The following is a 55,112-nucleotide window of genomic DNA, read 5'->3' on the forward strand; positions in this document are numbered from 1 at the left end:
GGACCGCGCCTATTTCGAATATCACCGCACCCATGCCAGCCGCAAGATCTACGTGGGTCATCCGGTCAGGAGCCGCTCCACCGGGGTCTGGGTGCTACCGATCTCGCGCCGCATCGACCACCCCGACGGCAGCTTCGCCGGCGTGGCGCTGGTGACCCTGAAGGTGAATTTCTTCGAACGCATCTACGACGAACTGGACGTCGGCAAGACCGGCACGGTGCTGCTGGCGCTGGAAGACGGCACGGTGGTCTACCGCCGCCCTTTCGACGACAAGCTGATCGGCACCAACCTGGCGGGCGGCGTGGTGTTCAAGGCCGTCAAGGAGAACGCGGTCGGCTCGGACTTCCTGGTCGCCCGGATCGACAATATCGAGCGGCTGTACAGTTACCGGCGGGTCGACGACTTCGCCTTCGTGATCGCCGTCGGCCAGACCAGGGCCGAGCTGCTCGGCCCCTGGAAACGGGCGAGCCTGCTGATCGGCGCGGCGGTGCTCCTGATCGCCGCCACGTTCGCCGTCTTCGCCCGCAAGCTGATCCGGCAATTCATCATCCGCGACCGGCTCGACCAGAAGCTGCGCGCCTATTCGCAAGACCTGCGGCGCGACAATCTCGGCCTGCAGGAGCTGGCCCATACCGACAAGCTGACGCGGCTGGCCAACCGGCGCCGCTTCGACGACGTGCTCGCGCACGAGCTGCGCCATGCGCGGCTCGCCGGCACCCCGACCGCCCTGCTGCTGCTGGATGTGGACTACTTCAAGAAATTCAATGACCGCTACGGCCATCCGGCCGGCGACGCCTGCCTGCGCGAGGTGGCCCGCATCCTGGCGGCCCAGGTCAACCGCAACCGCGACCTGCCGGCACGCTACGGCGGCGAGGAATTCGCGGTGATCCTGCCGGATACCGAACTGGCCGGCGCGATGGCGGTGGCGGAACGGCTGCGCCATGAGATCCAGGCCCTGCAGCTGCCGCACCAGGACTCGCCGGCCGGCGTCGTCACGGCCAGCATCGGCGCCGCCGTGCTGGTCCGGGCTTCCGGCGGCGATGCCGACCCGGGAGAGCTCATCGCACACGCCGACCGGCATCTGTACGACGCCAAGCATGCGGGCCGCAACCGGGTCGCCGGCGGCCTGGCGGAATGAAGCGGCGCCCGCGCTAGCGCGACGCCGTCGATGAACGTGGTGGCCTGGAATGGCGCGATCGCGGGCGGCGGCCTGCTCGGCGGTTTCCTGCTCGACCGCTGGGGCGCCGCCTCGTTCCCGTGGTCGACCGCGGCGCTGGCGGCGCTCGGCTTCGCGATCGCCTGGTCGAGCGGCACGCATGGCTTCCGGCCGGGCGCGCGCTCGGGCCCGGCCGGAAGCCATGCGTGCCGCTCAGGCGGCCAGGCCGCGCAATGAAGCGACGATATCGTGCAGGCTGGCGACTTCGCAGCTCGGGATCGCCTGCGAGTCGTTGGCCAGGCGGCCGGGATTGAACCAGCAGCTCTCGATGCCGAAACGGTTGGCGCCGAGGATGTCGGCGTCCAGGCGGTCGCCGACGATCACGGTCTCGTGCTTGGCGAAGCTGCGCGCCATCTTGCTGGTGAACTCGAAGAAGCGGCTGTCGGGCTTGGCGAAGCCGCAGGCTTCGGAAGTGGCGACGAAGGACAGGTGGGGCTGCAGCCCCGAGCTGGCGATGCGGCGGTGCTGGATCTGGTGCGCGCCGTTGGTGATGATGCCCACTTCGCCGATGCCGGCCAGGGTGTCGCACAGCTGGGCGGCGCCGTCGACCAGCACCACGGTGTCGGCCAGCGATTCCACGTACAGGTCGCTGGCGCGCTGCGGATCGATCTCGATGCCGTTGTCCGCGAAGGTCTTGCGGAAGCGCTCGACCTTGAGGAAATCCTTGGTGACGGCGCCTTGTTCAAACAGGCGCCACAGCGCGAGATTGGTCGCCTGGTATTGCTGGAACAAGGCGCCGACCTGCTCGCGCACGCCCAGCTGCTCCATGGTGCGCATGAACGAGCGCTGTTCGGAGGCGCGGAAATCGAGCAGGGTATCGTCGAGGTCGAACAGGAAGAGTCGGTGTTTCATTACGTCGGGAAGAGAGTGCAACTATTGCTTCATGGTAGCACGCTCATCCGGGACGCGCTCCGACTCAGCTCGGCTTGGGATCGGGCACCGGTTCTTCGTCGTGCGGCAGGTGCACCGGCTGGTGGTGCGGGTGCGGGGTGTCGAAGGGCTCGGGCATCGGTTCCTCGATCGGCGCCGGGTCGGGCGCGCGGTGGGCGTGGATGGGCGCGTAGGGCGGCACCCGGGTGAGGCGATGGACGGCATGAGGGGCGGCGTGCATGATGCGTCTCCTTGCTGGAATGCGGTTCGGGCTACCTTATCATGCGGCCCGGCGGCGCGGCGCGCGCCGGCAGTGGGCTACAATGCGGTTTTTCCCGAACCCAGCCTTCGCGCCGCACATGGAATTTTCGATCACCACCCTGGCCCTGCTCGTCCTGACCCCGCTGCTGGTGTGGCGCATCTACAGCCGCATCAAGACGCAGATGCAGCGCCAGCGCTCGATCGTCTCGCGCCACTACACCGGCGTGCTGGTATTCGGCGCGATGATCCTGGTGCCGCTGGCGCAGTTGTTCGACACGCCCTACAACCTGGCGGCGCTGCTGGTCGGCGCCGGCGGCGGCATCGGCTATGCCGTCTGGGGACTGAAGCTGACCCGGTTCGAGGAAACCCCGCAGGGTTACTTCTTCACGCCGCCCGCGCGCCTGGGGCTGGTGATGGCCATGATCCTGGTGGCGCGCCTGCTGTACATCGGCATCGAGGTGTATGCCAACCAGGGCAAGGGCATCCCTACCCCACGCCTGACCGACAGCCCGCTCACCATGCTGTGCGTGGGCATCACGGCCGGTTATTTCGGCTACTACTCGGCGGCGCTGCTGCGCTGGCGGCGCCGGGTGCGCAAGGCGATCGACCAGGTGTGAGGATCCAACCAGGATGATGCAAGAAGAAAGGGGCCGATGGCCCCTTTCTTGTTTATGCGGCCTTCGCCTCGTCCTTCCTTCGCTGCAGCACGAAGATCGGCTGCGCCCACTGCATGTCCTTCTTCTTCTTGCTCGTGATGAGCGTGAGTTCAGAAGGATCGTAGACGTCGGTGTTGTGCGTCAGCGGCGTCGTCATCAGGTACTGGGCGTCGGTGTTCTTCAGGAACTCGCCGACCAGCTGGATGTTGCGAATATCCAGGTGCGCGAACGGTTCGTCGATGAACACGAAGCCGCCCGAGCCTTCTTCCGATTTCAACAGGCCGATCAGCAAGACCAGCGACTTCATCACCTGCTGGCCGCCCGAGGCCTCGCCGTCGTTCATCCCGATCTGGTCCTTGCCGTCGAACTTGAAGCGCACGTGCAGGCCGGCCTGGGCCAGCTGCACGTCGTCGTTCTCCAGCCGCACCGGGTCGGCTTGCACGTCGATGCCGGCCAGCGAACCCAGTTCGCGGATGTTCTTGGTATAGGTCTTGATCGTGTAGCGCAGGCGCTCGATGTAGGCGCCGCGCGCATTGCCGGTGGCCTCGATCGCGCGGTTGTTCTGGTAGCGCCGCTCCTCGGTCTCGCTCTGGCGGGCTTCCAGCTGTTCGTGCAGGCGCGCATACTGGTCGATCACGGTCGGGTCCAGCTCCCAGTCCTCGCGCGCCAGCGAATGCTCGAGCGAACCGAGGCGCAGGTTGACCTGGTGCGCGTTCTGGTGCTTGGCTACCAGGTCGCCGCGCCAGTTGGGGTTCTTCCAGGTGACCGGCACCGCGCGCCAGCCGCGGCGCAGTTCCAGCAGCGCCTTGGCGTGCTCGCTGCGCTGCTCGATCTGGCGGCGATGGTTCAGGCGCATGCCGGCTTCGGCTTCCGACAGCGCCATGCGCGCGTTCTGCCACACGGTGTCGGCGCGGGTGCGCGCCACCGTGGCGTTCTTGCTCAGGGTCTGCAGTTCGCCCAGGCGCGCGCCGACTTCCAGGCGCTCGGTCTTGAGCGGCGCAATCGCGCGCGCGGCTTCTTCGAACTCTTCCTGGCGCGCCGACAGCTCTTTGGCGGCGTCGACGCCGGCGATGCGCGCCTTCAGGCCGCCCACTTCGGCGGCCAGCTTCGAGATGGCGAGGGTCAGCTCGTCTTCGCGCTTTTCCAGCGCCGGCATCAGTTTCTGGATCGCTTCCAGGCGCTGGGTCTTGCCGGCCGCGCCGAAGCGGTAACGCGAGGCCTCGACGAACAGCGAGCGGCCGCCGCGGCGTTCGCGGTGGTAGGCGTCCGGCGTGATCCATTCGTCCGAACGGCTCTTGAAACCTTCGTCGACCGAGTCGACGCGCTCGATGCGTTCCAGCTGGTCGATCAGCCAGCCTGGCGCTTTACTGGAGAAGCGCACCACCGACAGCAGGCTGTCGTCCTTCACCACCGGCGCGTTGACGCAGTCGGGCACGATGAAGTGGCGATAGCGTTCCTTCTCGGCCAGGCGGTAGGCCGCCGGCGCATCTTTCGCGTTCTCCAGCAGCACCACCGAGGCATAGCCGCCCAGCACGCCCTCGACCGCGCCCTGCCACTTCGGATCGGTCACTTCGACGATGTCCGACAGCATGGCGTGGGCGATGCCTTCGTCGCGCAGCGCGCGGCGCATCAGGCGCTGCGCTTCCGGCTCCGGCATCGAGGTCTTGCCCTGCAGCGCCGAGATGGTCGCCATCTCGCCCGCGATCTTGCTCGACACGGCTTCGCGCGCGCTCTTCTGGCGCGCCAGCTCGGCTTCTTTTTCTTCGAGCTGCTTGGCTACTTCAGCGATGTCGGCGCCGGCGTCCGCCGCCAGCTTCTGCAGGCGGTCGCGCTGCTCGAGCAGGCTTTCCAGGGGTTTGAGGCGCGTGTTCACCTCGGACAGGCGCTTGGCCAGCTGGCCGGCTTCAAGCTCCAGTTCGGTTTCCTGCTTCTGCGCCTCGGTGAGCGCGCGCTGCTGCGCCGCCAGCTGGCTGCGCTTCTCGGCCAGCTGGCCGTCGGCCTGCACCAGCGGCTTCTTCGCCTCGCGCAGCATGCGGCTGTTGTTGGCGGCCTTTTCGCGCGCCTCGTGGTATTGCAGCGCCGGCAGCACTTCTTCCTGCAGCTCGCGCTTTTCCTTGTTCAGGTCGGACCACTGGTGGTGGTTGGCCACGCGCAGGCGCAAGCCCTCGAGGTTGGTGCGCGAGGTCTCGAGTTCGGTTTCGAAGCGCTTCAGCTCGACCTCGGTGTCGCGCTGGTGGCGCTTGGCTTCGTCGTAGGCGTCCAGCACTTCCTTGTCGCCGAAGACCTGGAACACCAGGTCCAGCAACTGGCGCGGCGCGTACTCGCACAGCTTGTCGGTCTCGCCCTGCTCCAGCGCCAGCACCTTCGACATCGCCGGCGACAGGCCGGCCGACGCCAGGCGTTTACGGTAGTTCTCGACGCCCAGCCAGTCGGTGGCTTCGGTCACTTCCTCGATCTCGACGTTCCCCGGACGCATCAGGTACTGGCGCTTCCAGTCGCCGCCGTTCTTCTGCACCTGGCAGAACAAGGTCACCTCGTCGTCCGAGAAGAAGCCCGAATGGCGGAACGGCCGGTTCGACAGCTGGCGTCCGATCGGCTTGTTGTCGACCACGGCGCGCAGCCAGGCGCTTTGCTGGCCCGAGTGGCGCGCATAGTGCTTATAGGTGCGCCCCATCGAGCAATCGAGGCCGAACAGGGTGCGCATCGCGTCGAGCAGCGTGGTCTTGCCCGAGCCGTTCTGGCCGGCGATCGTGATGATCTTGGCGTCCAGCGGGATGTTCTTGATCCGCTGCCAGTAATCCCAGTGGACCAGTTCAAGTGATTTAATGTGGAACATCGGCTATCTCAGTTCGGGGTATCGGTTGCGTCGTCAGTGGCATCCGGCTGCTCGACCGCCACCGCATCGTTGGCGGCTTCAGCGTCGACGGCCACCTTGCGCGGAGCGGCGGCCAGCGGCGCGCGCTTGAAGACTTCGGACAGCGCGCCGTTGATGATGCGCTCCTTGAGCACGTCGGTGTCCATCATCAGGTCCAGCAGCGGGCCTTCCAGGATCACGTCGCCGCGCCGTTCGATGAAGCCGAGCTTGGACAGCACGCCCAGGTTCATGTCCATGCGGGTCTTCTTGCCGAGCTTGTCGCCGAAGTCCGACAGCAGCGCGGTGTACGAGATGCCGATCGACGCGTCTTCGGCGCGCGGAATCGGCGTCTCCTTCTCGAACATGTCGTTCTGGTCGTCGTCCACCGTGGTGTGGGTTTCCTGGCGCTCGCGCTTGGGCAGGATGATCTGGGCCCACAGCACCACCAGCAGGGCCACGCCGTCGCGGGTCAGGCCGAAGTTGTTGTTCTGCCAGATGTCCTTGGCGCCGAAGATCTTCGGCTCGACGTTGCGGTGCAGGGCCACGGTCACGTGGTCGGCATACACGTTATCGAGCAGTTTGAGGCCCGATTCGAGCAGGCGCTTGTCGACTTCGGCGCGGAACTGGTCGTCCGACAGCGCGCGCTTGACCATCTTGTCGTCGCGGCGCAGGGTCTGGTGCGTCAGCAGGCGCGCGATCAGGATTTGTGCATCGTCATTCATGTGGGCGTGCCGTCCGGAGGTAGATCTAGATTGAGGGAGAGGGTCGCGAGCGACATGGCCGCCACTTCGGGGTCGTCGAGTTCGATCATCTGGTCCTGGGCCTCGAAGGCCAGCGGCAGGCGCGCCAGGTCGGCGGTCGCGCCCTGCAGGCTGGCCTCGGCCGCGTCGCCCAGCAGCGGCAGCAGCGAGGCGCGGTAGGACGCCAGGGCGAAGCTGGCCGGCAGCAGCGATTCATGCAGCTGCACCCGACGGGGGCCGACTTCCGAAAACTCGGGGAAGTTGCCCAGGTTGGCGAAGTCGGCCAGCTTGTTGATCCAGTCGTTCAGCTCGACCATCATGGCCGGGTTGTCGTTGATCGTCAGCGGCGCATCCTGGCCGCTCGGCAGGCCTTTCGGACCGGTCGAGATCACGCGTTCGGCCAGGAGCTCGGTCTCGGCCACGTCGATCATCTCGGCCGGGGTGGCGAACAGCGGCGTCACCGGGCGGTCGATCGCATCCGATGCCAGGCTCGCCAGGTCCTCATGGGCCAGCAGCCAGCGCTTGACGTCGGTGGTCGACAGGCCGGACTGGCCCAGGTGCACGCGCTGGCGCTCGATCTGGTTCAGCGCACGCGAGAACATGCCCTGCATATTGAGCAGCGCGCTCTGGGCCCGGCCGATGGCCTGGGCCGCGCGATGGGTGGCGGAATCGGCGCGTTCGTCCGAGGTGATGGCGCGCAGGATGACCGAGCCCTTCTCCACCCAGTCGCAGGCCATATGCCACTTGGCCTGCGAGGTGCGCAGGCGGAACTCGGAGCCGGAGGCGATCGCGTCGCGGAATTCCTCGGTCAGCTCGATCAGGCGGCCCAGCAGGTGCTTCAGCTGGTCGACAGTCACGCCGCCGACCGCCTGGGCGCCGGCCACCTGCGACAGCAGGAAGCCCATCTCGGCGTCGTCGTCTTCCGGCTTGCCCAGCGCCAGCAGGGTCTCGAGCGCGGACAGGACGTTGCGCGCCAGCGGCGTGATGCGGTAGACGGCAGCCGGGGCGTCCCAGGCCAGCAGGCCGTGGCCGCGCAGGCGGTTGAGCACCGTCTCCAGGCTCTCGGGGATCAGGTAGGCCAGCTTCTGGTTGATGTCGGCGCGCGAGAACGCCGAAGTGGCGGTGTCGCCGGCCAGTTCGCGCAGGACGAGCAGGCGCACCAGCACGCCGTCCTGGGTGCCGTGGAACAGGGCCGTGAAGGCCGACAGCATCGGCTGGGCACGCTTGAGGTGGAAGACTTGCTCGATTTCGTCGGGAGCGACGCCTTCCTGGAAGTGTGCTTGCAGCGGATCAAGTTCCGGCGCTAAAGCCGGGGAGTCGGCAGCGAGGGCCGCGCCGGCAAGGGGATCGATCATCGTTGTTACCAGTCTCTCGTGCGCGGTCGAGACGGGCCTGCGCTGCCAATATTGACAATATTGTCATGCACGTACTTACAGGCCCGACCGGCTTCGCGGGGGCGTCAGTATAACAGGCTGGACTGGGCGATTGACGATTGCCGGCCCCGACCGGGGGCCGACAATTGCGGGAAAGACACAGTGTGTCTTATGGCTTGGCAATGCTTTTGAGCGTCTGCTCGATGGTTTCCTTGTCGCCTTCCGTGAAACGGATCTTGACCGGATACCATTCGTGCGCGGGCGCCAGCCACACCTCGATGCTCTGGTCGCGGCTGCCCGGCAGCGCCTCGCGGCTGACCAGCACGGCGTCGACCTGGCCCAGCCCGGTCTTCACCTTCTCGCGCTTGACCACCTTGAAGGTCCAGGCTTCGGCGCTGCTGCGGCCGGCCACGAAGAACGGCCATTCCGAGCCCGGCTTGAACTTGTCGCCAGCGGCGCGCGCGACGGCCGCCAGCTGCCAGGTGATCGATACACGGTCCTGCTCGCCGCCCTTGAGCGGATAGGTCTTGTCGCCTTCGGAGAAACTCATGACTTTTTCGCCACGGTCGAAGGTGATCGAGGTCGGGTCCTTGCGCAGGCGCTTTTCGGAAAATTCCACCGGCGCCAGGCCGAATTCGTCGATGGCGCCCTGGCTGCGGTTGTCGAGCAGGGTGCCGAGGATCGCCACGCGCGATTCGACCCGCAGGTCGTATTTGCCGTCGCCGGCGCGCCAGGCGACGGTGGCGTCGCCCTTGAGCGACAGGCCGCGCTGGCGCGCGCTCAGGTCATAGTGCAGGTCGGCCGAGGGCGGCAATTCGAAGGCGCGCTTGACGGCAGGATGCGCTGGGTTGGCGGCCTGGGCGCCTGCACTGCCCAGGGCGAGCGCCAGCGTGCACACCACGCCGGCTTTTCGAATGTTGTCTAGAAGCATATCAAAATCCTGAATGGTTCAAGACGATATTATTCACTGTTTGCGTGGTTACTGCTCCATTGGCCTCCGTATTGCGAATCCGCACCGGATACCAGCCGTGTTGCGGGGCCAGCCAGATGTCGAGTGTCGACTTGTACGAGCCGGGCTGCGGCGGGCGCGTCAGGCGCCAGGTTTGCAGCTTGCCCAGCCTGGTATCGATCTCTTCCTGCCCCACCACCCTGAACCGGTAAACGCTGGCGTCGCGGTCTTCGCCGACCAGGATGTCGATATCGCCGTTCAATTGTTTGGCGTCGCCGCGCGCGATCGCCGACAGTTGCAGCGGGATGCTGGCCTTGTCCTGGGCGCCGGGCGCCAGCGGATAGACCGCCTGCGACGCCGAGAAGGTCAGTTTGTTTTCGCCCCAGTCGAAATGGGTGGCCGTGAGCGAACGGCCGCGCCGCTTTTCCGTCATCCTGATCGGCGCAAAGCCGGTGGCGGCCACCGCGCCCTCGCTGTGCAAGACCACCAGGTTGACCCGCGTAAATACCACCCGGATGCCGGCCTCGACCTGGATCTTGTAGGTGTCGTCGTTCAGTTGCCAGGCCAGGACGGCCTCGCCCGACCATTCGGCGCCGTCCTTGTCGGTACGCGCGACGTCCAGCGTGATCGTGGCCGGAGGCGGCATGTCGATCGTGTAGCGGCGCACCTCCGGCGCCGCCGGGGCGGCCGGCTCGGCCGCTGGCGCCGGCGTTTCCGGAGCGGGAGGCGCGGGCGCGGCCGTTTTCGGCGGCACCGGCGCTGCAGGCGCCGCCACCGGCTCGACGCCGGCGCCTCCGGGCACGCCATCGGCCGCGGCGGCGTGACTCTCCGGGCTGATGTCCCCAGCCTGCGCGGGCAGCCCGAGTTCGACCGGCAGCGGGGGAATCACGGGCAGGGGCGGCGGTCCAGAATCGGGCACCGGCAGCGGCGCGGGCGGCGGCGGAGGCGCCGGCGCGGCGGCCGGCAGGACTTGCGCCAGCAGGGTTGCCGGTCCGCCCTCCTCCCCGGCCTGGCGCGGGAGCGACAGGTTCACGTCGAGCAGCACGCTCAACACGATCCAGTGCAGCAATACCACCAGCGCGACCGGCAGCAGCCGGCGGCGACGCGGAAGAAGGAGTGGTGCGGATGGCATACCGCTAGTGTAGCGCGGGCACGGCCGGCGCTGCACGGCGCCACCGTACCGGCCAGGGGAGCGTCAGGTAATCGCGCCGCCGTCGACGGTGAGGACGGCGCCGGTGATCTGGCGCGCCGCCGGGCTGGCCAGGAAGGCGACCGCCGTCGCCACGTCGCGCGGCGCGCCGAAGCGTCCCAGCGGGATCAGCGACTTCTGGAATTCGGCGAAGTCGCCGTTGGCCGGATTCATGTCCGTGTCGGTCGAGCCCGGCTGCACCAGGTTGACCGTGATGTCGCGTGGACCCAGTTCGCGCGCCAGGCCGCTGGTGAAGGTCTTGAGCGCGGCCTTGGTCAGGAAATACACGGTGGCGCCCTCGCCCACGATGCGGTCGGCGCCGGCCGAACCGATGGTGACGATGCGGCCGCCCTGGCCCAGGTGCGGGATGGCGGCCTGCGCCGCCAGGATCGGACCGCGCACGTTCACGTCCAGCAAGGCGTCGATATCCTCCACGGCGATGTCGGCGATCGGCGCATAGCGGGCGATCGCGGCGTTGTTGACCAGGATGTCCAGGCCGCCCAGCACCCGCGCCGCCTCGTCGACCGCGCGCCGGATCGCCGCCGGGTCGGCGCTGTCGGCCTGGATCGCGACCGCCTTGCGGCCGTGGCCTTCGATGGTGCGCACGACTTCCTGGGCCCGCTCGGCCGAACGCTCGTAGGTGATCGCCACGTCGGCGCCCTGCTGCGCCAGTTCGATGGCGATGGCGGCGCCGATGCCGCGCGATGCGCCGGTCACGATGGCGCGCTTCCCTTGCAAGTTATTCATGACATTCCTTTTTGTGTTGATCGATACAGAAATAGTAGATGCCCGGCCGGCGCGCTGTCAATTGATTTTTGTAGTGATCGGCACATATATGATGAAACGGCGTGCGGCGTTGTCCCGACCTGCGGCCGGACATATACTGTGCGCGATGCAAACGCCCGACCATCCCCTCCACGCCGAAGCGGCCGAACCAGCCGCGAATGCGCGCCCGCCGACGCGCGCCCGCGGCCGGCCGCGCGCCTTCGACCGCGAGGCCGCCTTGTCAAAGGCCATGCGCCTGTTCTGGCAAAAGGGCTACGAGGCCACGTCGCTCGCCGACCTCACCGCCGCGATGGGCATCGCTTCGCCCAGCCTGTACGCGGCCTTCGGCTCCAAGGAGGCGTTGTTCGTCGAGGCCCTGAACCATTACGGCGCCACCTATGCCTGGGGCTGGAAGAACTTCCTTGAGGCCGCGACCGCGCGCGACGCGGTCCAGGCATGGCTGATGGATTCCGCCGCCTTCCTGACCGGCGACATCGAAGACGTCCCGCTCGGCTGCATGGCGACCCTGTCGGTGATCGGCGCCGCGGGCCACCAGGGGTTGTGCGAGCAGACGCGCGCCGCGCGCGCCGCGCCGCGGACGGTCGTCAGGACCCGCCTCGAACAGGGCGCCGCGAACGGCGAGATCCCGGCCTCGGTCGACCTGGACGCGCTCGCCCGCTTCGTGCAGGTCGTCCAGAACGGGATGTCGCTCCACGCGCGCGACGGCGCCAGCCGCGCCGAACTGGAGGCGGTGGCGCGGATGGCCATGCGCGGCTGGGACGCCTTGATCGCAGGCTAGCGGCGGCGCGCCATCAGCGCAATGCGGCCAAATGGTTGCCGAGCCGCTGACCGAGCGCGCAAATCGTCAGCGACGGATTGACGCTGCCGGCGGTCGGAAACACCGAGCCGTCGCTCACCCACACGTTCTCGAAACCGAACACCTTGAGGTTGGCGTCGACGACGCCGTGTTGCGGCGTCGTCGCCATGCGCGCCGTGCCGAGGTGGTGGGCGGCGGAGGCGCAGGTATCGCGCCAGCCCGTCATCGGGTCGGCCCGGCAGCCGCTCACGTCGCCGTGCCCGCGAAAGCCGGCCATCAGCAGCTCGTGATACTGCGTGAACATCTCGATGTCCTGCTTGCTGAGCTGCCAGTGCACGCGCGCGATCGGCATGCCGTAGCGGTCGCGCTCGTGATCGGACAGGCTGACCTGGCTGTGCGGGTTGGGCAGCTGCTCGGTCATGAAGAACAGGTCGCCATGGTGCGAGCGCAGGCCCAGCGGCAGCTTCTGGTGCGCGATGCGCCACAGGATGTAGGGGTGGCGCACCAGCGACGCCACGTGCGACAGGCCGATGTCGCGCGGCCCGCGCACGCCGAGGAAGGACATCACCGCCTTGTTCGGCACCGGACGCCGGTTGATGCCCTTGCGGATGAACACCGCGTGGTTGGGCAGGCGGTGGGTCTGCTGGAATTCGTGCTTGAGCATGAGCCCCGGGAAGACCTGGATGTCTTCCTTGCCCCCCCTGGCGCGCGCCTTCGGCTTGCCGGCAAGCGGCTGGCGGAACGTGACTTGCGACAGGTAGCCGGCCGGATGGTCGATCAGGTTGCGCCCGAGCCACCAGGACGGCGGCTGCGCCATGCCATGCTGGCCGAGTGAATTGAGCAAGAGGCGCGGCGTCTCGAGCGCGCCGGCCGCGATCACGAAGCGGTTGGCCCGGACCTCGATCCGGTGCGCGCCGCTGCCCACGACCAGGACATGAGTGCGTCCATGCCTTTGCCGCAGCTGCAGCGCGGTGCCGTTGTACACGCAGCGCGTCTTGCCGTTGCGGCACCATTCGCGCAGGATCGGCTTGCCCCTGAACGGCGGCGAGCGGTAGCGGTAAGCCTTGGAAGCCAGCATATTGCCCATCCCGAGCGCCATGCCGCCGTGGTGACCTGCAGTGTCGTGCGGCATGTCCTGGCCGCCGCACAGGAAGTCCAGCGCCAGCGCATACCAGGGATCGAGATCGCCGCGCGTGATGGCCCAGCCGCTGTGGGCAATCCAGGGGCGCTCGAGAAAATCCTCGTCGTCGAGCGGCGCGCACACGCCATGCCAGAACGCGGTGCCGCCGCCCACTTCGAGCCCGCGACTGGTCGAAATGCCGAACGGACGGCCGACGCTTTCGATGCGCACCGCGGGCGGATCGCGGCGCGACGCGGTCATTGGCCCGGTTTCGACGAACAGCACGTCGCGTCCGGCGCGCACCAGGGGCTGGGCCGCGGAAATCGCCCCCATGCCGGTGCCGACGATGCAGACGTCGGTCTGCAGTGTCGTGTCTGGTGCTAACTGCCTGCCATCGATGAGCATCCGATTCACCACCAAGGTTGATTGCCATAATGCAATTTGTGCAGCGCAACTTTTCCATCGTAACGTAAGGACGGACTTTGCTCAATAGACAATATTCCTATTAGTTAATCCAGCTTTGGTTCCAGCGCAAACTCGGCGTCTTCGGCCCGATGCGCTGCATGGCCTGTGAGGGCGTAATCTGCTACGCTTGCCGCACAAACAACGGAGACCGCTCATGCTGAATCAGCCCATGCCTGGAATGACCGACACGCTCGAATTCGTCAAGAACCTGTGGGGCGGCATGAACATCCCCGGCGCCATGCCCGGCATGGGCGGCATGCCGATGCCGGGCGCCGGCCTGTCGGTCGACGACCTGGACAAGAAGATCGCCGACCTGAAGGCGGTCGAGTCCTGGCTCAACCTCAACCTGGGCATGCTGCGCGGCTCGATCCAGGCGCTCGAAATCCAGCGCGGCACCCTGGCCACGCTCAAGGCGATGGGCGACAGCATGGCCCAGGCCATGAGCCAGACCGGCGCCGCCAGCGACGCCGCCATGGCGCCGTTCGCGCAATTCTTCACCCAGGCCGCGCAGGCCGCCGCCAGGCCCGCGGACAGCGCCACCCCGCCTCCTCCAGCGCCGCCGTCCGCGCCGGCGTCCGAGACTGCGCAGCCGCCCCAGGGCGCCGAGGCCGCGCATGCCGCCATGCCGGCGGCCGTCGCCTGGTGGAACCTGCTGCAAGACCAGTTCCGGCAAGCCGTGGCCAGCGCGATGCCGCCGGACAGCGCCAGTCCGGACAAGGCCGGCGGCGCACCGTCCGATGGCGGCGCCGACAGCCCGGCGGCTGGCGCCGCGGCCGGTGGCGCTGGCGCCGGCAAGGCGTCCGCAGGCCAATCCGCCAACGCCCAGAATGGCAACGGCAATCCGGCCCCCGCCCGGCGCGGCGCGCGCGGCAAGAGCGACAAGGCCTGACCCCGCTGCATTGATCCAAACGGTGGCGCTCGCCTGCAAACCGTGCTGAACTGACCCGGCGGCCCGGCCCGGCCGCTTTCCCGTCCAGCCGGAGCGAGCCATGTTGCCGAGCGACCTGACCCACCTGACGCCCTCGCAGGTCGACGACCTGCGGCGCAAGCTCGCCGCCGCCGGCTGCGATCCGCCGCCTGGGGCGCGCACCGTCGCCGAACTGCAGGATGCCTTCGCCCAGCTGCGCAAGCGCCATGGCCTGGCGCCGTCGGACAAGATCGACGGCGACCTGCTGCGCTGCCTCGACGCCGCCGCCGGCCACCTGTTCGGCGAGGTGCTGCGCGACGAACTCGACATGCTGCGCCCCGAGGCGGGCGACATGCGCGAGGAAGCGCTGGACGCCGCCCTGCCGCCCGACCGCGAGCGCCTCTTGCGGCGCGCCCATGGCGGCATGCTGACCGGCCTGGCCCTGTCCGGCGGCGGCGTGCGCAGCGCCACCTTCAGCCTGGGCGCCCTGCAGGCGCTGGCGCGCTGCGGCCTGCTGCGCCACATCGACTACCTGTCCACCGTGTCCGGCGGCGGCTTCGTCGGCGGCTGGCTGTCCAGATGCCTGCACGCCAACGGCGGCGACATCGGCAAGGTGGAAGCCATGCTGGCGCCGCAGGCCGGCAGCGTCGAGGCGCCCGAGCTGCGTTTCCTGCGCCAGTACAGCAACTACCTGTCGCCGCAGGGCGGCATGTTCAGCGCCGACACCTGGACCCTGGTCGGCACCTATGTGCGCAACACGGGCCTGAACCTGGCCATGCTGGTGGCCTGGATGTGCGCCCTGCTGCTGCTGCCGCGCTTTACCGTCTGGGCCGTGCACCGCGTGGTCGCGCCTGGCGGAGCCTGGACGCACCTGGCCGACATCGCCTGGATTCTCGGCGTGCTGCTGTTCCTGTTCGCCGTGTTCTGCATCGCGCTGTCGATTTCGAGCAAGCCCGAAAGCTCGCGCGGGATGCGCCGCTTTCCGCTGTCGCAAGGCGCGGTCCTGTGGTGCATCAACCTCCCCTTGCTGCTGGCGGGCTTCCTCGGCAGCCTGGGCCTGTGGCGCCACGGCGGCGCGGCGCCGTCGACCTTCCTGCCAGCCCAGCTCGAGGGCCGCTGGCACTGGCTGCTGGCGCCGGGCCTGGTCTACTTCATCGTCTGGGCCTGCGGCTGGTACCTGGCCCACGACCGCTCCAGCCCCTACCGCCGCACCGGCTATACCGTGTGCGCCGCAGGGGCGGCGGCCGTGCTGCTGGTGCTGCTGGAAGCCGGCCGCGCCTTCGCGCCCGGGATCCTGGCGCTGCTGCGGGCCGATGCCGCCCGCCTGTCGCTGCTGCTGTGCTGGACGGTCGGCCTGCTGCTGGCGCTGGCCGGCTGGCTGGCCATCTACACGCGGCTGCACGCCGACCCGCCGCTGCGCGACCTGACCCGCGCCGAACTGGGCGAAGGCCTGTCGCACTTCCTGTGCGCGATGGGCGCGCTCACCCTCGGCACTCTGCTGCTGCTGGGCGGGATGGCGGTGCTGCCCGATCCCGCCGGCCAGCGCGTGCTGAACGACGCGATCGCCCTCGCCACCTTCGGCATGCCGCTCATGATGGCGCTGTTCGCCGCCACCATGACCCTGATGATCGGCCTGGTCGGCCGCCTGTACAGCGACGCCAGCCGCGAATGGTGGAGCCGCCAGGGCGCCTGGACCGCGATCTTCGCCCTCCTGTGGTTGACCGTGTACGCCACCTGCTTTTACATTCCTCCCTTGCTGCACTGGACCTGGCTGACCTACGAGCCCTGGTCGAACCTGGGCACCCTGCTCGGCTGGCTGGCGATGACCGCCTTCGGTCTCAAGGCCGGCAGCAGCATGTCGACCGGCGCGCGCGGCGCCCCCGACCCGAAGCTCGAACTGGTCGCGCGGCTGGCGCCCTATGTGTTCACGGTCGGGATTTTCGCCCTCTTGAGCAGCCTGGTGCAGGTCACGGTGGCGCTGCCGCATATCGCCTGCCCCGGGGCCAGGCTGACCTGCGTGCTGCGCGCCCATGCCGACGCCACCCTGGCAACGGACGGCACGACCCTGCTGCTGGCCTTCGGCGCCTTCCTGGGCGCCGCCCTGTTGCTCGGCTGGCGGGTCGACATCAACAAGTTTTCCCTCTATATGCTGTACCGCAACCGGGTGGTGCGGGCCTGGTTCGGCGCCGGCAACCGCGCGCGTCAGCCGCATCCCTTCACCGGCTTCGATCCCAACGACGACATGCTGCTGGCCGAGCTGCGCTACGGGCGGCCCTACCCGATCGTGAACACCGCGCTGAACCTGGTCAGCGGCGCCGAGCTGGCCTGGCAGACGCGGCGCACCGCCTCGTTCGCCTTCACGCCGCGCTGGTGCGGTTACGAGTAATCCAGCGTGGCGCCTGGCGGCGCGGGCGCGCCAGCGGGCTGCTACCGGCCGACCGACCAGTATGCCTCGCGCTCCGGCGTCGGGCTGGACGACGACGCCGGCGTGCGGCTCGGGATGGCGGTGGCCCTGTCCGGCGCCGCGGCCAGCCCGAACATGGGCGCCCATTCGTCGCCGCCGTTGAACTTCCTGATGACGATGTTCAACGTGCGCCTGGGGCGCTGGTGCCCGAATCCGGCGCGCCGCGCCTGGACCAGCGCTTCGCCGCCGATCGGCCTGTTCAGCCTCTTGTCCGAGCTGTTCGGCCAGCTCGACTCCGACGCCGCCTACGTCCACCTGACCGACGGCGGCCACTTCGACAACCTCGGCATCTACGAACTGGTGCGGCGCCGCTGCCGGCTGGTGATCGCGGTCGACGTGGGCAGCGACCGCCACCTGGCGTTCGAAGACCTGGGCAACGCGATCCGGCGCTGCGCCACCGACCTGCACGTGCGCATCGACCTCGACGTCTCGCGCCTGGGCGCGCTCGGCGACAAGGGCATGTGCGGCGCCAGCTGTGCGGCCGGCACCATCCGCTACAGCCTGGCCGACCGCGGCGCGGCCGACGGCGTGCTCCTGTACGTGAAGCCAGCCATCGTCGGCAACGAGAACGCCGACCTGCTCAACTACCGCAAGCTGCATCCCGACTATCCGCACGAGAGCATCGCCGACCAGTGGTTCGACGAAGCCCAGTTCGAGAGCTACCGCGCGCTGGGCGACCACATCGTCGACTGCGCGCTGCGCGAGGCGGCGCGCGCCACCGTGGGCGGGCACGGCGAACAGGATATCGAGGCGCTGTGCGCGCAGCTGCTGCAGCGGCATGGGCCGGGGGCGGCGCCGCGGCCGCAGGGGGCGTGATAGGCTGCGTCCACCAGCGATGCCAAGGACCATGATGAATCGAGCTTCCCGATGACCCGCGCAACCGTCGTCACCTTCGACCTGTCCACGATCGCCAGCATCCGCGAGCTGCACGAACTGATGGCCAAGACCCTGCACTTCCCCGAATGGTATGGCCCCAACTGGGACGCATTCTGGGATGTGATCATCGGGCTTGTCCCGATGCCGGAAAAGCTGCGCCTGATCGGCTGGGACGACTTCGCGCAGCGCTTCCCGCGCGACGCCTTCATCATGAAGAAATGCCTGACCGAGCTGGCCGAGGAATACCCCGCGAACGCGTCCGACGTCGACTATCTCTGAAGGATTGGCGCCCGCGCCGGCGCGGCGGGCGTCGCCAGCAGCCGCCCCAGGCAGGCCAGCGCTAGCAGTGAGAACAGCGCCGCGCTGCCCAGGGTCAGGCGGTAATCGTGGCCCGAGTGGTCGAGCAGCGGCCCGATGCAGCTGGCCACCAGGATGTTGGCGAAGGCGACCAGGATGTCCTTGCTCGCGTTGTAGCGCACGAACTCCTCGCGCGGGAACAGCGCCAGCGGCATCGCCGCCGCCGCGGTGAAATAGGCGCCGGAGCAGATCACGTGGGCGACGTAGAACGGGCGGAAGCTGGCGGCGCCGTCGACCAGCAGCCAGCCGCCCAGCGCGATCGCGAAGTACAGCGCCATCATGGCGGCGGCCACCCGCACCGCGCCGCGCCGGTCGACCAGCCAGCCGATGACGAAGGCGCTGGCGATCGACACCGCATAGGCCAGCGCGGTCAGCTCGCCCAGCTCCGCCTTCGACAAGCCCAGGTCGAGCGCATAGTGCAGCGAAAAGGTGTTGAAGGGGACGAAGGTGACGGCGGCCAGCATGAAGGCGCCGAAGATCCACAGGTAGCGGCGCTGGGCGCAGCAGTGCCGCAACTGCGTGCGCGCCAGCGCCAGCCGCCCGCCCGCTGAAGCCGCGTCGTCATGCGCGTTTGGCGGCGGCGGGTAGTCGCCCTCGCGCACCATCAGGCACATCAGCGGTATCGTCAGGCCGAAGACCAGGGCGATGGCCACCAGGATCTCGGCCAGCCAGGCTTCGCTCAGGGCGAACAGCGTCATGTTGAAGCCGATCGCCACGCCCAGGCCGACGACCCGCACCGCGGCATAGAAGCGGCCGGCCAGCCCGAACGGAATGACGTCGGCCACCAGCCCGGCGAACAGCGCCATGGTGGTCATGGCGGCGGCGTCGAACACGGTCCAGAACAGGCAGAACACGCCCAGTTCGAGCGCGCGCAGGCTAGGCGCCCAAGCGCCCAGCAGCGCGTGCGCGCCGGCCGCGAAGGACGGCGCCAGGGCCACGCACAACATGGCGGCGGCGGCCAGCGGCGCGCTGATCACCAGGTACGGACGGCGCCGTCCCCAGCGGCCGCGGCTGCGGTCGGAACGCAGCCCGATCGCCGGCACCACCAGCAGGCTGATAAGCGCCGGCACGGTCGACAGCAGCATGGCGACGGCGGTGTCCGACGCGCCGTGGTTGCGCAACACGACCAGCCCGATCGGTCCGGCCCAGCGCTCGCGCACCGCGATCCCGAGCGCGCCGACCAGCAGCCAGCCGACCAGCACGCACAAGCCCCAGGCGCCATAGCGCAGCGTGCCGGCCTGCCAGCGTGCGTTATCCAGGGCGGCGCGCCGCATCCTGGATCTACGCCGGCGCGGGGCCGGTCGAGTCGCGCACCACCAGCTCGGTGGCGAAGGCGATGCGCTCGGCGGCCGGCGGGCGGCCTTCGATCATCTCGACCACTTCCCGCACCGCGCGCTCGGCCAGCGCCTCATAGGGCTGGTGCATCGTGGTCAGGCGCGGGAACACGTGGCTGGCGGTCGAGATGTCGTCGAAGCCGACCACCGAGACGTCGGCCGGCACCTTCAGGCCGCGGCTGGCGACGGCGTCGATGGCGCCGAACGCCATCTCGTCGTTGGCGGCGAAGATGGCGCTGGGCGGCGCCGCGAGGTCGAGCAGGCGCAGCGTGGCGGCGAAGCCGCCGGGCTGGTTGAAGGCGCCGTCCACCACCAGGGCCGGGTCGACGGCGATGCCGGCCGCCGCCAGCGCTTCGGCATAGCCGCGTTCGCGCTCAGCGCTCTGGCCGGTGCGCTTGGTGCCGGCGATGAAGGCGATGCGGCGGTGCCCGAGGCCGATCAGGTGCTCGACCGCACGGCGCGCGCCGATGCGGTTTTCCAGCACGATGGTCGGCAGCGCCAGCTGGCGCGCATCGAAGAACACCAGCGCGCAATTGAGCTGCTGGCGCTCGACCACGTCGAGGAAGCGGTCGTCGGCGGTCGGCATCAGGAGCAGCAGGCCGTCGCACAGCTTGCTGAGCGTGGCGCAGGTGGTCATCCGGTCCGGGCTGTCGAAGCGGTCGGCGTTGAACAGCAGCAGGTCGTAGTCGCGCTTGCGCGCCTGCTCGCCGATGGCGCGCACCAGCTCGTGCAGCACCACCGGGCCGTAGTTGTTCATGAACACGCCGATCAGCTTGCTCTTGTCGCCGCGCATGCGGCGCGCCAGCATGTCCGGCGTGTAATTCAGCTGGGCCGCGGCCGCCATGATGCGCTCGCGCGCCGCGTCCGACACATAGCCGGTGCCGCGGATCGCGCGCGAGGCGGTGATCGGCGCGACGCCGGCCAGGCGCGCGACCTCGCTCAGTTTGCTGGCTTTGGCCATCGGTCTCCTTCAATCGATCATGTTGTTGAGTATTTCTAGTTATCCAACCCCGACCTGTGGTTACGATACCACGTCGAGCTCGGCCGATTCCAGATATTTTTCAGCAAAATCAGGTGCTTATCCCACTGATACGGCGTCTACCGCCCTGTTGTTGAGTATTTACGAGTCAAATGGTAACGTAACCATACGGTTGTCATACAAGCGCAATGGTCGGCGACCGGTGCTTCATCTTCAGCCGCACGTGCCAAGCACGGCGGCCCGACATTACAAGCGAACCTCGAAGTTCGCGGTCAGGAGACACTATGCAAAAGAAGATTTTGGCCGCGGCCCTGCCGCTGGCCTTGGCCGCCGCAACCATGCCACCCGCGCTGGCCCAGCAACAGCCCACTACGCCACCCTCACCGCCCGACGCTGCAACTGCGGACGCTACTGCCGCCACACCGGCCGCCGGCAGCACGGCCGCGCCCACCACCGTGGTGGTCACCGGCTTTCGGTCCAGCCTGCAGAAGGCGCTGAACCTCAAGCAGCAGGCGATCGGCGTGCGCGATTCGATCGTCGCCGAGGACATCGGCAAATTCCCCGAGGCGAACGTCGCCGAGTCGCTGCAGCGCGTGCCCGGCGTGATCCTGAACCGCGACGACAGTTCGGGCGAAGGCCAGCGCATCTCGATCCGCGGCCTGCCGACCGAATATTCGGTGACGACCCTGAACGGCGCGCCGGTCAACACCACGTCGACCAGCACCATCGGCAGCGCCGCGCGCGGCTTCAACTACGACGTGTTCGCGTCCGAACTGTTCGGCCGGGTCGACTTCTACAAGTCGCCGCTGGCCGAGCTGACCGAGGGCGGCATGGGCGGCATCGTCGACCTGCAGACCCCGCGCCCGTTCGACAGTCCCAAGCGCACCATCCGCTACGCGGTCTCGGGCGCCTACAACACCAGCGCCAGGGAGGCCGATCCGACCGGCTTCGCGCTGTATTCGAACACCTGGGGCCCATGGGGCTTCCTGGCCGGCGTGGCCCATTCGAAGGCGGTCAACAACCGCTCCGGCTTCGAAGCCACCGGCGGCTACAACAGCTCCGCCAACGGCAGCCGCACGCCCGTGATGGGCAACTTCGCCCTCGCCCTCGACTACGACGCCCCCCGCGCCAACCTGTCCGGCTACTCGCGCGAACAGATCGACAACGCCCTGCTGCCGCGCATCTACCGCTACTACGGCTCGCAGAACCGGCGCAGCCGCGACGGCCTGGTGAGCTCCCTGCAGTTCAAGCAGGGCGACCTGAACCTGAGCCTGGACGGCCTGTACTCGCGCCTGGAGAACAGCCGCGACGAGCTGTACTACGGCCTCCTGATCCGCAACACCCGCACCACCAACCGCAACGCGCCGCCGGGAACGAACGGCCACAACGGCCTGGTGCCGATCGACGTGAAGATCGATCCCGGCTCGAACCTCCTGACCGGCACCTTCGGCAACACCTCGTACAGCAGCGGCGTGACCTATGGCGAAGACAAGACCGAGTTCGGCTACCTGGCGCTCAACGGCCGCTGGCAGGCGCGCCCGGGGCTGGTGGTGACCGGCCAGGTGAGCGCCAACAACAGCAAGGCCACCAGCTATTCGGACACCCTGTCGGGCCAGATCTTCGGCGTCGACACGACCATCGACTACGGCACCGACCATGTCTACCCGTCGATGTCCTCGCCGGTCGACTACACCGACCCTGCCAGTTTCAGCGGCTTCGACGTCACCACCGGCTGGACCCGCGAGCGCGACAAGGGCCGCCAGGCGCGCCTGGTGGTGGACTATGACTACGACCTGTTCGGGGGCTGGACCGGGCGCCTCAAGACCGGCCTGGTCTACGTCGACACCAGCAAGGACGTCGAAAAACGCAATGCCGGCGCCGCCATGAAGGCGAAGATGGTCGCCCTGGGCGACGCCAGCGTGCGCGCCAATATGGTCTCGGTCCTGCCGATCCCCGACCTCGACATGGGGCCCGGCTGGCCGAACCGCTTCGGCACCTTCACCCGCGACTATGCCTTCTCGACCTACGACCCGGTCGCCTTCAATACGAGCGAAGCGTTCACGCCGGCGCAGAGCTTCGGCGCGGCCGAGAAGGTCAGCACCGGCTTCGTCCAGTCCGACTTCAAGGGCGACGTGCTGGGGCGGGAGCTGCGCCTGAACGCCGGCGTGCGCTGGTCGCAGACGAAGCTCGACATCGACAACTTCAAGAGGAGCGGCAGCGGCAACACCTACCAGCCGAACAGCGAACAGGGCAAGTACACCAATGTGCTGCCGGCCGTCAGCGCGGCCTGGGACCTGAACGACGAACTGATCTTCCGCACTTCATGGGGCAAGACCATCAGCCGCGCCTCGCTGTCGATCATCGCGGCCCAGACCGTGATCCCGAACGCCTTCGACAATACCGCGACCGCCGGCAACCCGAATTTGCGGCCGCAGCAGTCGAAGAACTTCGACACCAGCCTGGAATGGTATTTCAAGCCGGGCAGCCTGCTGTCGGCGGCGTATTTCAAGAAGAAGCTGACCGACGCCACGGTGTCGACCACCACCAACACCACCTTCGGCGCGCTCGGCCTGCCCGACACCGCGCTCGGGGCGATCTTCCAGGACGCCAGCGGCCGGGTCGACCCGAACCTGCCGATGGTGCTGCGCACCTACAGCAACGCCGGCGAACAGACGCTCAAGGGCTACGAGCTGGCCTACCAGCAGGACTTCACCTTCCTGCCCGACCCGTTCAAGGGCTTCGGCGCGCTGGCCAGCTACACCCATATCGATCCCTTCAACAGCATGCGCTGGATCACCAACGCGGGCAAGGAGATCGAGGTCAACTCGGTGCCGAAGTACGCCTACAGCGTCACCGCCTATTACGAGCGCGGTCCGCTGGCGATGCGCCTGTCCTACAACTACAAGGACCGCTCGCTGCACGGCGACAATCCGCGGAACAACGGCGACGACCTGATTCGCTGGCGCGCCGCGCGCGGCTACCTGGACGGCACCATCAGCTACAAGCTGTCCGAGAACCTGGAGCTGCGCCTGGATGCGCTGAACCTGACCGACACCCTGAACTACGACTACTTCGAGGACGCCACCGGCCAGTACGGCAGCGGCAAGCACACGCGGATGGACTACGCCAAGTACGACGGGCGCACGTTCAAGATCGGCATCCGCGGCAAGCTGTGATGCGGATGACCGCCTTCCTCGTCCGCTGTACTGGGCTCGTGGCCGGCGCCGCGCTGCTGCACGGCTGCGCAAGCAAGCCCGGACCGGGCATCGTCGACGTCGGCCCCGGCTGGGCCGGCAACTCGGTCAACGCCGTGGTGTTTCGCAAGAACGCCCTGGCGAGCGACGGCGCGCACCAGTACATCGCCTACTACGACGGCGCCGGCCGGGTCGTGCTGGGCAAGCGCCGCCTCGGCGGCGGCGCCTGGGAACTGCGCCAGACCGCCTGGCGCGGCAATGTGCGCGACGCCCACAACGCGATCAGCATCATGGTCGATGGCGACGGCGTGCTGCACATGGCCTGGGACCAGCACAACAACGCGCTGAACTACGCACGCGGCAGCGCCCCCGGCAGCCTCGAACTGCGCACGGCGCCGATGGTCGGGCGCGACGAAGCGTCGGTGTCGTATCCGGAGTTCTTCCGCATGCCGGGCGGCGGCCTGCTGTTCCTGTACCGCGACGGCGGTTCGGGACGCGGCAACCTGGTCGCCAACCGCTACGATCCGGCTACCGGTTGGCGCCGCGTGGCCGACAATCTGATCAGCGGCGAGGGCCAACGCAACGCCTACTGGCAGGCCGGCGTGGACGGCCGCGGGGTCATCCACCTGTCCTGGGTCTGGCGCGAATCGCCCGACGTCGCCAGCAACCACGACATGGCCTACGCGCGCTCGCGCGACGGCGGTGCGAGCTGGGAAGACAGCAACGGCAAACCCTATGGGCTGCCGATCACCGCCGCCAGCGCCGAGTACGCGGCGCGCATCCCGCAGAACAGCGACTTGATCAACCAGACCTCGATGGCCTTCGACGCCATGGGCCGGCCCTACATCGCCAGCTACTGGCGGACAAAGGATAGCGCCGTGCCCCAGTACCGCGTGCTGTACCGGCGCGACGAAGGCTGGCGCCGGCTCGACCTGGACTTTCGCAAGAGCGCCTTTTCGCTCGCCGGCATGGGCACCAAGGCGATCCCGATCGCGCGCCCGCAACTGCTGATCGACGGCCATGCGGGCGACCCATCGGGCCACCTCGTGTTTCGCGACAGCGAGCGCGGCGAGCGCGTGTCGGTGGTGCGCATCGCCGGCTTCGACGCGCCGCGCTGGTCGGTGCACGACCTGACGAGTAGCGCCGTCGGCGCCTGGGAGCCGAGCTACGACACCGAGTTGTGGCGGCGCCAGGTCGAGCTGCACCTGTTCCTGCAGGCGGTGCGGCAAGTCGATGGCGAAGGACTGGCCGACGTACCGCCATCCACCGTGCAGGTCTTGCAGTGGCGACCGGCAAGCGACACCCACATTGAATGAAAGACGACATGACGAGACGACTCTACCTCAAGCTTGCCCTGGCTACGCTGGTCACTCTCGCCGGCGGCTGCGCCAGCACGGGCGGCCAAACGCCTGCACGGGCCGACGTCCTGGCCGACCTGACCCGCGCCAACGATTACTGGCAGCGCAACCACGCCCCGCAGCAATGGGCGTTCTGGGATGTCGCCGCCTACCACACCGGCAATATGGCGGCCTATGCCCTCACCCGCAACGAGGCGTACCGCGATTACTCGACCGCCTGGGCCGAGCATAACCGCTGGCGCGGCGCGGACTCGGACAACCGGGCCGAGTGGAAGTACAGCTATGGCGAGACCCAGGAATACGTGCTGTTCGGCGACTGGCAGACCTGCTTCCAGACCTATGTCGACCTGTACGAACTCGATGGCCGCAAGGACCCGCGCCGCATCGCGCGTGCACGCGAGGTCTTGGAATACCAGATGGGCACTTCCAGCCGCGATTACTGGTGGTGGGCCGACGGCATCTATATGGTGATGCCGGCGATGACGAAGCTGTACAAGGCCACGGGCGACCGGCGCTACCTCGACAAGCTGCACGAGTACTTTACCTATGCCGACCAGCTGATGTACGACCCGGATGCCGGCCTCTACTACCGCGACGCCAAGTACATCTACCCCAGGCACAAGTCGGCCAACGGCGGCAAGGATTTCTGGGCGCGCGGCGATGGCTGGGTGTTCGCCGCCCTGGCCAAGACGCTGGCCGACCTGCCGCCGGACAATCCGAGCCGGCCCTTACTGACCGAGCGCTTCCGCCGCATGGCGGCGGCCCTCAAGCCGCTGCAGCAGGACGGCGGCTACTGGACCCGCAGCCTGCTCGACCCCGGCCATGCGCCGGGGCCGGAAAGCAGCGGCACCGCCTTCTTCACCTATGCCTACGCCTGGGGCATCAACCACGGCTACCTGGACCGCGCAGAGTATGCGCCAACGGCCCTGCGCGGCTGGCGCTTCCTGCGCCGGGTCGCGCTGCAGGCCGATGGCCGGGTGGGCTACGTGCAGCCGATCGGCGAGCGCGCGATCCCCGGCCAGGTCGTGAACCAGGACTCGACCGCGCCCTTCGGCGTCGGCGCCTTCCTGCTGGCAGCGAGCGAGATCGCAAGCCTGGTCGATCACGCGGGAGATAAGGCGGGAGATAAGGCGGGAGATAAGGCGGGAGATAAGGCGGGAGATAAGCGATGACGCCAACGCTGCCTCGCCGGCGCCTGCTGCAGGGCGCCGCGGCCAGCTCGGCGCTGGCGCTGCTGCCGGCCCAGGTCCACGCCGCGGCCCCTCCCCGCTTCGCCATCGGCCGCGAAGACTTCCTGCTGGACGGCAAGCCGCTGCAGATCCGCTGCGGCGAGATGCATTTCTCGCGCGTGCCGCGCGAGTACTGGACGCACCGCCTGAAGACCATCAAGGCGATGGGCCTGAACAGCGTCTGCGCCTACCTGTTCTGGAACTACCACGAATGGCGCGAAGGCCGGTTCGACTGGGCCGGCCAGCGCGACGCCGCCGAGTTCTGCCGGCTGGCGCAGCAGGAAGGCCTGTGGGTGATCCTGCGCCCCGGCCCGTATGCCTGCGCCGAATGGGAGATGGGCGGCCTGCCATGGTGGCTGCTCAAGCAGCCGGGCGACGCCTTCCTGCGCTCCACTAGCGAGGCTTTCCTGGCGCCGTCGCGGCGCTGGCTGCGCGAGGTCGGCCGCGTGCTCGGCCCGCAGCAGGTGACGCGGGGCGGCCCGATCCTGATGGTGCAGGTCGAGAACGAATACGGCTTCTACGGCGAAGACCTCGACTATATGCGCGCGCTGCGCCAGGCCGTGCTGGACGCCGGCTTCGACGTGCCGCTATTCCAGTGCAACCCGACCAATGCGGTGGCCAAGACCCACATCCCCGAGCTGTATTCGGTGGCGAACTTCGGCAGCAACCCCGAAGCCGGTTTCAAGGCGCTGGCCGAGGTGCAGCAGGGACCGCTGATGTGCGGCGAATATTATTCAGGCTGGTTCGACACCTGGGGCGCGCCGCACCGCCGCGGCGGCGTCGAGAACGCCGTGGCCGACATCAGGACGATGCTGGCGGCGAACGGCTCGTTCAGCCTCTACATGGCGCACGGCGGCACCACCTTCGGCCTGTGGGGCGGCTGCGACCGGCCGTTCCGCCCCGACACCACCAGCTACGACTACGACGCGCCGATCAGCGAAGCCGGCTGGATCGGCGCCAAGTTCGAGGCCTACCGCGCCGCGATGACGCCCTTCCTGGCGCCAGGCGAGACCTTGCCGCAGCCGCCGGCGCCGCTGCCGGTGATGACGATCCCCGCCTTCGCCCTGAACGAGACCGCGTCATTGAGCGCCAGTCTGCCGGCGCGCACGATCCGCGACGCGTCGCCGCGCCCGATCGAGGAGTACGACATCAGCCGCGGCATCGTCGCCTACCGCGTCACCTTGCCGGCCGGCCCCGCCGGGGTGCTGGCGACGGCCAGGGTGCGCGACCTGGCCTGGGTGCGGGTCGACGGCAAGCTGGTGGGCACGATGGACACGCGCTACCGCCGCTTCAAGGTGACCATCCCCGCGCGCAGCAAGCCGGCGACCGTCGAGGTCCTGCTGTACACGATCGCGCGCGTGAGCTTCGGGGTCGAGATCCATGACCGCAAGGGCATGCACGGCCCGGTCACGTTCACGCCGAACGGCGGCGAAGCGCAGGCGCTGGAAAACTGGGAGATCCGCGCCATCGATTTCGATGCCGAAGGCGTGCTGCCGCCGCTGGCGTTCAAGCGCGGCCGCAGCAAGGAAGCGGCCTTCTGGCGCGGCAGCTTCGACACGAGCGCCACCCACGACACCTTCCTCGACATGTCGGGCTGGGGCCAGGGCATCGTCTGGATCAACGGCCGCTGCCTGGGCCGCTACTGGAGCATCGGGCCGACCCAGACCATGTACCTGCCGGGGCCGTGGATCAGGCGCGGCCGCAACGAGGTGGTCGTGCTCGACCTGACCGGCCCGCGCGAGGCGCGCATCGCGGGTCTCTCCAAGCCGATCCTCGACCAGTTGCACCGCGAGCGCGACCTGGAACGCCCGCCCAGCACCGTCAGGCTGCAGCTCGACGGCGTGCGGCCCGCGCACGAAGGCGCGTTCGCGCCCGGCTCGGCGACCCAGGACGTGCGCTTCGCGGCGCCGCTGCGCGCGCGCCAGTTCTGCCTGGAGTCGCTCGACGCCTTCGACGGCAAGCCCTACGCCGCGGTGGCCGAGCTGGCGCTGCTGGACAAGAATGGCAAGACGATCGAGCAATCCGCCTGGACCATCGCTTGGGTCGACAGCGAAGAGGCGCACAAGGAAGACGGCGGCGCGCTCAATGCGATCAATGGCCAGAACAGCGACTACTGGCACACGGCCTACAGTGGCCCGGGCGCCGGCACGGCGCACCCGCACCGCCTGGTGATCGACCTCGGCAAGGACGTCGAGGTGGGAGGGCTGCGCTACGTGCCGCGCCAGGGCAAGGACGACGTCACGGGCCGCATTCGCAGGTATCGCGCCTATGCGGGCGAACGGCTGGCCGGCGAAACCTGAACCAATCACGACGAGGAGACGCAATGCAGAGAAGAGATTTCATCGGCAGCCTGGCGGCGGGCGCCGCGCTCGGGGGCCTGTCCATGCCGGCGCCGGCTGCGGCTGCGGCTACCGCGGGAAGCGACCGCGCGTACATGGCCGGCCTGCTGCAGAAGATGGCCGAGCCGGTGCTGTCGAACATGGCGCGCGGCGAACTGAAAAAGAACTTCAGGCTCGAGGTGAGCCCGAGCTCGGATGGACGCGACAGCACCGTCGCCTACCTGGAAGCCTTCGGCCGGCTGATCGCCGGCGCCGCGCCGTGGCTGGCCCTGCCGGACGACGCCAGCGCGGAAGGCAAGACCCGTGCGCGCCTGCGCCAGATGGCCTTGCAGAGCTATGTGCATTCGGTCGATCCGAAAAGTCCCGACTACCTGACCTGGCGCGGCCATGGCCAGGCGCTGGTCGACTCGGCCTATTTCACCAATGCGCTGATGCGCGCGCCGAAAGCGTTGTGGGAGCCGCTCGACACCACCACCAAGCGGCGCATCGTCGCCGAGATCAAGGGCCTGCGCCGGATCGAACCGCCCTTCATCAACTGGCTGCTGTTCGCGGCGATGAACGAGGCCTGGCTGCTGTCGATCGGCGAGGAGGCCGATCCGCTGCGCACCAATGTCGCCATCCGCAAAATTAACGAATGGTATGTCGGCGACGGCTGGATCAAGGACGGCGAAGCGTTCCACTTCGACTACTACAGTTCCTTCGTGATATACCCGATGCTGCTCGAAATCCTCGAGGTGCTCGAGCGGCACAAGGCGCCATTCTGGAACGGCAAGCCGGCCGAGCTGCGCGCCCAGGCCTTGAGGCGCACCCAGCGCTATTGCGAGCACCTGGAGCGCTTCATCTCGCCGCAGGGGACCTTCCCGCCGATCGGCCGCTCGCTCACCTACCGCAGCGCCGCCTTCCAGCCGCTGGCCCTGCTGGCCTGGCGCAAACAGTTGCCGCCGACCCTGCCCGAGGGCCAGGTGCGGGCGGCGATGCAGGCGATGCACCAGGCCTTGTACACCGATCCGGGCAATTTCACCAGGGAGGGCTACCTCACGATCGGCTTCGTTGGCCACCAGCCGGCGCTGGCCGACTGGTATTCCAACAACGGCAGCATGTACATCGCCTCCGCCAGCTTCCTGGCGCTGGGCCTGCCGGCCGACGATTCCTACTGGACCAGCGCGGCCCAGGACTGGACCCAGAAGAAGGCCTTCAGCGGCGCCGCGTTCCGCAAGGACTATCCGGTCGATTACTGAACGGCGCCGGCCTTGGGCGTCGCGGCCACTTCTTCCTGGGCTTGCGGCGCGGCGGGCTCCGGCTTCGGCTGCAGCGCACCGAGCTGCTCCATCAGCTGCGCGAAGCGCTGCTGGCCCGGCTGCAACCGGTCGACGTGCTCCAGGACGTCGCGCGCCTCCTCGTCCAGCTCGGCCTCGTAGCCGCGCTGCTGCATGTGCGAAATCAGGATCTGCACCGCGTTGAACAGCACCCGGACGTTGTCCGGCAGCCGCTCGCGCGCCTTGCGCATCCACTTGACGGCGTCGGGCAGCTTGCCGGTCTTCCACAGCACCACGCCCTGGTTCATCAGGTCCACCGCCTCCTTGCGCGCGGTGCGGATGATGAGCGCGCCCTCGTCATGAAGGCGCGCGCGGTCGAAGATCTTCTGCACTTCGTCCTGCAGCAGCGTGTTGTCGTGGTTGTTGCGGATCACGTAGGCCAGCACCTCGTTGGGCGTGCCCTTGACGCCGACCGCGAACAGCAGGATCGCCATCTCGATGCAGATCGCGGTGCCGGGCCGCTTGGGATCGGCCTGCAGCATCGCATCGAGCTCGTCGCCGGCGCGGCGCGCGTTCAGGTAGTCGCCGCTCTCGTGGTAGACGTGGCCTTCGGTGATCTTCGCGCGCAGCACGATGTGTTCGTGCTCGCTGCCGAATTCGCGCTGGGCCAGCAGGAGCAGCTGCAGCGCATCCTTGGTATTGCCCTTCAGGCCGCACACGCGCGCCAGGCCGAGGTAGTCGTCCGGGGCCTTGCGGATCGAGTATTCGCCGATCACCAGGCATTTGCGGAAGGCCTTCTCGGCCATCGGCACGTTCCCCAGGCGCAGCGCGGCCTGGCCCAGGTGGCGCTGGCGCGGCACCGAGTTGGGCGACAGCTTGGCCGCGCGCTCGAGCACCGCGGCCGCCTCTTCGTGCTGGCCCATGCCCTGGTAGGCGCGCGCCAGCTGGTCGTAGGCGTCGATGTAGTGGCGGTTCTCGGCGATCACGGTCTGGAACATCTGGCGCGCCTGCTCGAAGTCGCCGTCGGCCATGCGGATCTTGCCCAGGCCCGCGCGCGCCCAGTGGTATTCGCGCTGGGCCAGCACTTTTTCGTACACCTCGCGCGCGCGCGCCGGCTGGCCGCTGCGCTCGAGCATGCGCGCCTTCATGCGCAGCAGCTCGATCTCGTGCACCCGGCTGGCGGCGATCTGGTCGTCGCACAGGCGCGCCGCGCGCAGGTAATCCTTTTCGATGAAGGCCTGGTCGATCAGGCGGAAGATCTGCTTGCGGCGCCACACGCGGTTCAGGCGCGTGAGCAGCACGCCTTCGGTGATCGGCTTGACCAGATAGGCGTCCGGCTGATGCTCGGCCGCGCCCATCACCGACTCCACGCTCTTCTCGGCCGACACCATCACGAACACCGAGGACGGCATCAGGAGATGGCGCATGCGCGCTTCTTCCAGCACCTGCTGGCCGTTCTTGCCCTCGCCCAGGTTGTAGTCGCACAGCACCACGTCGTAGCGCAGTTTGTTGAGCAGGCCCATGGCCTCGCCGCCGCTGGACGCCTGGTCGATATTCCTGGCCCCCAGGCTGCGCAGGCTCTCGCGCAGCAACTGGCGGATGCCGACGAAATCGTCGACGATCAGGTAGTGCTTGCTGGCCCAGTCGATCTCTTCCAGCACCTTGGGCTTCGTGATCCCTGGTGCGGCGGCCGGCTTGACGTCAGGCCTGGCGTCAGCCGGCTTGGGGTCCGGCTTGGGAAGGTCGGCAGGCGTGTTCATGGCAGGGTCAGGATGAAGCAGCCGCCGCCGAGCGAGCCGCCGTTTTCGAGCCGCACCGCGCCGGAGCGCTCGCGGTGGCGGTGCATGCGCGCCACCTCGCCCGAAAAGTACAGGCCCAGGCCGGCGCTATTGGTCAGGAAGTTGACGCCGCTGTCGCCGCTGCCCGGCGTGCCGGCCGCCAGCAGCGCGGGCGGAAAGCCGGCGCCATTGTCCTCGACCCGGATCTCGAGGTCGCCATCGACTTCGCGCGCCGACAGGCGGATGCGGTCGCGCGTGTAGTGCAGCGCGTTGTTGACGGCGTGCGACACCACGCCCACGATCAGGTCTTCGTCGACGTGGGCGATCAGTTCGGGATCGACATCCAGCTCCAGGGTCACGCCGCGCGACTCGAGCAGCACGCGCTCGAGCGCCACCACCTGCTCGACCAATTGCCCCACTTCGAGCGGCTGGACGTCGAACGGGTAGCCCGGCTTGCCAACCTGCTTGTACAGCGCCAGCAGCTGCATCAGGTTGTCGTTCAGGCGGCGCGTCTGGTACAGCATCTGCGCCATCTGCGCATACGCCTTCTCGGTCTCGGGCGAGGCGCCGTCGAGCAGGCGTTCGAGCGTGCCGGACAGGACGCTGATCGAGTTCTTCATGTCGTGCGCAGTGGACGCCAGGAACAGGAACAGCTCGGGCGAGTGGTGTGAATCTTCCATCCGGACAGGCCCTTTCGGCCAAAAGTTGCTACCAGTAATTATACCCGCAGGCATTCGACAGTTTGGCCTTGCACGCCTATTCCGCGCGCACGTTTGCGGCGGCGCAACGCTCAAGGGCCGATATCCGCGGCGTTTGGCGCAGCGTCTGGGCTATAGCGACTGTTGCGCCGCGCGCGCAGCACGAAACGCGCCGGATCGAGCGCATCGACCAGGGCCATCTCGAGCGGCAGCGGTTCGCCTTCGAGCTGGGCCGCCAGCAGCTCGGCCGCCAGCGGCGCCCAGATCAGGCCGCGCGAGGCATAGCCCAGCAAGCCGTAAAGGCCCGGATGGCGCGGCACGTCGCGCAGGCGCTCGGTGGCGCCGGCGGCGGCGAAGTCCGGCAGGCGCCCGACCAGGGGCAGGCGGTCCGGCGCCACGCAGCGGAAACCCACCCTGCCCGCCAGCGGCGCGCCCTCGGCGGCGTGGGGATCGGACACCAGGCCGCGCAGGCGCGCCACGTTCTCTTCCTGGCTGGCGGCGCGCAATTGCGGATCGGCGTCCAGGTCATAGGTCGCGCCGGCGCAGGTGAGGCCATTGGCGGACGGCGTCAGGTAGGCTTCGCGGCACAGCACCAGCGGCAGTTGCGGGGCGTGCTCCGGCGCCAGGTGCGTCACCTGCCCGCGCAGCGCCTGCAGCGGCAGCTCACGGGTCTGCACCATCTTGCGCGCGCCGGCGCCGCTGGCCAGCACCACGGTCGGCGCCCGGCCGATGATGCTGCCATCGCCGCCGCGCGCCTGCCATTCGTCGCCCTCCCGCTCGAGGCTCACCTCGCCGGCGCCGAAGCGCTGCATCAAGCGATCGCCGCAGGACGCCAGCAGCGCCTCGCACACGCTGCCCGGCCGCGCCCAGCCGCCTTGCGGGAACAGCCAGCCGCCATCCGGCGCGGGCAGGCCCAGCAGCGCTTCGGCCTCCCGTGGTTCGAGCCAGCGCGCGAAGTCGGGCGGCAGCCTGCCATCGCCGGCGATCGCGCGCGAGACGGCCGCGTGGCCGGCATCGCGCGCCAGTTGCAGCACGCCGCACCCGTCGCCGTCGAAGGCGCGGCCGACGCCGCCCAGTTGTCGCCACAGGCGCAGCGCATACAGGTACGCCGCGCGGGTCAGGCGGGTCGGGATATTGTCGTCACGCGAAAGCAGCGGCATGAAGATGCCGGCCAGGTTGCCCGACGCTTCCATCGCCACCTGCGGATGACGCTCGATCAGCGTGACCTGCCAGCCGCGCGCGCACAGGCGCGCGGCCGCGGCGCAGCCGGCCACGCCGGCGCCCAGCACCAGCGCGCGCCGGTCAGGCTCTGGCGTCGACGGCAGGCGCGGCTTGCGGGTCGAGAAGGTCGCGGCGTCGCCATCGAAGACGAATCCCTGGGCGCTCAAGGCCGCGCGCTGTTCGCTATCGAGGCCCTGCGTTTCCAGCCGCGCGCCGAGGGCCGTCAGGCGCGCCAGCGGACGGACGAAGGCCGTGCCCTGCGCGCCGTGCAGGCGGATGAAATCGGGATGCGCGTTCAGCTCGGCCAGCGCCGTTTCGAGCGGCGCCGCCAGCAGGTCGAGCGTGACGCCATGATCGTCCTGGGGGATGCGGTGAAAGCCCGGCTGCAAGCTGTCGGTGAGCGCCACCACGTGCAGGTGCGCGGGCCGCTGCGCATCAAGGCGCCAGGCTTCGACCAGGGCGGCGAAGCGGCTGCCGTCGCCATGGTCGCTGTCGAAGACGGTATAGCGCGCGCGGCCGCGCCAGTGATCCTGCATCCGCATGGTCAGCGCCGCCTGGTGCGGCAGTGGCATTCGCGGTCGTGGTCGTCCACCATGCCGATGCCCTGCATATAGGCATAGACGATGGTCGAGCCGACGAACTTGAAGCCGCGCTTGGCGAGATCCTTCGAGATGCGGTCGGACAGCTCGGTGCGCGCCGGGCGGGCGTGGTCTAGCCAGTCGTTGACGATCGGCTTGCCGTCGACGAAGGCCCACAGGTAGTCGTCGAGCGTCAGTCCCTGCTCGCGCAGCGCGAGATAGGCCCTGGCGTTGGTGATCGCGGCGGCGACCTTCAGGCGGTTGCGCACGATGCCGGGGTTCAGCAACAGCGCGGCCTTCTTGTCCTCGTCGTAGGCGGCGATCTTTTCCGCATCCCAGCCGTCGAAGGCCGCGCGGTAGGTGTCGCGCTTGTTCAGGATGGTTTCCCACGACAGGCCGGCCTGCGCGCCTTCGAGGTTGAGCATCTCGAACAAGGTGTTCTCGTCGTGGCAGGGCACGCCCCACTCGTCGTCGTGGTAGGCGATGTAGCGCGGATTGGCCATATTCGCCCAGGAGCAGCGCTTGACCGTCATCGCGCCGCTCCCGGTTTCGCGCTGCGCAGACAGGCCAGGACGTCGTCGGTGCGGCCATCCGCCACCAGCTCGGCCGGCGTGCGTCCGCCAAGGGCCTGCTGGGGCGCCTTCATCCAGGCGTCGGCGGCATCGTCGTTCCCGAGCACCTTGCGCGCCTCGTGCATGACGGCGTAATAGGTCTGCGCCTTGCGCGAATGGCCGTCGAAGCGCGCCTGGAGCGCGGCGATGGAGTCGGGAGAGATGCGTTCAGAATCGGTCATGGCGTCGCGGTCATGGCGTCGGCTTGCTGGTGGAAACGGCATCATACCCCGCCTCGGCCGGACGATCGAGGAACACGGCGCCGGCGCTGTCCGCGCCGAGCGCATCGGCGGGGTTGCGCAACGGACAATCGGCGAGGGAAAGGCAGCCGCAGCCGATGCAGGTATCGAGTTCGTCGCGCAGCCGCTGCAGGCGCGCGATGCGCTCGTCGAGTTCCGCGCGCCAGCCGGCGCCGAGCACCCGCCATTCCTTTGCGCTGATCGTGCGCCCTTCCGGCAGCGCGGACAGGTTTTCCCGAATCGTCTCGAGCGGGATGCCGGTGCGCTGCGCCACCTTGATGATGGCGATGTGGCGCAGCACCTCGCGCGCATAACGGCGCTGGTTGCCGTCGGTGCGCCAGCCCTTGATCAGGCCTTTCGATTCGTAGAAGTGGATGGTGGAGACCGCCACGCCGCTGCGGCGCGCCACCTCGCCCACCGTGAGGGCTTTCTTGTCGGGATCGATCGTCGTCATTGCGCTTGACCTCAAGTTAAGTTGAGATTCTATACTTTTTTCTCGCTCCCATCACAACCGAGTGTCATGCACGCGATTTACTTTAAATGGAAAGTGGCTTCCGGTCGTGAGCGAGACTTCGAGCACGCCTGGCTGGAACTCACCGAACGCACACGCGATGAGCGCGGCGGCCTGGGGTCGCGTTTGCATCGGTGCGCTGACGGCCATTATTTTGCGTATGCCCAATGGCCGTCCGAACTCGTATGGGGTACGCAAGCCGAGCCTGATGCACGGATGGTCGAGTTGCGAAACCAGATGCGTGAATTCGCTGAACTTGTAGATGGCCCACTTCGGGGTGACGTCGTTGCCGACCTCCTGATATCGGTAGCTCACGACTAAGGAAACACGCGGGCGATCGCTTTCACAGACGCCAGTGAACAGTTTGGGTCGGCTGCGGACGGTCGACTGCCATTGCTCGAAAGCCCTGCAGGCTCCGTTTTGCTTGTAGCCGAAGCATGCGGCCGTATAACTCGATTCCGCGACACCATTGAAATAGTTCAGAAAATCACCAGTTTGGTGCTGTACGGCCACAGGCATTCGCATGGCAAGAGGTGACCATGCGATCGAAAATGTACGCAATCAAGGCGCAGACCTGGCTAAACATCCGGCCCATGATGTTCGTCTGTTTGCCCCGCGTGAGCGGCGAGCCGGTCTATACGCTACAGCACGCAAACGAAAGTGATCTTCTAAGTGGATAACGAAAACAATGAGCCTTCCTCGCGTGCGAGTCTTGAGCCACAGGGTTGGAAAGACCGATATCGCTGGCTCGGCGTAGTGATAATGGCTGCGTTTGCAGGCTTCGCGCCGGTACCACCACCACCGAAACCACCACAAGAACTATCTGAATATGCGCAGATTGCCGAGGATCCGGATGGGCTGAAGTTGGATCCTGACCTCTATTTTTTGCAAAAGGGGCCTGATAAGGAAGAATCAAGCATAGATGCGTAACGATTGCACATCAGGGAGTGGACGCCGCCATTCTTGCAGCCCGCATCTCGGGGCGCGCCAATCCCGATACCAGGACTGGCGCCTTTTTACGGCTCAATGCCCGCGCAACTCCGCATCGATCTTCGAATGCGCCGCCGTATCGCGCATGAACCAGCACACGATCAAGGTGCAGGCGATCACGCCGGTGACGTACCAGTAGAACCCCGATTCAAGATTCACCGACTTGAACCACAACCCGACGTACTCGGCCGTGCCACCAAAGATCGACACCGCGAACGCATACGGCACGCCCACACCGGTGGCGCGGATCGAGGCCGGGAACATCTCGGCCTTCACCAGCGCATTGATCGAGGTGTAGCCCGAAACGATGATCCAGGCGCAGGCGATCAGGCCGAAGGCTTCCCACGGCCCGCTGGCGTGGCGGATGGCCGTCAGCAGGGGCACGGTGAAGATCGTGCCGAGCAGCGCGAAGCCCACCAGCAGCGGGCGGCGGCCGATGCGGTCCGACAGCGCGCCGTACAGCGGCTGCAGGCACATGGCGAACAGCAGCGAGGCGGCCGAGACGGCGGTCGTTTGCGCGTCGGTCAGGCCCACCGACAGGCGCAGGAACTTCTGCATGTAGACGGTGTAGACGTAGAACGCCAGGGTGCCACCCATGGTCAGGCCGACCACCAGCAGCACTTCCTTCGGATGCTGGGCCAGCTGTTTCAGGCCGCCCATCGGCTTGGCCTTCTTGCGGGCGCTTTCGAACGACTGCGTCTCTGGCATGTCATGACGCATCATCAGGGCGATCAGGGCCAGCAAGGCGCCGCATACGAAGGGAATGCGCCAGCCCCATTCACGCAACTGGGCGTCGGTGAGCAGGAAGTGCTGCAGCACCAGCAGCAGCACCAGGGCCAGCAGCTGGCCGCCGATCAGGGTCACGTACTGGAAGCTGGCGTAGAAGCCGCGCCGCTTCGAGTCCGCCATCTCCGACAGGTAAGTCGCGCTGGCGCCGTATTCGCCGCCCAGGCTCAGGCCTTGCAGCAGGCGCGCCAGCAGCAGGATGCAGGGCGACAGGATGCCGGCGGTGGCATAGGTCGGCGCGCAGGCGATCAAGAGCGAGCCGGCGCACATCAGCAGGACCGACGCCATCAGGGCCACCTTGCGGCCGTGACGGTCGCCCAGGTGGCCGAACAGGATGCCGCCGATCGGGCGCACGAAGAAGCCCAGGGCGAAGATACCGGCGGTCGACATCATCTGGGCAGTGGGGTCCTGGGCCGGGAAGAAGGAATTGGCGAAGTACAGGGCGAACGCCGCGTAGCAGTAAAAGTCGAACCACTCGACCAGGTTGCCGGCCGAGCCGACGAAGATGGCGCGCAGGCGCGCGCCGGAAATAGGTTCGGCGGCCACCGGCTTGGCGCCGGCGACCGGATTGCTGATGGTTGTTGTCATTGGGTGTCTCCTCGATCAGAGATCTCATTGTCGGCACCGGTAGAAGCCGGCACATCCGCAATATTGGCGCGCGCTCCTCCGTAAAAATACGGAGAAGCCGGCGCGACGTTCATACAGCTGCTATCGTTGGCGCTTTTGGCCAGGGACTCTTCGATGTCATCCTTGTTCAAGCGACATCTCTGGCGCAAGCTGCTCGCCGTGGCGGGCGCGCTGGCCCTGATCTTCGCCGCCGGCTGGTTCGCCGAGCAGCGCGAGCTGCAGGCCAAGATGGAGGCGCTGCGCCAGGCGACGGCGGCGCACGTGCTGGGCCTGCGCGGCCTGGTGGAAAAGCACGACTTTTTGCCGCATGCGGCGGCGCGCCATCCCGACGTGCACCACCTGCTGCAGGCGCCCCACGACGCGGCCCTGCAGGCGCGCGTGAACGCCTATTTCGCCGACCTGCAGACGACGACCGGCGCCACTGCGCTGTTCCTGATCGATCGCGCCGGCCTGACCATCGCCTCCAGCAACTGGAACCTGCCATCGAGCTTCGTCGGCGAATCCTACCGCCAGCGTCCTTATTTCGAAGATGCGGTGGAGGGCCGCCGCGGGCTGTTCTTCGGCCTGGGCCTGACCACCGGCCAGGCCGGCCTGTTCATCGCGGAGCCCGTCCGCAGCGGCAGCGACGTGATCGGCGTCATGGTCGTCAAGATCAGCCTCGACCAGCTGGAGCAGACGTGGCGCCATGGCGCCAATCCGGTGGTCCTCAGGGACAGCCGCGGCGTGGTGTTCCTGAGCGGCGTGCCCGAGTGGCTGTTCAAGAGCGTCGGGCCGGTATCCGCGCTCGATGCGGCCTGGATCGCGGACCACGGCCAGTACGGCGCGCGGCGCCGCTTCGACGTCCTGCCCTGGACGGTCCGGGTGCGCGACGACGTGCCGGGATTCGTCCTCAGGACCAGCACCGGCGGCAAGGCGCGCGACTATCTTGCGCTGGATACGCCCTTGCCCGGCCTGGGCTGGACCCTGACGGTCCTTGAAGACATGCGCGAGGTGCGCGAGGCGCGGCGCCTGGCGCTCGCGCTGGGCACGCTGGCGATGGCCCTGCTGCTGCTCGGCGTACTGTACTGGCGCCTGCGCGAGCGGCGCTATGCCGAGCAGCAGTCGGCCCGGCTCGAGCTCGAGCACCGGGTTGAGGAGCGCACCCGCGACCTCCAGCAGGAATACGCCTTCCGCAAGGCGATGGAGGATTCCCTGCTGGTCGGCATGCGCGCGCGCGACCCGGAGGGCAAGATCATCTACGTCAACCCCGCCTTTTGCGCCATGGTCGGCTACAGTCCGAACGAATTGCTCGGCTGCCGGCCGCCGTATCCGTACTGGCATCCGGACGACCTCGAAAAACACGAGCGGGACAGCGACGACGCCCTGCTCGGACGCGCCGCGCCGCACGGCTTCGAATCGCGCATCCGCCACAAGGACGGGCACGACGTGCTCACCATGGTGTATACCGCGCCCCTGATCGACGCCGACGGCGTGCACCGCGGGTGGATGAGTTCGATCGTGGACATCACCGCGCAAAAGCAGGCCGAGGCGCGCCAGCGCGACCAGGAACTGCGCCTGCAGCGCAGCGCGCGCCTGGCCAGCGCCGGCGAGATGGCCTCGACCCTGGCCCACGAACTGAATCAGCCGCTGATGGCGCTGTCCAACTTCGCGATCGCTTCGCGCGCCCTCGCCGCCAGGGGCGACGCCGCCATGCTGACCGGCGCGCTCGACGACATCGTCGAGCAATCGCGGCGCGCCAGCGAGATCGTCAAGCGGGTGCGCGCGATGATCAACCCGCAGCGCGCCGACTACGCCACCCTCGTCATCGGCGCCGTGATCGACCACGTCGAAGCGCTGCTCAGGCCCGAGCTGAGCGGCCAGGGCGTGCTGCTGCGTGTGATGCTGGAAGACCCCGCAGTGAAAGTGCGCGGCGACCAGGTCCTGCTCGAGCAGGTGCTGGTCAACCTGATCCACAATGCGGCCCAGGCCATGCTCGACCAGCCGCGCCATCGCCGCCGCATCGTGCTGGCCACGTGCCGTGTCGCGCAAGGTGTACGCATCTCCGTCAGCGACCAGGGGCCGGGCATCCCGCCGGAGCAACTGGAACAAATCTTCGCCCCCTTCTTCACCACCAAGCCCGACGGCCTTGGCCTGGGCCTGAACATCTGCCGCACCATCATCGAAGCCCATGGCGGTTCGATGATGGTCGCGAATGACGCGGATGGCGGCGCCGCGTTCTCATTCATCCTTCCCATAGTCCCATGAAAGATTCACCACTGACCCCGCCACTGACCCTGTATGTCGTCGACGACGACGAAGCCCTGCGCCGCTCGATGTTGCTCCTGCTGTTCTCGCAGGGGCTGGCGGTGCAGGCCTTCGAGTCCGGCGAAGCCTTCCTCGAGGCCGTCGACCCGAGCCAGCCGGGATGCGTGATCCTCGACCTGCGCATGGGCGGCATGAGCGGCCTGGCCGTGTTCGAGCGCCTACGCGCCGAACACAGTCCGCTCGTGACGGTGTTCCTGTCCGGGCACGGCGACATCCCCATGGCGCTCGAGGCGGTGCGCAGCGGCGCCTGGGACTGGGTGGCCAAGCCCGACACCCAGCAATTGCTGGACAAGCTGCCCGACGCCATCACGGAGGCCCGCGCGCGCGGCCACGCGAGCCGGTTGTGGGAAGAATTGACGCCGCGCGAGCGCGAAGTCGCGCGCCTGGTCGGCCTGGGCCAGCCCAACAAGGAGATCGCGCGGGTGCTGGTGCCGCCCTGCGGCCCGCGCTCGGTCGAGACCCACCGCGCCAACATCTTCCACAAGCTGGGGTGCGCCAACGACAACGAGCTCGGAAGGTGGCTGGCGGCCTATCCCTGGCTGCGATAGGCGCTTATTTTCCCGGCCACTGGCCCTCGATCACCCGCGCCAGCGCCTCGACGCCCTGCCGGATCGCCTCCGGCTGCACCGCCGAAAAGCCGAGCAGCAGGCCGGGCGCCACCGCGCAGGCGGGCGTGGCGGCGGCGTTCGCGTAATACCCGAGCGGGCGCAGCTCGATGCCGGCTTCCAGCGCCGCCTGCGCGACGCGCGCTTCATCCGGGATGCGCCCCTTGCGATCCGGCCTGAAATGGGTGCACAGGTCGAGTCCCACGTCGGCCGGCCCGTACGTCAGGCGCTCGCCGAGCCGGTGTTCCAGCGCCGCCATCAGGACCGCGCGCCGTTCGGCATACGCCTCGCGCGTGCGCCGGATATGGCGCATGAAGTGTCCTTCGGCGATGAAGTCGGCCAGCACCGCCTGCGGCAGCATGGCGTGGTGCATGTCGACCACCGCCTTGGCGCGCGCCAGCGGCTCGGCCAGCGCCGGCGGCGCCACCACATAGCCCAGGCGCAGCGCCGGGAACAGCACCTTCGACAGGGTGCCGACGTAGACCACGCAGCCGGCGCGGTCAAGGCTCTGCATCGAGGCCAGCGGCGCTCCGGTGTAGCGGTATTCGCTGTCGTAGTCGTCCTCGATCACCCAGGCGCGCCTGGCCGCGGCCCAGCGCAGCAGCTCCAACCTGCGCGCCAGGCTCATGGTCGCGCCCAGCGGCAGCTGGTGCGACGGCGTCGCGAACACCATGCGCGCATCGGGATAGTGGCGCGCGCCGTAGGCCACGTCCATGCCCTCGTCCGTCACCGGAACGGTGCGGATGCGCGCGCCGGCCACCAGCATCGGCGCACAGGCGCCCTGGTAGCCGGGCGACTCGACCCAGACTTCGTCGCCCGGCGCCAGCAGCAATTGCGTGAGCAGGTACAGCGCCTGTTGCGAACCCGAGGTGATGACGATCTGCTCCGGCGTGCAGACCACGCCGCGCGAGGCGCGCAGGTAGGCGCACAGCAGTTCGCGCAGCGGGGCGTAGCCGTTGGCGGGGCCATAGCCAAGGTAGGGACCATGATCGGGGCCGCGCTGCGCATGGCGCAGGTGGCGCGCTTCGAGCTTGCGCCACAGGTCGAAGGGGAACAGGTCCAGGCCCGGCATGCTGGGGCGGAAGGCGCGCACCGGACCCTCGTAGAGACGGCGCGTTCCCATGGCTTCCGCCAGCGCCGCGCCGCGCTCCGGCAGCGCGCGCAGCAGCCCCGGCGCCGCTGGCGCCTGGCGTGCCAGCGGCAAGGCTGCGTCGACGAAGGTGCCCTGCCCCACGCCGCCGCGCAGATAACCTTCGCTGGTGAGCTGGTCGTAGGCCGCCAGCACGGTCTGGCGCGACACGCCGAGCTGCCGGCACAGGTCGCGCGTGGCCGGCAGGCGCGCGCCGGGCGCCAGCGCGCCGTGCAGGATCGCGTCCTTCAGACGGGCGTACAACTGGCGAAACAGCGGCACGTCGCTGCTGCGATCGAGCGACGCGCTGGCGATCAGGTCATGGACATGCATGGCGGACGGCGAAGAATTGGTATGCCCATCTTCCATGGAATTGGCTATTTCAGCAAGCCAAAGCAGGGCCTACGATAGGTCCTGGACACGAGCGCTCTGTCGCCAATTACCTCACCACCGAAATCGTCATCCTGGAGAACCCCTAGATGTACTGCCCTGCCCGCTTCATGCAATCCGAATCCGCCCCGATGCACGCCCTGGTCGCCGACCATCCGCTGGGCATGCTGGTCACGCAGCAGGGCGGCATGCCGGACGCCGATCACCTGCCGTTCGAACTGCTGGTCGAGGAAGGCGTGCTGCGCGCCCACGTGGCGCGCGGCAATCCGGTGTGGCGGCGCGCCGGGCAGCGGGTGCTGGTGGTGTTTCGCGGGCCGTCCGGCTATGCGACGCCGGACCGCATCGAAAAAGCCGAGACCGGCGGCCGGGTGGTGCCGACCTGGACCTACAACGTCGTGCACGTGCACGGTACGCTGCGCGCGATCGACGATCGGGACTGGCTGCGCGCGCTGGTCGAGCGCCAGACCGACCATCAGGAGGCGGCGCTGCCGGATCCGTGGTCGGTCGACGATGCGCCAACCGACTACACGGCCAGGCTGCTGGCCGCCATCGTGGGCATCGAGATCGTCATCGACCGCATCGAGGGGAAGTGGAAAAGCGAGCCGCCGCCGCGGGTGGCAACGGCCCAGCTCGCTTGAGAACTGCTTAGTGGCTGGAACCGGTATGGCCCGCGCCCGAGCTGCCGGTGCTGCTCGACTTGCCTTGCGCCAGCTGCTCTGCATGCTTCAGGTGTTCCTGGACGACCGGGATCATCTTGTCGACCTGGCCCTTGACTTCCGGATCCTTGGCGCCCTTCGAAGCCGCCTGCAGCTTGGTCAGCGTTTCCTTGTGGGCGCCGACGCCGCCCTGCTTGACGTAGGCCTTGTCGAAGGCGTCGCCGCTCATTTTCTCGAGCTTGGCCGACATGGCCTTGTGCTTGGCGTCGAGCTCGGTCGGCAGGGTCACGCCCTTCGACTGGGCCAGGGTCTGCACCTCGGTCAGCGCCTTGCCGTGGTCGTCGACCATTTTCTGCGCGAAGGCCTTCACCTCGGCGTTCTGGCTCTTGCTTTGCGCCAGCTTGCCCATTTCGACTTCGGCCATGTTCGACATGCCCATGTCCATGATCGCCTTGCGGTCGGCGCTGGTCAGCTTGGCGTCGCTGCTGGCGGTGGCGGCAGTGCTGCTGGCGCCCGATTGCTGGCTGGTCTGTGCCTGCGCGCCGACCGCACCGAACATGGCCGCCGCGACCGACACGGCCATCAGGCGCTTGAGGATCTGATTCTTTTGCATGTTGCTCTCCTGTCTGAAATAGAAGGGGCTATGCACCGGCACGATGCCGGCGCCCTGGCCTGATTGTTGTAGTCGGATCGCCCGCCTCATCAATGCAAAATCCATTGATTGTCAACGAAACAATCTCGAGTCTGCCGAGTGTATCGCCGCGTGTTCAAGACCAGCGCGCGTTAGCCGACAAGCAATTTCAGAACAAAAAAGCCAGCCCGGACAGGCTGGCTTTCGAGGAAAGCAGCTGCGATCAGCGGAAGCTGAGCGTCGCCGTCAGGTCGCCCGGCGGCCGCGCGCCGCGCGCTTCGAAGGCGGCGTTGCGGGAGGCCAGGCCCTCGAGCAGCGGCAGGCCGTGCAGGCGTGTGATGAAGCGCAGGATCGAAGTCGTGTCGTAGAAATTGTGGTCGACCGCGCCGCGCTTGGCGTGCGGCGACACCACGATCGCCGGGATGCGCGAGCCCGGACCCCAGCGGTCGCCCTGCGGCGGCGCCACGTGGTCCCACCAGCCGCCGTTCTCGTCGAAAGTGATCACCACCACCATGTCCTTCCACTGCGGCGACTTCTTCAGGTGCTCGATGATGTTGGCCACGTGGGCGTCACCCGACTCGATGTCGGAGTAACCTGCATGCAGGTTCAGGTTGCCCTGCGGCTTGTAGAAGGCCACCGCCGGCAGCTTGCCGGCGACGATGTCGGCGATGAACTTGTTGGAGATCGGGCTGTCGCCCAGGCCGCCGTCGCGCAGGTGTTCCGCGCGTTCTTTCGTGCCCGGCGCGAACTGCTTGAAGTAATTGAACGGCTGGTGGTGGTACTGGAAGTTCGGGCGCTCGCCGGCGCCGCGGCCGTCGAGCGCCGCCTGCATGCCGCCGCCGTACCAGGCCCAGCTCACGCCCTTCCTCGACAGCAGGTGGCCGATCGTGTCATAGGTCTGCGGCGGCAGGGTCGACGCGTCAAGCGGGTCGGCGTGCAGCGGGTCGCCGTCGAAGGCCGGCCGCACCCAGCTCGGCTGGTACGGCGGCGCCATCGTGTTGACGGCGTAGCCATCGGGCGTCATCGCGCCGTTGCGCACGAACTTCGGCTTGCCGTCCAGCGCCGAGGCCGGCGAATCGGGGGCCAGCGCCAGGCGCACGCCCTGCGGGCCGTCTTCCAGCACCGCGATCTTGTTCTTCGCCGCCGTCTCGGCCGCATTGAAGTATTCCGGCACGCGGCCGCTGATCAGGAACTGGTGGTTCAGGTAGGAGCCGCCGAAAGCCGCCATGAAGAAGTTGTCGCACAGGGTGAACTCGCGCGCGATCTGGTACAGGCCCAGGTTCTTCGACGTCTCGCCGTAATACCCCATCACCATGCCGCCGGCGTCGGACCAGGCCGCAAAGCCGTCGTTACGGCCGCCATTGATCTGCATCTGGTTATGGTAGAACTGGTGCACCAGGTCGCGCGTGATGACGCCTTCCGGCAGCGGCTTGTCTTCCGCGTCCGTCAGCTTGTACGGCGCGTTCGGCAGGTTGGCCGACTGGGCTTCGGTGGTGATGTAGTCCTTGCCGCCGATGTTCTGGCGGCCCGGCACCACGCCGCCCCAGGCCTTGGGCAGGGTCGGCAGGATCGAGCCGTCGCGGTCGCGTTGCTGGACGCTGGCCGCCGGCACGCTCGCCAGCGGCACGGCCAGGCCGGGGAAGTCGGCGAACAGGTTGTTGAAGCTGCGGTTTTCCAGGTAGATCACGACCACGTTCTTGACGTGGGCGCGCAGCTTGGCGTCGAGCGAACCCTTGGCAACAGGCTTCGCAGGGGCTGCGACCGCATTCGTCACACCGGGCAAGGTGGCGGCGCCGACCGCGGCGGCGGCCTGGAAGATGCGCCTGCGCGCGGGATTGTCTGGCTGGATGGACGCTTCGGGTCCCTGGTCTCGATCGTGCACGAATTGCTCCTATTGCTGTCGGCGTGGCAGCCGCAAAGGAAGTATTATCCGCGCAATTTACAATTAGAAACAATCAGAAACAAATAAAGTGTGATTCGTCAAAGAGCCGTCACATTTTATAGGCACAATGCAAGTGCTCCTAGGGAAGGGCACTCGGCGGTGCAAACCGCCCTACCGGCGCCGGCGGTCGGGAAACATACCGGCACCAATTTCTTGAATGCAGGCCCACATGTGTGGGCCTGCATTTTTTCTTGCTTCCTGCTTCAGCCGTATAACGGAACCAGGATGTCGTACGCATTGTCTGGACGCGCATCGTCGTCGACCGTCGGCGTATAGCGGCGGTCGTAGCGCTCCAGGCGGATGCCGTCCTCGTCTTCTTCCATGCCCAGCTGTTCCATGGTCGCGATGCCGGTGACGGTGCTGGCCTGGGCGTGCACCATGGGCCCGCGATGGGTCATCAGGGCGTAGCGGCGTTCCGGGATGCGGATGCCGATCATGCCGGGAGGGAGGTTGTTCAGGTCTGCGACTTCGACGGCGATGCACTCGAGTTTCACGCCGCCATATTGCGGCATGCGGACGCCATAGTGCAGGCCATCGGTCTTGCCCAGTTCCCCCTCGCGGGCGAGGAAGGATTTCCAGATTGCTGGCAACTCCGTTTCCAGAACCGAGGCGGGCCCTGCGACAGGCAGCCCGGCGAGCTTCATTTCAGGTAGTGTAACGGTTGAGATGTGCATGATAGTGGCTTGCTGATGGACGAAAAGATTATAGCCTTATCTCTTCGACAAGATTAGCATCCACGCAATCGTGCGGATCGATTTCTCGTGTCAAAAGGAGAACAATGTTGCCTACCTCACTCAAAGCCCTGCTGAAAGAGCTCGAAACCCTCGGCGTCAATCATGACGCGGCCCCCGCCAACCGTGCGCGCCGCCTGCTCAACATCACCCACGACACCGGCGAATTCCTGGCCGTGCTGGTGCGCGCCATGGGCGCCCGCCGCGTCCTCGAGATCGGCACCTCGAACGGTTATTCCACCTTGTGGCTGGCCGACGCCGCGCAAGGCATCAACGGCAGCGTCACGACGGTCGAGCTGTCGGCCGACAAGGTCGCGATGGCGCGCGAGAATTTTGCGCGCGCGTGTTTACAGGATCGCATCGTGCAGGTCGAAGGCCAGGCCGCCGACTTCCTGGCCAGCAGCGCCGACGAATCGTTCGACTTGATTTTCCTGGATTCCGAACGCAGCGCCTACCTCGGCTGGCTGCCGCAGATCGAACGCATCCTGCGTCCGGGCGGGCTGATAGTGGTCGACAACGCCACGTCGCACGCCCAGGAACTGGCGCCGTTCATGCAGGCGCTGCGCTGCGCGTCCGGCTGGAGCACCAGCCTGGTCCCGGTCGGCAAGGGCGAGTTCCTGGCGACGAAGCATTGATTCCGCTTGGTTCCGACCCTCGTGCAGTTCAGGCACGGTTTTGTGCAGTCCATCGCACGGGGCGCGCCAGGTAAAGACGCGCTCCCTAGAATGGCCTCATCAACTTACCGGAGACCACCATGAAACGCGCAGCCATCGCCGCCCTTCTCACCCTTGCTTCCCTGTCGGCCCAGGCCGCCGAGCAGGTGCGCAACGTCACGCCGTTCAAGACCATCGATGCGCGCGGCCCGGTCAGCCTGGTGGTCGAGGTGGGCAAGGCCCATTCGGTACGGGTCGAAGGCAACCAGAAATTCATCGAGCGCGTCACGACCGAAGTCGTGAACGGCGAGCTGCGCCTGGGCTTCGAGGACAAGAACAGGAACAACGTCAATATCAAGGACGGCGAGCGGGTCGTCGTCACCATGCCCGAGCTCGCCAGCTTCCGCGGCGAAGGCGCCGGCCTGATGGTCCTGAATAACGTTCGTGGCGAACACTTCGACGTCAACTACCGCGGCGCCGGCAGCCTGCAGATGAACGGCCGCGTAGGCCACCTGCGCCTGAACGCCGAGGGCGTGGGCGAAGTGGTGGCCAAGGACCTGGTGGCCCAGGATGCCGACGTGACGTTCCGCGGCATCGGCGAAGTGTCGGTGCATGCCAAGAACCGGCTCAACGCCAGCGTGCAGGGCCTGGGCAACCTCACTTACTACGGCAAACCGCAATCGGTCAGCCGTTCGGTGTCGGGCATCGGCAACGTGACCGCCGCGAAATAACGCCGCACAATCAGTCCAGTAGGGTTGGCAGCTACGCTGCCGACGCGGCTAGTCGTTGACCAATTCAAGTAACACCTGCGCGTGGCATGGCCCGTCGAGCCGGCACCAGCAAGCCAGGTTGTGTCCGCGCAGGATGCTCTGCGCCTCTTGCGCCAGCTGGCGGCCGTCAGGATCGTCGCTCAGCCAGCGGCGGTAGGCCGCCACCGCCTGTTCCACCGTGGGCATCGCCACGTAGCGCCCGACCGGCGTGCCCGGCGCCACATCGGGCAGCACCGAAAATGGATTGCCCCAGCGGCCCGGACGCGCCACCGAAATCGTGTTCGGCGGCATGCGCCAGCCTTTCTTGCGACTGAGTTGCACGCGGTATGGCGTCATTGGCTTTCCTCATGATTGGCTCGAAGCCATCATACCGGGGCCAGGCGCTCCTGCATCGACTGCACGCCAGCGCTGCCGCAAGTGGACGCGAGGAACTCCATCAAGCGCTGCAGGGTCTCCAGGCGCGCCGCATAGATGATGTAGCGGCCCTGCTGGCGCGGCGACACCAGGCCCGCATGGGTCAGCTCCTTCAAATGGAAAGACAATGACGAGGCCGGCATTTCGAGGGCGGCGGCGATATTGCTGGCGGACTGGCCCTGGGGACCGGCCTGCACCAGCAGGCGGAAGGCGGCGAAGCGCGATTCCTGGGCGAGCGCGGCAAGCGCCGCGATGGCGAGATTGGTTTGCATGCGAACAGTACTCTTTCGATTCAAGGGCCAGCGCATCGATGCTGTAGCCACGGTTCGAATACTGTCGAAAGACTTTGACAAGGTGATGACAATCGGTGGCGAAAAGCGCGCGCCTGGGCCTTCACAGGCCCCGGCGCGCGCCGTCCGTCAGGCGCGCTTGCGCAATGCCTCCTGCACCGGCTCGGCAACCGGCAGCACCGACGGATTCTTCTGCCTGGCGGCATCGTCCATCAGTTCATACCACATCGCGTTCAGCACGCCGAACGCCGCTGCCAGCGGCAGTCCCAACAACCAGGCGAAATACCACATGATCGGTTTCCTTTCTTTCTTCGATTAGTAGGCGTGGCCCTTGCCATCGCGGATCTCGGTCGGATTCACCTTGCCCCACAGGACCTTGTAGACCCAGCTGGTGTAGCCGATGATCAGCGGCAGGAAGATGCAGGTAGAGACCAGCATGATGAACAGGGTCAGGTGGCTCGACGACGAATCCCACACCGTCAGGCTGGCCTGCGGCTGGATCGACGACGGCAGGATGAAGGGGAACATCGAGGCGCCCACGCTCAGCACGATGCCGGCGATCGACAGGCTCGAGGTCAGCATCGCCACGCCTTCCTTGCGCTTGAGCAGCGCCAGGTAGGTCAGCAGCGCGCCGACGATGCCGGCGCCTGGGGCCAGCTGGGTCCACGGATGGGCCGCATAGTTGGCGAACCAGGCGCCGGCGACATCCGCCTGCACGGTCTTGAACAGCGGGTTCGATGGACCGGTCGTCACCAGCTCGCCCGTGACGCGGTAGCCGTCGACCACGTTCCACAGCAGCACGCCGGCCATGGCGTACAGCACCACGGTGGCGAGCGCCGCGCGGATGCCCCAGGCGCGCGAGCGGCTGGCCACCAGGCCATCGGTCTTGAGCACCAGCCAGGCCGCGCCATGCATCACCAGCATCGCCACCGACACCAGGCCGCACAGCAGCGCGAACGGGTTGAGCAGGCCGAAGAAGCCGCCTTCATAGAAAATCTGCATGTCGGGTTCGATACGGAACGGCACGCCCTGCAGCACATTGCCCATGGCGACGCCGAAGATCAGCGCCGGCACGAAGCCGCCGACGAACAGGGCCCAGTCCCAGGCCGCGCGCCATTGGGTGCTGTCTCGCTTGCTGCGGTACTTGAAGCCGACCGGACGCAGGATCAGCGCCAGCAGCACGGCCGCCATGGCGAGATAGAAGCCCGAGAACGAGACCGCGTACAGCTGCGGCCAGGCGGCGAAGATGGCGCCGCCGCCCAGCACCAGCCAGACCTGGTTGCCTTCCCACACGGGGCCGACGGTGTTGATGACGACGCGCCGTTCGAGGTCGGTCCTGGCCACGAAAGGCAGCAGGGCGCCGGTGCCGAGGTCGAAGCCGTCGGTCACGGCGAAGGCGAGCAGCAGGACGCCCAGCAGCACCCACCAGATGACACGCAGGGTGTCGTAGTCCAGAAGCATGTGAAGAATCATGTTTTTACTCCGCAGTGATCATTGGCGCAGTGCGCATCGCCGGCGTGGCGCCGACCAGGGGGCTGTGGCTGCCCGGGGCGTGTTCGGTCTCGAGCTCGGGGCCTTTCCTGATCGCCTTGAGCATCAGCTTCATCTCGACCACGATCAGGATCGAATACAGCACCACGAAGCCGAGCAAGGTGGCCAGCACGGTCTGGATGCCGATGTTCGACACCGCGACCGCGGTCGGCAGCACGCCTTCGACGGCCCACGGCTGGCGGCCCAGTTCGGCCACGATCCAGCCGGCTTCGGCGGCGATCCACGGCAGCGGGATCGACCACACGGCCACCTTCAGCAGCCATGGATACGCGTCCAGGCGGCGCCGCGCCGATAGCCAGAAGAACACGGCAGTGAGCACGATGAAATAGATGCCGAGACCGACCATCACGCGGAACGACCAGAACAGCGGCGCCACTTGCGGCACGGTGTCGTTGGCGGCCTGCCTGATCTGCGCCTCGGTGGCCTGGCGCGGATCGTCGACGTAGCGCTTGAGCAGCAGCGCATAGCCCAGCACCTTGCTGTTCTCTTCGAACTTCGCCTGCAGCTCGGCCGGCACCGGGCCCTTGCCGCCGAGCGCGCGGATCTGCTCCAGCGCGTCATAGGCCAGGATGCCCTGGCGCACGCGCACCTCGGCCAGCTTGACCAGGTCGTTGATGCCCGGGATCTCGCTGGAGATCGAACGGGTGCCGATCAGGCCCATGACCCAGGGGATGTGGATCGCGTAATGGGTCTCGCGCGCCGCCTGATCCGGGAAGCCCACCGCGGTGAAGGCGGCCGGCGCCGGCTGGGTGTCCCACATGGCTTCGATCGCGGCCAGCTTCATGTGCTGGTGCTCGGTGGCCAGGTAGCCGCTTTCGTCGCCCAGCACCACCACCGACAGCGAGGCGGCCAGGCCGAACGAGGCGGCCACCGTCATCGAGCGCTTGGCCAGCTCGGCATGACGGCCCTTGAGCAGGTACCAGCTCGATACGCCGAGCACGAACAGCGCGGCGACCACGTAGCCGGCCGACACCGTGTGCACGAACTTGGCCTGCGCCACCGGATTGGCCAGCACCGCGCCGAAATCCGTCACCTCCATGCGCATGGTCTGCGGATTGAGCGACGCGCCGACCGGGTTCTGCATCCAGCCGTTGGCGATCAGGATCCACAGCGCCGAGAAGTTGGTGCCGATGGCGGTCAGCCAGGTCACGACCAGGTGCTGCACCTTCGACAGGCGGTCCCACCCGAAGAAGAACAGGCCGACGAAGGTCGCTTCGAGGAAGAACGCCATCAGGCCTTCGATGGCCAGCGGCGCGCCGAACACGTCGCCGACGTAGTGGCTGTAGTAGCTCCAGTTCATCCCGAACTGGAACTCCATCACCAGGCCGGTGGAGACGCCGATGGCGAAGTTAATCCCGAACAGCACGCCCCAGAACTTGGTCATCTGGCGCCAGATCGGGCGGCCGGTCATCACGTACACGGTTTCCATGATGGCGATGACCATCGACAGCCCCAGTGTCAGGGGTACGAACAAAAAGTGGTACAGCGCCGTGAGGGCGAACTGTAGTCGGGAGAGCCCGACGACGTCGAGATCCATGGTGAATCCTTTCTTCTTGGTTGAATCGATGGTGGTTGTCAGTCGTGACGCAGCGCGCCAAGCGCCGCGTCGAATCCTCGTGTGCCGCGCCGGTGGTCGGCGACCAGGCGCCCCGCGCGCATCACCAGCAGCCGATCGGCAAGCGCGGCGTCGCGCCGCAGGTGGGTGGCCAGCAGCACGGTGCGGCCGTGCGCATGACGCGCCAGGCGCGCCAGCACGTCGGCGGCGGTGGCGGCGTCGAGCGCCTCGGTCGGCTCGTCCAGCAGCCAGAAGTCGGCCCTGCGCAGCAGCAGCCGCGCCAGCGCCAGGCGCCGCGACTGCCCGCCCGACAGGCCCAGGCCGCCCTCGCCCAGCGGCGTATCCAGGCCGCGCGCCAGCATGCGCACGTCGACCTCGAGGCCGGCGGCGCGCAGCGCGTCCCACAGCGCTTCGTCGCCGGCCTGCGGATCGGCCAGGCGCAGGTTGTCGCGCAGGCTGTCCTGGAACAGTTCGGTGCGCTGGGTCAGCCAGGTGGCGGGGAGCGCCCTCACCTGCCCGGCGCGCGGCGCCAGTTCGCCGGCGACGAGTCCCAGCAAGGTCGACTTGCCGGCGCCGCTGCCGCCGACCACGGCAACCCGCTCGCCGCGCGCGATGCGCAGGCTGACCTCGTGCAGCGCGGCCCCCTCGCGGCCCGGATGCACGACGCTGGCGTCGCACAGCAGCAGCGCTTCGTCGTCGCCCGGCGCGCCGACGGCGCTGGCGTCATCCGCTTCCTGATGCAGCCGGGGGCCGACGCGGCGCGCCGCCAGCCAGCTGCGGCCGGCCTCGATGGCGCCGCGGCGCATCGCGGCGAACGGTTCCAGCGCGGCCAGCGCGATCAGCAAGGCCAGCGCCGCCGCCGGCGCGCTCGCTCCCAGCCCAGCCACTGCCAGCAAGGTCGCCGCCACGGTCAGGTGGCCGCCGACCGCATAGGTCCAGCCGGCGCCGGTCTCGAGCCGGTGCAGCGCAGCGTCGGCGCGCGCCAGCTTGTCGTCGACCTGCGCCAGGCGCGCGCACTGGGCCGGCAGGCGGCCGGCCATGGCCAGATCGGTCTGGCCGGCGACCAGGTCGATCGCCTGGGCCCGCAGCCGTTCCAGCGCGCGCGCCCGGCGCAGCGCCAGCGGACGGGCAAGACGCGCGACAAGGGCAGCCACACCCCAGCCGAAGGCCAGCAGCCAGGCGAACATCGCCAGCCCGAGGCGCCAGTCGAGGTTGGCCAGCACCACGCCGGCCAGCAGCGCCGCGCCGAGGGCGGCGCTGGCCGGCACGACCAGGCGCAGATAGATCGATTCGAGCGCGTCGATGTCGCCGGTCAGCCGGAACAGCAGGCGCGCAGGACGGCGCAGCAAGGCGCGCGCCGCCTGCGGGCCGGCCCAGCCGCGAAACAGCCGTTCGCGCAGCGCGGCCAGCACGCCCAGGGTGGCGTCGTGGGTCACCATGCGCTCGGCGTAGCGGCCGAAGGTGCGGCCCAGCGCCAGCAGGCGGATCGCGGCGCTCGGCACGAAGACATTGAACATGACCATGCCGCCCGCCAGGCCGGCCAGCGCGGTGGCGGTGATGAACCAGCCCGAGGTGCCCAGCAGCGCCATCCCGGCCAGCACCACCAGGGTGGACAGGAAGGCGCCCAGCGCCAGGCGGCGCCCGCCCGTTTTCAGGAACAGGGCAAGGACCGGTTGCAGGTCGTGACGAGCTTTCATGCCGCGCTCCGTTTGGTGAAGGGTTCGCCGATGCGCACCACGCGCTTCATGCGCGCGGCCAGGGCCAGGTCATGGGTGGCGACGATGAGGGTGCGGCCCTGGGCCAGCGTTACCAGCGCGTCGATCACGCCGGCGGCGGTGTCGCGGTCGAGGTGGGCGGTGGGTTCGTCGGCCAGCAGCAGGCCGGCATGTGGCGCGCACACCGCGCGCGCCAGCGCCAGGCGCACCAGCTCGCCGCCCGACAGGCCGAGACCGCCCTCGCCCAGGCTGGCGCCCGGTGTGGCATGGCCCACATGGCCCAGGCCGGCGCGGCGCACGGCGGCGCCGACCGCCTCGCCGTCGATGCCGTCGCGCTCGAGCGAGACATTGCCGCGCACCGAGCCGGAAAAGACGTGCGGCTTCTGGCCGATCCAGGCCATGCGGGCGCGCAGGTCGGCCGCCGACTGTGCATCGAGTTGCACGCCGCCGATGCGCACCGCGCCGCCATTGGCGGGCGCGAGGCCGGCGATGACCGACAGCAGCGTGGTCTTGCCGCTGCCGCTGGGGCCGACCAGGGCCACGTGCTCGCCGGCGCGGACGTACAGGTCCTCGCCATCGAACAGCGGCGCTTCGCCGGGATGCTGGAATACCAGACCTTCAATATCGACCGACGGCGCCACCGAAGGCGCGACCGATGCGCGGCCGGCGCGCGGCCTGCACTGCGGCGCCAGCGCGCCCGGCAGCGCCAGGCCGGCGTGCTGCAGCTGCTCGAGTTCCTTCAGCGCCGCCTCGCCCGAGGCCTTGTCGTGCCACACGGCGGCCAGTTCGCGCAGCGGCTCGAAGAAGGCGGGCGCCAGCAGCAGGATGAACAGGCCTTCCGCCAGCGTCAGGCGCACGCCCCAGCTTCCGGGACCGATCTCGCCCAGCAAGTGGAAGCCGACATAGACGGCGACCAGCGCCACGCCCAGCGCCGAGAACAGTTCCAGCGCGGTGGAAGACAGGAAGGCGATGCGCAGCACGCGCATGGTGCTGGCGCGCACGCTTTCGGCGGTATCACGCACGCGCTGCGCGGTGGCGTCCACTGCTCGAAGCGCGCGCAGCGTCGACAGGCCGCGCAGGCGGTCGAGCAGGAAGCCGCTCATGCCGCCGATGACTTGCAGCTGCGCTTCGCTGGCGGCCTTGGCGCGCCAGCCGATGACGGCCATGAAGACCGGGATCAGGGGCGCGGCCAGCACCAGGATCAGGGCCGCGGTCCACGAGAAATAGAGGACGACGAGCGCGATCGCGGGCGGCGCCAGCATCGTGCGCATGCGCGCCGGCTGGTAGCGCACCAGCCAGGGCAGCACGGCCTCGGCCTGCTCGGCCAGTGCGCTGGCGGCGCGGCCGCTGGCCAGGCGTTCGCGGTCGAGCGGCGAGCGCGACGCCAGGGCCTGCGCCGCCTTGCTGCGCAATGTGGCCAGGTGCCGGCGCGAAGCCGCGAACAGGCGGCGCGCGCCCCAGGCTTCGCTGCTGGCGCGCAGCACGCCCAGCGCCAGGAAGCCGCAGGCCGGCGCCAGCATGTCCGCCAGGCCGGCGCCATGGGCCAGCTGCTGCACGGCATGGGCCAGCAGGGCCGCCTGTGGAATCCACAGCAGCGCCGCCGCGCTCATCACGAAGGTGGCGCTGCGGGTGGATGGGACGAGCGTGGCCGGGCCACGGCCTTGACGGCGAAGCATGGTGGTTCTCCAGACGATTGAGGGGTGCGGCGGCTGGCCGCGCGGTGAAACCGGGTCAGGCGGCCAGTGGCGGCGCCCTGCTGCGGTGGTCGCTGAGGAAGGCCGAAGCAGGCCGCAGCGCCGGCCCGTGGGGGCGCAGGATGCGTTCGAGCGGGGCGTCCAGCAGCACCAGGCTGCCCGGAGGATGGGCAATGATGGCCAGGTCGTCCTGCGCCAGGCAGGCCGGGCAATGCATGCCGGGGTGGACGGCCTCGTCGCCGGCGGCGCTGTCGGTATCGAGGTCCAGCGCCACCAGCCTGGTGCCGACCGACAGGCAGACGTCGATCCAGGTCTTGCCCTGATGGGCCGGCAGGTTCGATGCAAGAGACGGTGCAAGCATGCCCCACAGGATCGCCAGGGCGGCGAGCCAGAGGATGATGGAGCGGTTGCGTTGCGCGTTCATGGTGTTCAGTCCTGCAGTGAAGCAGATGCCTTGATCTACGTTATTTCTGAC

At 68.1% G+C, this 55,112-nt stretch carries 51 protein-coding genes (1 of these 51 running past the window's edge); 20 read left to right on the top strand and 31 right to left on the bottom strand.

What is annotated here, in order from left to right; genetic code table 11:
- Positions 1-1,138, top strand: the 3' portion of a protein-coding gene (locus HMPREF9710_RS01215) for a GGDEF domain-containing protein (protein WP_005663113.1). The gene continues 425 nt to the left of window position 1, outside the view; 1,138 of the gene's 1,563 nt are visible here — the last part of the coding sequence; its start codon lies beyond the left edge, outside the window; the stop codon is at positions 1,136-1,138.
- A gap of 30 nt (positions 1,139-1,168) precedes the next feature.
- A complete protein-coding gene (locus tag HMPREF9710_RS01220; RefSeq protein ID WP_005663116.1) occupies positions 1,169-1,393 on the top strand; it encodes a hypothetical protein in 225 nt (74 codons plus the stop codon).
- Here the strand turns inward: HMPREF9710_RS01220 and HMPREF9710_RS01225 are convergent.
- Both HMPREF9710_RS01225 and HMPREF9710_RS01230 read right to left on the bottom strand, forming a co-directional pair.
- The gene (locus HMPREF9710_RS01225; protein WP_005663118.1) at positions 1,370-2,068 is read right to left on the bottom strand and encodes a YjjG family noncanonical pyrimidine nucleotidase; all 699 of its coding nucleotides are present in this window, start codon (positions 2,066-2,068) and stop codon (positions 1,370-1,372) included. The two genes, HMPREF9710_RS01220 and HMPREF9710_RS01225, sit on opposite strands and share 24 nt — an antisense overlap.
- Before the next feature lie 64 nt (positions 2,069-2,132).
- Positions 2,133-2,327, bottom strand: coding sequence for a hypothetical protein (locus HMPREF9710_RS01230; RefSeq protein WP_005663120.1), 195 nt, complete (start codon positions 2,325-2,327; stop codon positions 2,133-2,135).
- A 118-nt stretch (positions 2,328-2,445) separates the two neighbouring features.
- Here HMPREF9710_RS01230 and HMPREF9710_RS01235 point away from each other — a divergent pair, with 118 nt between their 5' ends.
- The gene (locus HMPREF9710_RS01235; protein WP_005663121.1) at positions 2,446-2,964 is read left to right on the top strand and encodes a CcdC protein domain-containing protein; all 519 of its coding nucleotides are present in this window, start codon (positions 2,446-2,448) and stop codon (positions 2,962-2,964) included.
- A 52-nt stretch (positions 2,965-3,016) separates the two neighbouring features.
- Here HMPREF9710_RS01235 and HMPREF9710_RS01240 read toward each other — a convergent pair whose 3' ends face one another.
- From HMPREF9710_RS01240 to HMPREF9710_RS01265, 6 genes are all read right to left on the bottom strand, one after another.
- Positions 3,017-5,839 (bottom strand): ATP-binding protein, encoded by a 2,823-nt coding sequence (locus HMPREF9710_RS01240; protein ID WP_005663122.1) that lies wholly within the window; start codon positions 5,837-5,839, stop codon positions 3,017-3,019.
- An 8-nt stretch (positions 5,840-5,847) separates the two neighbouring features.
- Positions 5,848-6,579 (bottom strand): hypothetical protein, encoded by a 732-nt coding sequence (locus tag HMPREF9710_RS01245; RefSeq protein ID WP_005663123.1) that lies wholly within the window; start codon positions 6,577-6,579, stop codon positions 5,848-5,850.
- On the bottom strand, positions 6,576-7,952 hold the full coding sequence (locus HMPREF9710_RS01250; RefSeq protein WP_005663124.1) for a hypothetical protein: 1,377 nt from the start codon (positions 7,950-7,952) through the stop codon (positions 6,576-6,578). The genes HMPREF9710_RS01245 and HMPREF9710_RS01250 overlap by 4 nt, the downstream gene beginning before the upstream one ends.
- 187 nt (positions 7,953-8,139) lie before the next feature.
- Entirely contained in the window at positions 8,140-8,901 is a 762-nt protein-coding gene (locus tag HMPREF9710_RS01255; RefSeq protein ID WP_005663125.1) for a DUF3108 domain-containing protein, read from the bottom strand.
- Position 8,902: 1 nt separating this feature from the next.
- Positions 8,903-10,051, bottom strand: a complete 1,149-nt coding sequence (locus HMPREF9710_RS01260; RefSeq protein WP_005663127.1) for a DUF3108 domain-containing protein — start codon at positions 10,049-10,051, stop codon at positions 8,903-8,905.
- Positions 10,052-10,114: 63 nt separating this feature from the next.
- On the bottom strand, positions 10,115-10,855 hold the full coding sequence (locus tag HMPREF9710_RS01265) for an SDR family NAD(P)-dependent oxidoreductase (RefSeq protein ID WP_005663129.1): 741 nt from the start codon (positions 10,853-10,855) through the stop codon (positions 10,115-10,117).
- Between the two features lie 145 nt (positions 10,856-11,000).
- Between HMPREF9710_RS01265 and HMPREF9710_RS01270 the strand changes: the two genes are divergently transcribed.
- Positions 11,001-11,672: a TetR/AcrR family transcriptional regulator gene (locus tag HMPREF9710_RS01270; RefSeq protein WP_005663130.1), complete on the top strand. Its 672-nt coding sequence runs from the start codon at positions 11,001-11,003 to the stop codon at positions 11,670-11,672.
- A 13-nt stretch (positions 11,673-11,685) separates the two neighbouring features.
- Here HMPREF9710_RS01270 and HMPREF9710_RS01275 read toward each other — a convergent pair whose 3' ends face one another.
- Entirely contained in the window at positions 11,686-13,215 is a 1,530-nt protein-coding gene (locus HMPREF9710_RS01275; protein ID WP_005663132.1) for a GMC oxidoreductase, read from the bottom strand.
- A 214-nt stretch (positions 13,216-13,429) separates the two neighbouring features.
- Here HMPREF9710_RS01275 and HMPREF9710_RS01280 point away from each other — a divergent pair, with 214 nt between their 5' ends.
- The 4 genes from HMPREF9710_RS01280 to HMPREF9710_RS01295 all read left to right on the top strand — a co-directional run bounded on the left by HMPREF9710_RS01280 (position 13,430) and on the right by HMPREF9710_RS01295 (position 17,801).
- A complete protein-coding gene (locus HMPREF9710_RS01280) occupies positions 13,430-14,164 on the top strand; it encodes a PhaM family polyhydroxyalkanoate granule multifunctional regulatory protein (RefSeq protein ID WP_005663134.1) in 735 nt (244 codons plus the stop codon).
- A 100-nt stretch (positions 14,165-14,264) separates the two neighbouring features.
- The gene (locus HMPREF9710_RS01285; RefSeq protein ID WP_005663136.1) at positions 14,265-16,568 is read left to right on the top strand and encodes a patatin-like phospholipase family protein; all 2,304 of its coding nucleotides are present in this window, start codon (positions 14,265-14,267) and stop codon (positions 16,566-16,568) included.
- A gap of 6 nt (positions 16,569-16,574) precedes the next feature.
- The gene (locus HMPREF9710_RS01290; protein ID WP_005663138.1) at positions 16,575-17,462 is read left to right on the top strand and encodes a hypothetical protein; all 888 of its coding nucleotides are present in this window, start codon (positions 16,575-16,577) and stop codon (positions 17,460-17,462) included.
- A gap of 51 nt (positions 17,463-17,513) precedes the next feature.
- Positions 17,514-17,801 (top strand): barstar family protein, encoded by a 288-nt coding sequence (locus HMPREF9710_RS01295; protein ID WP_005663140.1) that lies wholly within the window; start codon positions 17,514-17,516, stop codon positions 17,799-17,801.
- Here the strand turns inward: HMPREF9710_RS01295 and HMPREF9710_RS01300 are convergent.
- Both HMPREF9710_RS01300 and HMPREF9710_RS01305 read right to left on the bottom strand, forming a co-directional pair.
- Positions 17,792-19,153 carry an MFS transporter gene (locus tag HMPREF9710_RS01300; protein WP_005663151.1) on the bottom strand — a complete coding sequence of 454 codons (1,362 nt, stop codon included), beginning with the start codon at positions 19,151-19,153 and terminating at the stop codon, positions 17,792-17,794. The two genes, HMPREF9710_RS01295 and HMPREF9710_RS01300, sit on opposite strands and share 10 nt — an antisense overlap.
- Before the next feature lie 7 nt (positions 19,154-19,160).
- Complete coding sequence (locus HMPREF9710_RS01305; RefSeq protein WP_005663152.1) at positions 19,161-20,174, bottom strand: LacI family DNA-binding transcriptional regulator; 1,014 nt, start codon at positions 20,172-20,174, stop codon at positions 19,161-19,163.
- Between the two features lie 302 nt (positions 20,175-20,476).
- Between HMPREF9710_RS01305 and HMPREF9710_RS01310 the strand changes: the two genes are divergently transcribed.
- From HMPREF9710_RS01310 to HMPREF9710_RS01330, 5 genes are read left to right on the top strand one after another with little or no spacing between them, the layout of a single operon-like run.
- The gene (locus HMPREF9710_RS01310) at positions 20,477-23,368 is read left to right on the top strand and encodes a TonB-dependent receptor (protein ID WP_005663155.1); all 2,892 of its coding nucleotides are present in this window, start codon (positions 20,477-20,479) and stop codon (positions 23,366-23,368) included.
- Between the two features lie 5 nt (positions 23,369-23,373).
- A complete protein-coding gene (locus HMPREF9710_RS01315; protein WP_218918178.1) occupies positions 23,374-24,702 on the top strand; it encodes a BNR repeat-containing protein in 1,329 nt (442 codons plus the stop codon).
- Positions 24,703-24,710: 8 nt separating this feature from the next.
- Positions 24,711-25,916: a glycoside hydrolase family 88/105 protein gene (locus HMPREF9710_RS01320; protein WP_157225406.1), complete on the top strand. Its 1,206-nt coding sequence runs from the start codon at positions 24,711-24,713 to the stop codon at positions 25,914-25,916.
- Entirely contained in the window at positions 25,913-28,273 is a 2,361-nt protein-coding gene (locus tag HMPREF9710_RS01325; RefSeq protein ID WP_005663162.1) for a beta-galactosidase, read from the top strand. The genes HMPREF9710_RS01320 and HMPREF9710_RS01325 overlap by 4 nt, the downstream gene beginning before the upstream one ends.
- A gap of 23 nt (positions 28,274-28,296) precedes the next feature.
- Positions 28,297-29,550 (top strand): DUF2264 domain-containing protein, encoded by a 1,254-nt coding sequence (locus HMPREF9710_RS01330; RefSeq protein ID WP_005663164.1) that lies wholly within the window; start codon positions 28,297-28,299, stop codon positions 29,548-29,550.
- Here the strand turns inward: HMPREF9710_RS01330 and HMPREF9710_RS01335 are convergent.
- The 6 genes from HMPREF9710_RS01335 to soxR all read right to left on the bottom strand — a co-directional run bounded on the left by HMPREF9710_RS01335 (position 29,544) and on the right by soxR (position 35,147).
- Positions 29,544-31,328, bottom strand: a complete 1,785-nt coding sequence (locus tag HMPREF9710_RS01335) for a response regulator (protein ID WP_005663166.1) — start codon at positions 31,326-31,328, stop codon at positions 29,544-29,546. The two genes, HMPREF9710_RS01330 and HMPREF9710_RS01335, sit on opposite strands and share 7 nt — an antisense overlap.
- The gene (locus tag HMPREF9710_RS01340; protein WP_005663167.1) at positions 31,325-32,026 is read right to left on the bottom strand and encodes a sensor histidine kinase; all 702 of its coding nucleotides are present in this window, start codon (positions 32,024-32,026) and stop codon (positions 31,325-31,327) included. The genes HMPREF9710_RS01335 and HMPREF9710_RS01340 overlap by 4 nt, the downstream gene beginning before the upstream one ends.
- A gap of 110 nt (positions 32,027-32,136) precedes the next feature.
- Positions 32,137-33,837 carry a bifunctional tRNA (5-methylaminomethyl-2-thiouridine)(34)-methyltransferase MnmD/FAD-dependent 5-carboxymethylaminomethyl-2-thiouridine(34) oxidoreductase MnmC gene (locus HMPREF9710_RS01345; RefSeq protein WP_005663168.1) on the bottom strand — a complete coding sequence of 567 codons (1,701 nt, stop codon included), beginning with the start codon at positions 33,835-33,837 and terminating at the stop codon, positions 32,137-32,139.
- Positions 33,810-34,376, bottom strand: coding sequence for a DNA-3-methyladenine glycosylase I (locus tag HMPREF9710_RS01350; protein WP_005663169.1), 567 nt, complete (start codon positions 34,374-34,376; stop codon positions 33,810-33,812). Before HMPREF9710_RS01350 ends, HMPREF9710_RS01345 begins: the two co-directional genes overlap by 28 nt.
- Complete coding sequence (locus HMPREF9710_RS01355; RefSeq protein ID WP_005663170.1) at positions 34,373-34,636, bottom strand: MbcA/ParS/Xre antitoxin family protein; 264 nt, start codon at positions 34,634-34,636, stop codon at positions 34,373-34,375. The genes HMPREF9710_RS01350 and HMPREF9710_RS01355 overlap by 4 nt, the downstream gene beginning before the upstream one ends.
- Before the next feature lie 10 nt (positions 34,637-34,646).
- On the bottom strand, positions 34,647-35,147 hold the full coding sequence (soxR, locus tag HMPREF9710_RS01360) for a redox-sensitive transcriptional activator SoxR (protein WP_005663171.1): 501 nt from the start codon (positions 35,145-35,147) through the stop codon (positions 34,647-34,649).
- Positions 35,148-35,213: 66 nt separating this feature from the next.
- Between soxR and HMPREF9710_RS28885 the strand changes: the two genes are divergently transcribed.
- Both HMPREF9710_RS28885 and HMPREF9710_RS27620 read left to right on the top strand, forming a co-directional pair.
- Positions 35,214-35,525, top strand: coding sequence for a putative quinol monooxygenase (locus HMPREF9710_RS28885; protein WP_081589829.1), 312 nt, complete (start codon positions 35,214-35,216; stop codon positions 35,523-35,525).
- A 351-nt stretch (positions 35,526-35,876) separates the two neighbouring features.
- Positions 35,877-36,134 carry a hypothetical protein gene (locus HMPREF9710_RS27620; protein WP_157225407.1) on the top strand — a complete coding sequence of 86 codons (258 nt, stop codon included), beginning with the start codon at positions 35,877-35,879 and terminating at the stop codon, positions 36,132-36,134.
- A gap of 93 nt (positions 36,135-36,227) precedes the next feature.
- Here HMPREF9710_RS27620 and HMPREF9710_RS01370 read toward each other — a convergent pair whose 3' ends face one another.
- The gene (locus HMPREF9710_RS01370) at positions 36,228-37,568 is read right to left on the bottom strand and encodes an MFS transporter (RefSeq protein ID WP_005663176.1); all 1,341 of its coding nucleotides are present in this window, start codon (positions 37,566-37,568) and stop codon (positions 36,228-36,230) included.
- Positions 37,565-37,738, bottom strand: coding sequence for a hypothetical protein (locus HMPREF9710_RS28180; protein ID WP_169331305.1), 174 nt, complete (start codon positions 37,736-37,738; stop codon positions 37,565-37,567). Before HMPREF9710_RS28180 ends, HMPREF9710_RS01370 begins: the two co-directional genes overlap by 4 nt.
- Between HMPREF9710_RS28180 and HMPREF9710_RS01375 the strand changes: the two genes are divergently transcribed.
- Both HMPREF9710_RS01375 and HMPREF9710_RS01380 read left to right on the top strand, forming a co-directional pair.
- Complete coding sequence (locus HMPREF9710_RS01375; protein ID WP_005663177.1) at positions 37,722-39,851, top strand: sensor histidine kinase; 2,130 nt, start codon at positions 37,722-37,724, stop codon at positions 39,849-39,851. The two genes, HMPREF9710_RS28180 and HMPREF9710_RS01375, sit on opposite strands and share 17 nt — an antisense overlap.
- Positions 39,848-40,459, top strand: a complete 612-nt coding sequence (locus HMPREF9710_RS01380; protein ID WP_005663178.1) for a response regulator transcription factor — start codon at positions 39,848-39,850, stop codon at positions 40,457-40,459. Before HMPREF9710_RS01375 ends, HMPREF9710_RS01380 begins: the two co-directional genes overlap by 4 nt.
- 4 nt (positions 40,460-40,463) lie before the next feature.
- On the opposite strand, the gene pdxR is transcribed toward HMPREF9710_RS01380, so the two are convergent.
- Positions 40,464-41,978: a MocR-like pyridoxine biosynthesis transcription factor PdxR gene (gene pdxR, locus HMPREF9710_RS01385; RefSeq protein ID WP_005663179.1), complete on the bottom strand. Its 1,515-nt coding sequence runs from the start codon at positions 41,976-41,978 to the stop codon at positions 40,464-40,466.
- Between the two features lie 146 nt (positions 41,979-42,124).
- On the opposite strand from pdxR, the gene HMPREF9710_RS01390 reads away from it, so the two are divergent.
- The gene (locus tag HMPREF9710_RS01390; RefSeq protein WP_005663185.1) at positions 42,125-42,673 is read left to right on the top strand and encodes an FMN-binding negative transcriptional regulator; all 549 of its coding nucleotides are present in this window, start codon (positions 42,125-42,127) and stop codon (positions 42,671-42,673) included.
- A 7-nt stretch (positions 42,674-42,680) separates the two neighbouring features.
- On the opposite strand, the gene HMPREF9710_RS01395 is transcribed toward HMPREF9710_RS01390, so the two are convergent.
- From HMPREF9710_RS01395 to HMPREF9710_RS01405, 3 genes are all read right to left on the bottom strand, one after another.
- Positions 42,681-43,304 carry a DUF4142 domain-containing protein gene (locus HMPREF9710_RS01395; protein WP_005663188.1) on the bottom strand — a complete coding sequence of 208 codons (624 nt, stop codon included), beginning with the start codon at positions 43,302-43,304 and terminating at the stop codon, positions 42,681-42,683.
- 241 nt (positions 43,305-43,545) lie between these two features.
- Entirely contained in the window at positions 43,546-45,204 is a 1,659-nt protein-coding gene (locus HMPREF9710_RS01400; RefSeq protein ID WP_005663190.1) for an acid phosphatase, read from the bottom strand.
- A gap of 263 nt (positions 45,205-45,467) precedes the next feature.
- The gene (locus HMPREF9710_RS01405) at positions 45,468-45,938 is read right to left on the bottom strand and encodes a GyrI-like domain-containing protein (RefSeq protein ID WP_005663193.1); all 471 of its coding nucleotides are present in this window, start codon (positions 45,936-45,938) and stop codon (positions 45,468-45,470) included.
- A 104-nt stretch (positions 45,939-46,042) separates the two neighbouring features.
- Here HMPREF9710_RS01405 and HMPREF9710_RS01410 point away from each other — a divergent pair, with 104 nt between their 5' ends.
- Positions 46,043-46,630, top strand: coding sequence for an O-methyltransferase (locus HMPREF9710_RS01410; protein ID WP_005663197.1), 588 nt, complete (start codon positions 46,043-46,045; stop codon positions 46,628-46,630).
- 119 nt (positions 46,631-46,749) lie between these two features.
- Positions 46,750-47,379, top strand: coding sequence for a head GIN domain-containing protein (locus tag HMPREF9710_RS01415; RefSeq protein WP_005663199.1), 630 nt, complete (start codon positions 46,750-46,752; stop codon positions 47,377-47,379).
- 48 nt (positions 47,380-47,427) lie between these two features.
- Here HMPREF9710_RS01415 and HMPREF9710_RS01420 read toward each other — a convergent pair whose 3' ends face one another.
- From HMPREF9710_RS01420 to HMPREF9710_RS01455, 8 genes are all read right to left on the bottom strand, one after another.
- On the bottom strand, positions 47,428-47,754 hold the full coding sequence (locus HMPREF9710_RS01420; protein ID WP_005663202.1) for a DUF4326 domain-containing protein: 327 nt from the start codon (positions 47,752-47,754) through the stop codon (positions 47,428-47,430).
- Between the two features lie 29 nt (positions 47,755-47,783).
- The gene (locus HMPREF9710_RS01425; protein WP_005663203.1) at positions 47,784-48,104 is read right to left on the bottom strand and encodes an ArsR/SmtB family transcription factor; all 321 of its coding nucleotides are present in this window, start codon (positions 48,102-48,104) and stop codon (positions 47,784-47,786) included.
- A 147-nt stretch (positions 48,105-48,251) separates the two neighbouring features.
- Positions 48,252-48,413 carry a cytochrome bd-I oxidase subunit CydX gene (gene cydX, locus HMPREF9710_RS01430; RefSeq protein WP_005663204.1) on the bottom strand — a complete coding sequence of 54 codons (162 nt, stop codon included), beginning with the start codon at positions 48,411-48,413 and terminating at the stop codon, positions 48,252-48,254.
- A 24-nt stretch (positions 48,414-48,437) separates the two neighbouring features.
- Positions 48,438-49,595: a cytochrome d ubiquinol oxidase subunit II gene (gene cydB, locus HMPREF9710_RS01435; RefSeq protein ID WP_005663206.1), complete on the bottom strand. Its 1,158-nt coding sequence runs from the start codon at positions 49,593-49,595 to the stop codon at positions 48,438-48,440.
- 4 nt (positions 49,596-49,599) lie between these two features.
- A complete protein-coding gene (locus HMPREF9710_RS01440) occupies positions 49,600-51,210 on the bottom strand; it encodes a cytochrome ubiquinol oxidase subunit I (RefSeq protein WP_005663208.1) in 1,611 nt (536 codons plus the stop codon).
- Between the two features lie 38 nt (positions 51,211-51,248).
- A complete protein-coding gene (locus HMPREF9710_RS01445) occupies positions 51,249-52,925 on the bottom strand; it encodes an amino acid ABC transporter ATP-binding/permease protein (protein ID WP_005663209.1) in 1,677 nt (558 codons plus the stop codon).
- Positions 52,922-54,619, bottom strand: a complete 1,698-nt coding sequence (gene cydD / locus HMPREF9710_RS01450) for a thiol reductant ABC exporter subunit CydD (protein ID WP_005663211.1) — start codon at positions 54,617-54,619, stop codon at positions 52,922-52,924. The genes HMPREF9710_RS01445 and cydD overlap by 4 nt, the downstream gene beginning before the upstream one ends.
- Before the next feature lie 55 nt (positions 54,620-54,674).
- On the bottom strand, positions 54,675-55,061 hold the full coding sequence (locus tag HMPREF9710_RS01455) for a DUF2946 domain-containing protein (protein ID WP_005663213.1): 387 nt from the start codon (positions 55,059-55,061) through the stop codon (positions 54,675-54,677).
- Positions 55,062-55,112 lie beyond the last annotated feature (51 nt).

Origin of the sequence: Massilia timonae CCUG 45783 (assembly GCF_000315425.1) — a bacterium.
Classification (GTDB): Bacteria; Pseudomonadota; Gammaproteobacteria; order Burkholderiales; family Burkholderiaceae_D; genus Telluria; species Telluria timonae.

Bases quoted from the DNA above. Each gene is read 5' to 3' on its own strand.
- HMPREF9710_RS01245 (WP_005663123.1), bottom strand. From the start codon at position 6,579: ATGAATGACGATGCACAAATCCTGATCGCGCGCCTGCTGACGCACCAG.
- cydD (WP_005663211.1), bottom strand. From the start codon at position 54,619: ATGCTTCGCCGTCAAGGCCGTGGCCCGGCCACGCTCGTCCCATCCACC.
- HMPREF9710_RS01230 (WP_005663120.1), bottom strand. From the start codon at position 2,327: ATGCACGCCGCCCCTCATGCCGTCCATCGCCTCACCCGGGTGCCGCCC.
- HMPREF9710_RS01310 (WP_005663155.1), top strand. From the start codon at position 20,477: ATGCAAAAGAAGATTTTGGCCGCGGCCCTGCCGCTGGCCTTGGCCGCC.
- HMPREF9710_RS01455 (WP_005663213.1), bottom strand. From the start codon at position 55,061: ATGAACGCGCAACGCAACCGCTCCATCATCCTCTGGCTCGCCGCCCTG.
- HMPREF9710_RS01320 (WP_157225406.1), top strand. From the start codon at position 24,711: ATGACGAGACGACTCTACCTCAAGCTTGCCCTGGCTACGCTGGTCACT.
- HMPREF9710_RS01295 (WP_005663140.1), top strand. From the start codon at position 17,514: ATGACCCGCGCAACCGTCGTCACCTTCGACCTGTCCACGATCGCCAGC.
- HMPREF9710_RS01415 (WP_005663199.1), top strand. From the start codon at position 46,750: ATGAAACGCGCAGCCATCGCCGCCCTTCTCACCCTTGCTTCCCTGTCG.
- HMPREF9710_RS01305 (WP_005663152.1), bottom strand. From the start codon at position 20,174: ATGGCCAAAGCCAGCAAACTGAGCGAGGTCGCGCGCCTGGCCGGCGTC.
- HMPREF9710_RS01240 (WP_005663122.1), bottom strand. From the start codon at position 5,839: ATGTTCCACATTAAATCACTTGAACTGGTCCACTGGGATTACTGGCAG.
- HMPREF9710_RS01325 (WP_005663162.1), top strand. From the start codon at position 25,913: ATGACGCCAACGCTGCCTCGCCGGCGCCTGCTGCAGGGCGCCGCGGCC.
- HMPREF9710_RS01255 (WP_005663125.1), bottom strand. From the start codon at position 8,901: ATGCTTCTAGACAACATTCGAAAAGCCGGCGTGGTGTGCACGCTGGCG.
- HMPREF9710_RS01375 (WP_005663177.1), top strand. From the start codon at position 37,722: ATGTCATCCTTGTTCAAGCGACATCTCTGGCGCAAGCTGCTCGCCGTG.
- HMPREF9710_RS01395 (WP_005663188.1), bottom strand. From the start codon at position 43,304: ATGCAAAAGAATCAGATCCTCAAGCGCCTGATGGCCGTGTCGGTCGCG.
- HMPREF9710_RS01335 (WP_005663166.1), bottom strand. From the start codon at position 31,328: ATGAACACGCCTGCCGACCTTCCCAAGCCGGACCCCAAGCCGGCTGAC.
- HMPREF9710_RS01350 (WP_005663169.1), bottom strand. From the start codon at position 34,376: ATGACGGTCAAGCGCTGCTCCTGGGCGAATATGGCCAATCCGCGCTAC.
- HMPREF9710_RS01445 (WP_005663209.1), bottom strand. From the start codon at position 52,925: ATGAAAGCTCGTCACGACCTGCAACCGGTCCTTGCCCTGTTCCTGAAA.
- HMPREF9710_RS01370 (WP_005663176.1), bottom strand. From the start codon at position 37,568: ATGACAACAACCATCAGCAATCCGGTCGCCGGCGCCAAGCCGGTGGCC.
- cydX (WP_005663204.1), bottom strand. From the start codon at position 48,413: ATGTGGTATTTCGCCTGGTTGTTGGGACTGCCGCTGGCAGCGGCGTTC.
- HMPREF9710_RS01330 (WP_005663164.1), top strand. From the start codon at position 28,297: ATGCAGAGAAGAGATTTCATCGGCAGCCTGGCGGCGGGCGCCGCGCTC.
- soxR (WP_005663171.1), bottom strand. From the start codon at position 35,147: ATGACGACGATCGATCCCGACAAGAAAGCCCTCACGGTGGGCGAGGTG.
- HMPREF9710_RS28885 (WP_081589829.1), top strand. From the start codon at position 35,214: ATGCACGCGATTTACTTTAAATGGAAAGTGGCTTCCGGTCGTGAGCGA.
- HMPREF9710_RS01280 (WP_005663134.1), top strand. From the start codon at position 13,430: ATGCTGAATCAGCCCATGCCTGGAATGACCGACACGCTCGAATTCGTC.
- HMPREF9710_RS01345 (WP_005663168.1), bottom strand. From the start codon at position 33,837: ATGCCACTGCCGCACCAGGCGGCGCTGACCATGCGGATGCAGGATCAC.
- HMPREF9710_RS01260 (WP_005663127.1), bottom strand. From the start codon at position 10,051: ATGCCATCCGCACCACTCCTTCTTCCGCGTCGCCGCCGGCTGCTGCCG.
- HMPREF9710_RS01250 (WP_005663124.1), bottom strand. From the start codon at position 7,952: ATGATCGATCCCCTTGCCGGCGCGGCCCTCGCTGCCGACTCCCCGGCT.
- HMPREF9710_RS01380 (WP_005663178.1), top strand. From the start codon at position 39,848: ATGAAAGATTCACCACTGACCCCGCCACTGACCCTGTATGTCGTCGAC.
- HMPREF9710_RS01425 (WP_005663203.1), bottom strand. From the start codon at position 48,104: ATGCAAACCAATCTCGCCATCGCGGCGCTTGCCGCGCTCGCCCAGGAA.
- HMPREF9710_RS01285 (WP_005663136.1), top strand. From the start codon at position 14,265: ATGTTGCCGAGCGACCTGACCCACCTGACGCCCTCGCAGGTCGACGAC.
- HMPREF9710_RS01300 (WP_005663151.1), bottom strand. From the start codon at position 19,153: ATGCGGCGCGCCGCCCTGGATAACGCACGCTGGCAGGCCGGCACGCTG.
- HMPREF9710_RS01405 (WP_005663193.1), bottom strand. From the start codon at position 45,938: ATGCACATCTCAACCGTTACACTACCTGAAATGAAGCTCGCCGGGCTG.
- cydB (WP_005663206.1), bottom strand. From the start codon at position 49,595: ATGATTCTTCACATGCTTCTGGACTACGACACCCTGCGTGTCATCTGG.
- HMPREF9710_RS01225 (WP_005663118.1), bottom strand. From the start codon at position 2,068: ATGAAACACCGACTCTTCCTGTTCGACCTCGACGATACCCTGCTCGAT.
- HMPREF9710_RS01315 (WP_218918178.1), top strand. From the start codon at position 23,374: ATGACCGCCTTCCTCGTCCGCTGTACTGGGCTCGTGGCCGGCGCCGCG.
- HMPREF9710_RS01440 (WP_005663208.1), bottom strand. From the start codon at position 51,210: ATGGATCTCGACGTCGTCGGGCTCTCCCGACTACAGTTCGCCCTCACG.
- HMPREF9710_RS01355 (WP_005663170.1), bottom strand. From the start codon at position 34,636: ATGACCGATTCTGAACGCATCTCTCCCGACTCCATCGCCGCGCTCCAG.
- HMPREF9710_RS01340 (WP_005663167.1), bottom strand. From the start codon at position 32,026: ATGGAAGATTCACACCACTCGCCCGAGCTGTTCCTGTTCCTGGCGTCC.
- HMPREF9710_RS01410 (WP_005663197.1), top strand. From the start codon at position 46,043: ATGTTGCCTACCTCACTCAAAGCCCTGCTGAAAGAGCTCGAAACCCTC.
- HMPREF9710_RS01420 (WP_005663202.1), bottom strand. From the start codon at position 47,754: ATGACGCCATACCGCGTGCAACTCAGTCGCAAGAAAGGCTGGCGCATG.
- HMPREF9710_RS01265 (WP_005663129.1), bottom strand. From the start codon at position 10,855: ATGAATAACTTGCAAGGGAAGCGCGCCATCGTGACCGGCGCATCGCGC.
- HMPREF9710_RS01275 (WP_005663132.1), bottom strand. From the start codon at position 13,215: ATGCTCATCGATGGCAGGCAGTTAGCACCAGACACGACACTGCAGACC.
- HMPREF9710_RS01220 (WP_005663116.1), top strand. From the start codon at position 1,169: ATGAACGTGGTGGCCTGGAATGGCGCGATCGCGGGCGGCGGCCTGCTC.
- HMPREF9710_RS01235 (WP_005663121.1), top strand. From the start codon at position 2,446: ATGGAATTTTCGATCACCACCCTGGCCCTGCTCGTCCTGACCCCGCTG.
- pdxR (WP_005663179.1), bottom strand. From the start codon at position 41,978: ATGCATGTCCATGACCTGATCGCCAGCGCGTCGCTCGATCGCAGCAGC.
- HMPREF9710_RS01270 (WP_005663130.1), top strand. From the start codon at position 11,001: ATGCAAACGCCCGACCATCCCCTCCACGCCGAAGCGGCCGAACCAGCC.
- HMPREF9710_RS01390 (WP_005663185.1), top strand. From the start codon at position 42,125: ATGTACTGCCCTGCCCGCTTCATGCAATCCGAATCCGCCCCGATGCAC.